This is a genomic window from Streptomyces sp. NPDC001985, from assembly GCF_040296845.1.
GTDB lineage: Bacteria > Actinomycetota > Actinomycetes > Streptomycetales > Streptomycetaceae > Streptomyces.
On record NZ_JBEOYB010000029.1, the window covers coordinates 1 to 57,671 of the forward strand.

Annotated in this window: 43 protein-coding genes; 19 read left to right on the top strand and 24 right to left on the bottom strand. The window is 74.3% G+C overall.

All coding sequences use genetic code 11. From position 1 onward, the window contains the following. Positions 1-510: PhoX family protein (locus ABT122_RS15225; protein WP_351550958.1), on the top strand; the 510-nt coding region annotated here is incomplete at its 5' end. A gap of 115 nt (positions 511-625) precedes the next feature. On the opposite strand, the gene ABT122_RS15230 is transcribed toward ABT122_RS15225, so the two are convergent. Continuing rightward, entirely contained in the window at positions 626-1,285 is a 660-nt protein-coding gene (locus ABT122_RS15230; protein WP_351550961.1) for a class I SAM-dependent methyltransferase, read from the bottom strand. 342 nt (positions 1,286-1,627) lie between these two features. On the opposite strand from ABT122_RS15230, the gene ABT122_RS15235 reads away from it, so the two are divergent. Both ABT122_RS15235 and ABT122_RS15240 read left to right on the top strand, forming a co-directional pair. Beyond that, positions 1,628-2,845 carry a phospholipase D-like domain-containing protein gene (locus ABT122_RS15235; RefSeq protein WP_351550964.1) on the top strand — a complete coding sequence of 406 codons (1,218 nt, stop codon included), beginning with the start codon at positions 1,628-1,630 and terminating at the stop codon, positions 2,843-2,845. 125 nt (positions 2,846-2,970) lie between these two features. Next, positions 2,971-3,213 (top strand): DUF6411 family protein, encoded by a 243-nt coding sequence (locus tag ABT122_RS15240; protein WP_351550967.1) that lies wholly within the window; start codon positions 2,971-2,973, stop codon positions 3,211-3,213. Positions 3,214-3,283: 70 nt separating this feature from the next. Here the strand turns inward: ABT122_RS15240 and cas6e are convergent, their stop codons facing one another. The 5 genes from cas6e to ABT122_RS15265 are packed head-to-tail and all read right to left on the bottom strand — an operon-like array spanning position 3,284 to position 8,535. Beyond that, positions 3,284-4,003: a type I-E CRISPR-associated protein Cas6/Cse3/CasE gene (cas6e, locus tag ABT122_RS15245; RefSeq protein WP_351550970.1), complete on the bottom strand. Its 720-nt coding sequence runs from the start codon at positions 4,001-4,003 to the stop codon at positions 3,284-3,286. After that, positions 4,000-4,854, bottom strand: a complete 855-nt coding sequence (gene cas5e / locus ABT122_RS15250) for a type I-E CRISPR-associated protein Cas5/CasD (RefSeq protein WP_351550973.1) — start codon at positions 4,852-4,854, stop codon at positions 4,000-4,002. Before cas5e ends, cas6e begins: the two co-directional genes overlap by 4 nt. Continuing rightward, on the bottom strand, positions 4,851-6,176 hold the full coding sequence (locus ABT122_RS15255) for a type I-E CRISPR-associated protein Cas7/Cse4/CasC (protein WP_351550976.1): 1,326 nt from the start codon (positions 6,174-6,176) through the stop codon (positions 4,851-4,853). The genes cas5e and ABT122_RS15255 overlap by 4 nt, the downstream gene beginning before the upstream one ends. Further along, positions 6,173-6,832, bottom strand: a complete 660-nt coding sequence (gene casB / locus ABT122_RS15260) for a type I-E CRISPR-associated protein Cse2/CasB (protein ID WP_351550979.1) — start codon at positions 6,830-6,832, stop codon at positions 6,173-6,175. The genes ABT122_RS15255 and casB overlap by 4 nt, the downstream gene beginning before the upstream one ends. Next, entirely contained in the window at positions 6,829-8,535 is a 1,707-nt protein-coding gene (locus ABT122_RS15265) for a type I-E CRISPR-associated protein Cse1/CasA (RefSeq protein ID WP_351550982.1), read from the bottom strand. Before ABT122_RS15265 ends, casB begins: the two co-directional genes overlap by 4 nt. Before the next feature lie 126 nt (positions 8,536-8,661). Between ABT122_RS15265 and ABT122_RS15270 the strand changes: the two genes are divergently transcribed. Further along, entirely contained in the window at positions 8,662-9,480 is an 819-nt protein-coding gene (locus tag ABT122_RS15270) for an HD domain-containing protein (RefSeq protein ID WP_351550985.1), read from the top strand. A 91-nt stretch (positions 9,481-9,571) separates the two neighbouring features. On the opposite strand, the gene ABT122_RS15275 is transcribed toward ABT122_RS15270, so the two are convergent. Next, on the bottom strand, positions 9,572-14,110 hold the full coding sequence (locus tag ABT122_RS15275; RefSeq protein ID WP_351550988.1) for an AAA family ATPase: 4,539 nt from the start codon (positions 14,108-14,110) through the stop codon (positions 9,572-9,574). A gap of 309 nt (positions 14,111-14,419) precedes the next feature. Here ABT122_RS15275 and ABT122_RS15280 point away from each other — a divergent pair, with 309 nt between their 5' ends. Beyond that, positions 14,420-15,349: a hypothetical protein gene (locus tag ABT122_RS15280; RefSeq protein ID WP_351550991.1), complete on the top strand. Its 930-nt coding sequence runs from the start codon at positions 14,420-14,422 to the stop codon at positions 15,347-15,349. A gap of 44 nt (positions 15,350-15,393) precedes the next feature. Here the strand turns inward: ABT122_RS15280 and ABT122_RS15285 are convergent, their stop codons facing one another. From ABT122_RS15285 to ABT122_RS15295, 3 genes are read right to left on the bottom strand one after another with little or no spacing between them, the layout of a single operon-like run. Further along, entirely contained in the window at positions 15,394-15,819 is a 426-nt protein-coding gene (locus ABT122_RS15285; RefSeq protein ID WP_351550994.1) for an ester cyclase, read from the bottom strand. Then, positions 15,816-16,508 carry a hypothetical protein gene (locus ABT122_RS15290; protein WP_351550997.1) on the bottom strand — a complete coding sequence of 231 codons (693 nt, stop codon included), beginning with the start codon at positions 16,506-16,508 and terminating at the stop codon, positions 15,816-15,818. Before ABT122_RS15290 ends, ABT122_RS15285 begins: the two co-directional genes overlap by 4 nt. Next, a complete protein-coding gene (locus ABT122_RS15295) occupies positions 16,505-17,239 on the bottom strand; it encodes a MerR family transcriptional regulator (RefSeq protein WP_351550999.1) in 735 nt (244 codons plus the stop codon). The genes ABT122_RS15290 and ABT122_RS15295 overlap by 4 nt, the downstream gene beginning before the upstream one ends. A gap of 191 nt (positions 17,240-17,430) precedes the next feature. On the opposite strand from ABT122_RS15295, the gene ABT122_RS15300 reads away from it, so the two are divergent. Beyond that, the gene (locus ABT122_RS15300) at positions 17,431-19,311 is read left to right on the top strand and encodes a hypothetical protein (RefSeq protein WP_351551002.1); all 1,881 of its coding nucleotides are present in this window, start codon (positions 17,431-17,433) and stop codon (positions 19,309-19,311) included. A 161-nt stretch (positions 19,312-19,472) separates the two neighbouring features. On the opposite strand, the gene ABT122_RS15305 is transcribed toward ABT122_RS15300, so the two are convergent. Next, positions 19,473-19,943 (bottom strand): hypothetical protein, encoded by a 471-nt coding sequence (locus ABT122_RS15305; protein ID WP_351551004.1) that lies wholly within the window; start codon positions 19,941-19,943, stop codon positions 19,473-19,475. A gap of 153 nt (positions 19,944-20,096) precedes the next feature. Here ABT122_RS15305 and ABT122_RS15310 point away from each other — a divergent pair, with 153 nt between their 5' ends. From ABT122_RS15310 to ABT122_RS15320, 3 genes are all read left to right on the top strand, one after another. Continuing rightward, positions 20,097-21,395 (top strand): PucR family transcriptional regulator, encoded by a 1,299-nt coding sequence (locus ABT122_RS15310; protein WP_351551007.1) that lies wholly within the window; start codon positions 20,097-20,099, stop codon positions 21,393-21,395. Positions 21,396-21,582: 187 nt separating this feature from the next. After that, entirely contained in the window at positions 21,583-22,677 is a 1,095-nt protein-coding gene (locus ABT122_RS15315; protein ID WP_351551010.1) for an esterase/lipase family protein, read from the top strand. Between the two features lie 301 nt (positions 22,678-22,978). Continuing rightward, a complete protein-coding gene (locus tag ABT122_RS15320; protein WP_351551013.1) occupies positions 22,979-24,217 on the top strand; it encodes a cytochrome P450 family protein in 1,239 nt (412 codons plus the stop codon). A gap of 63 nt (positions 24,218-24,280) precedes the next feature. Here the strand turns inward: ABT122_RS15320 and ABT122_RS15325 are convergent, their stop codons facing one another. Further along, entirely contained in the window at positions 24,281-25,693 is a 1,413-nt protein-coding gene (locus ABT122_RS15325; RefSeq protein ID WP_351551015.1) for an aminopeptidase P family protein, read from the bottom strand. A 136-nt stretch (positions 25,694-25,829) separates the two neighbouring features. On the opposite strand from ABT122_RS15325, the gene ABT122_RS15330 reads away from it, so the two are divergent. Together ABT122_RS15330 and ABT122_RS15335 are read left to right on the top strand one after the other, a co-directional pair. Beyond that, positions 25,830-26,813: a LuxR C-terminal-related transcriptional regulator gene (locus ABT122_RS15330; protein ID WP_351551018.1), complete on the top strand. Its 984-nt coding sequence runs from the start codon at positions 25,830-25,832 to the stop codon at positions 26,811-26,813. Positions 26,814-26,943: 130 nt separating this feature from the next. Beyond that, positions 26,944-27,597, top strand: coding sequence for a hydrolase (locus tag ABT122_RS15335; RefSeq protein WP_351551021.1), 654 nt, complete (start codon positions 26,944-26,946; stop codon positions 27,595-27,597). 98 nt (positions 27,598-27,695) lie between these two features. Here the strand turns inward: ABT122_RS15335 and ABT122_RS15340 are convergent, their stop codons facing one another. The 5 genes from ABT122_RS15340 to ABT122_RS15360 form a co-directional block, all read right to left on the bottom strand. Next, positions 27,696-28,160 (bottom strand): MarR family winged helix-turn-helix transcriptional regulator, encoded by a 465-nt coding sequence (locus tag ABT122_RS15340; protein WP_351551024.1) that lies wholly within the window; start codon positions 28,158-28,160, stop codon positions 27,696-27,698. Between the two features lie 73 nt (positions 28,161-28,233). After that, positions 28,234-31,134 carry a helix-turn-helix transcriptional regulator gene (locus tag ABT122_RS15345; protein ID WP_351551027.1) on the bottom strand — a complete coding sequence of 967 codons (2,901 nt, stop codon included), beginning with the start codon at positions 31,132-31,134 and terminating at the stop codon, positions 28,234-28,236. A gap of 153 nt (positions 31,135-31,287) precedes the next feature. Then, positions 31,288-34,185 carry a helix-turn-helix transcriptional regulator gene (locus tag ABT122_RS15350; RefSeq protein WP_351551030.1) on the bottom strand — a complete coding sequence of 966 codons (2,898 nt, stop codon included), beginning with the start codon at positions 34,183-34,185 and terminating at the stop codon, positions 31,288-31,290. A 172-nt stretch (positions 34,186-34,357) separates the two neighbouring features. After that, on the bottom strand, positions 34,358-35,044 hold the full coding sequence (locus tag ABT122_RS15355; RefSeq protein WP_351551033.1) for a hypothetical protein: 687 nt from the start codon (positions 35,042-35,044) through the stop codon (positions 34,358-34,360). A gap of 93 nt (positions 35,045-35,137) precedes the next feature. After that, a complete protein-coding gene (locus ABT122_RS15360; protein ID WP_351551035.1) occupies positions 35,138-35,695 on the bottom strand; it encodes a DinB family protein in 558 nt (185 codons plus the stop codon). A gap of 196 nt (positions 35,696-35,891) precedes the next feature. On the opposite strand from ABT122_RS15360, the gene ABT122_RS15365 reads away from it, so the two are divergent. Further along, positions 35,892-36,167, top strand: coding sequence for a hypothetical protein (locus tag ABT122_RS15365; RefSeq protein ID WP_351551038.1), 276 nt, complete (start codon positions 35,892-35,894; stop codon positions 36,165-36,167). Between the two features lie 233 nt (positions 36,168-36,400). Here ABT122_RS15365 and ABT122_RS15370 read toward each other — a convergent pair whose 3' ends face one another. Then, complete coding sequence (locus ABT122_RS15370) at positions 36,401-37,702, bottom strand: cytochrome P450 (RefSeq protein WP_351551040.1); 1,302 nt, start codon at positions 37,700-37,702, stop codon at positions 36,401-36,403. A 212-nt stretch (positions 37,703-37,914) separates the two neighbouring features. On the opposite strand from ABT122_RS15370, the gene ABT122_RS15375 reads away from it, so the two are divergent. Continuing rightward, complete coding sequence (locus ABT122_RS15375; protein ID WP_351551043.1) at positions 37,915-38,472, top strand: DUF1697 domain-containing protein; 558 nt, start codon at positions 37,915-37,917, stop codon at positions 38,470-38,472. A gap of 91 nt (positions 38,473-38,563) precedes the next feature. Beyond that, positions 38,564-39,142, top strand: coding sequence for an O-methyltransferase (locus ABT122_RS15380; protein ID WP_351551046.1), 579 nt, complete (start codon positions 38,564-38,566; stop codon positions 39,140-39,142). 107 nt (positions 39,143-39,249) lie between these two features. Here ABT122_RS15380 and ABT122_RS15385 read toward each other — a convergent pair whose 3' ends face one another. Together ABT122_RS15385 and ABT122_RS15390 are read right to left on the bottom strand one after the other, a co-directional pair. Continuing rightward, entirely contained in the window at positions 39,250-40,029 is a 780-nt protein-coding gene (locus tag ABT122_RS15385) for a hypothetical protein (protein ID WP_351551048.1), read from the bottom strand. A gap of 10 nt (positions 40,030-40,039) precedes the next feature. After that, complete coding sequence (locus tag ABT122_RS15390) at positions 40,040-40,636, bottom strand: DinB family protein (protein WP_351551052.1); 597 nt, start codon at positions 40,634-40,636, stop codon at positions 40,040-40,042. A 220-nt stretch (positions 40,637-40,856) separates the two neighbouring features. Here ABT122_RS15390 and ABT122_RS15395 point away from each other — a divergent pair, with 220 nt between their 5' ends. Continuing rightward, positions 40,857-41,738, top strand: a complete 882-nt coding sequence (locus ABT122_RS15395) for an LLM class F420-dependent oxidoreductase (protein WP_351551055.1) — start codon at positions 40,857-40,859, stop codon at positions 41,736-41,738. A gap of 85 nt (positions 41,739-41,823) precedes the next feature. Here the strand turns inward: ABT122_RS15395 and ABT122_RS15400 are convergent, their stop codons facing one another. Next, complete coding sequence (locus tag ABT122_RS15400; RefSeq protein ID WP_351551058.1) at positions 41,824-43,215, bottom strand: MsnO8 family LLM class oxidoreductase; 1,392 nt, start codon at positions 43,213-43,215, stop codon at positions 41,824-41,826. A gap of 324 nt (positions 43,216-43,539) precedes the next feature. Further along, positions 43,540-44,304, bottom strand: a complete 765-nt coding sequence (locus ABT122_RS15405) for a hypothetical protein (protein ID WP_351551061.1) — start codon at positions 44,302-44,304, stop codon at positions 43,540-43,542. A gap of 164 nt (positions 44,305-44,468) precedes the next feature. Between ABT122_RS15405 and ABT122_RS15410 the strand changes: the two genes are divergently transcribed. Beyond that, positions 44,469-45,071 carry a TetR/AcrR family transcriptional regulator gene (locus ABT122_RS15410; protein ID WP_351551064.1) on the top strand — a complete coding sequence of 201 codons (603 nt, stop codon included), beginning with the start codon at positions 44,469-44,471 and terminating at the stop codon, positions 45,069-45,071. Positions 45,072-45,254: 183 nt separating this feature from the next. On the opposite strand, the gene ABT122_RS15415 is transcribed toward ABT122_RS15410, so the two are convergent. Together ABT122_RS15415 and ABT122_RS15420 are read right to left on the bottom strand one after the other, a co-directional pair. After that, a complete protein-coding gene (locus ABT122_RS15415) occupies positions 45,255-46,526 on the bottom strand; it encodes a phosphatase PAP2 family protein (RefSeq protein WP_351551157.1) in 1,272 nt (423 codons plus the stop codon). Positions 46,527-46,854: 328 nt separating this feature from the next. Beyond that, positions 46,855-48,705, bottom strand: a complete 1,851-nt coding sequence (locus ABT122_RS15420) for a cytochrome P450 (protein WP_351551067.1) — start codon at positions 48,703-48,705, stop codon at positions 46,855-46,857. A 351-nt stretch (positions 48,706-49,056) separates the two neighbouring features. Between ABT122_RS15420 and ABT122_RS15425 the strand changes: the two genes are divergently transcribed. From ABT122_RS15425 to ABT122_RS15435, 3 genes are read left to right on the top strand one after another with little or no spacing between them, the layout of a single operon-like run. Further along, the gene (locus ABT122_RS15425; RefSeq protein WP_351551070.1) at positions 49,057-54,678 is read left to right on the top strand and encodes a glutamate synthase-related protein; all 5,622 of its coding nucleotides are present in this window, start codon (positions 49,057-49,059) and stop codon (positions 54,676-54,678) included. 5 nt (positions 54,679-54,683) lie between these two features. Continuing rightward, positions 54,684-56,453 (top strand): sulfite reductase subunit alpha, encoded by a 1,770-nt coding sequence (locus ABT122_RS15430; protein WP_351551160.1) that lies wholly within the window; start codon positions 54,684-54,686, stop codon positions 56,451-56,453. Between the two features lie 2 nt (positions 56,454-56,455). Then, on the top strand, positions 56,456-57,385 hold the full coding sequence (locus ABT122_RS15435; RefSeq protein ID WP_351551073.1) for a hypothetical protein: 930 nt from the start codon (positions 56,456-56,458) through the stop codon (positions 57,383-57,385). Positions 57,386-57,671 lie beyond the last annotated feature (286 nt).

Here is a 57,671-nt window from a genome sequence, read left to right on the forward strand (position 1 = left end):
GACGAGGCCAATCCGCGGAATCTCAACAAGCACGGCCAGATCCTGGAGCTGGCGGAGAACTGGGACGACCCGGCGGGCGACGGCTTCGCCTGGCGGCTCTTCCTGGTCGCCGGCGACCCCCAGGACCCGTCCACCTACTTCGCGGGCTTCCCCAAGGAGAGGGTCAGCCCGATCTCCTGCCCGGACAATGTCGCCTTCGACCCCCACGGCAACCTCTGGATCTCCACCGACGGCAATAAACTGGGCTCGAACGACGGCCTCTTCGGGGTGGCGACCCACGGCGAGCGGCGCGGTGAGCTGAAGCAGTTCCTCACCGTCCCGGTGGGCGCGGAGACCTGTGGTCCGGTGATCCAGGAGCGCCGGGTGGTGATCGCCGTGCAGCACCCGGGCGAGATCGACGGCGCGTCGGTCGAGAACCCCGCGAGCACCTGGCCCGACGGCCCCGGCAGACTCGTCCGGCCCTCGGTCGTCGCCGTCTGGCGCGAGGACGGCCGCGGCATCGGCGTCTGACCCGCTCACCGCGCGCCGCGGCGGGTGCCCGGCGCGGCGCGCGGGACGAGGACACCTCCGGCACCCTCCGGGCCGGCTCCGGGAGCGGCTCAGGAGGGGTGAGCGGGCGGCGGGGCTACCCCCGGGGAGCGAGCGGGGCGGCCGGGAGCTGTCCCGCCTTCTCGAAGACCAGCCGGCTCCAGTGCACCTCGTCCCGGCCGAGGCGGTCCTCACCGCCGCCGCGGTGCACCAGGCGCAGACCGCACGACGCGGCGAGGGCGATGGTCTCGTCGGCCGGCACATCGAACATCCGCCGGTCGCGCGGCGGCTCTCCGTGCCGCAGGGTGACCACCATCCGGCCACCACCGGTGAGCAGCCCGCCGAGCCGGGCCATGGCGACCGGCCGCTCGTCCCGGTCCAGATGCATCCACACGGCGGAGAGCAGCAGCAGCTCGAAGGGGCCCGTCACCCCGGGCAGCTCCGGGAGCGCGTCCGCCAGCCGGACCATCTCCTCGGGGTGCAGCCGCGCCGATATCTCCCGCATCTCGCGCACCGGCTCCACGGCCGTCACCCGGTATCCCAGCCGGGCCAGCGCCGCGGCGTCCCGCCCGGACCCGGCGCCGATGTCGGCGGCCCTGGCGGGCGGGGCCGGCAGCCAGGCCAGCACCTCTTCGTACAGCGCGTCGAAGCCGAGGCTCTCGTACCGCCCGGCCAGGGCCTCGGCGTACTGCGCGTAGTACCACTGCACGCCGGACTGCGGCTGTGCGCCCACACCGTTCAGCTGATCGATGTCCATACCGCAGACCCTACGACCCGCCGCCGACAGGGCCGCGGCCGACCGCCCCGCCGGGGTCTCGGCGCCCCCGCCGGACCGCGGGGCCTCCGCGTTCCGCCCCTCCGGAAAGGGGGCCTGCCTCCCGCTTCCTTTCGGTCGCGGACCATTGCCGGGATATTCGGTCCCGCCACCCCGGAAAACGGACGCACGGGGATTCGGGTACCATCCCGCCGCTCCCGGGAGAAGGTCACGATTGCCGCCGCCGGGACCGCGCTACCCCTGACCGCCGAGCGTGTGTACAGTCGGCACGCCTCGGCGGTGCCGGACGCCCGGGGTCTCTCTCTTCACCGGCCGAGGAGAGCCATGGCGAACCCCCGCGACACATCGGAGCATCCCGCCGGAACCACCTCGCCGGATCTGGTTCTGGCGGAGCGCGGAAAGAGAATGCGGCGCCGTCTGGAGCGGCTGATCGGCATCGCCGCCACCGAGGGGAACGCACTGCTGCCGCTGCGGAACGGGGACGAGATCTTCGCGGCGATGCTGCGGGGCATCCGGGGCGCCGAGCACACCGTGGACATGATGACGTTCGTGTACTGGCGCGGTGAGATCGCCCGCCAGTTCGCCGAGGCGCTCGCCGACCGGGCCCGCGCCGGTGTGCGGGTACGGCTGCTGCTCGACGGATTCGGCAGCAGGCTCATCGAGAAGGATCTGCTCGATCTGATGGAACGGGCCGGCGCCGAGATCGCGTGGTTCCGCAAGCCGCTCTATCTCTCCCCGCTCAAGCAGAACCACCGCTGTCACCGGAAGGTGCTGGTGGTGGACGAGGAGACGGCGTTCACCGGCGGTGTGGGGATCGCCGAGGAGTGGTGCGGGGACGCCCGCGACGAGACGGAGTGGCGCGACACCCATGTCCAGGTGCGCGGCCCCGCCGTGGACGGCATCGCCGCCGCGTTCGCCCAGAACTGGGCGGAGTGCCACGACACCCTCTTCGACACCCGCGACCGCTTCACCGATCACCGCACTCAGGGCGACGCGGTGGTGCAGGTCGTCCGGGGTTCGGCCAGTTTCGGCTGGCAGGACATGCAGACCCTGCTGCGGGTGGTGATCGAGTCCGCCCAGGAACGCCTCCGGCTGGCCACCGCGTACTTCGCTCCGGACGCCTATTTCATCGGTCTGCTCTGCGCGGCGGCCCGGCGCGGCGTCGAAGTGGAGATTCTGCTGCCCGGTCCCCATACCGACAAAAGGGTCTGCCAGTTGAGCGGACAGAATTTCTACCAGGAACTTCTCGACTGCGGAGTGAAGGTCTTCCAGTATCAGCCGACCATGATGCACGCGAAGATCATTACCGTTGACCGGGTGGCCGCCCTGGTCGGCTCCACCAATGTCAACCGGCGCTCCCTGGACCATGACGAGGAAATCATGCTCACCGTCCTGGACGAGGAATTCACCGCCACGCTCGATCGGCACTTCGACGAGGATCTGCGCGTGAGCGAAATGATCGACCGGGACCGCTGGGGGCGGCGTTCCGCGGCGCAGCGGCTGCGGGAGGCCGCGGTGGTCCCCATCCGCCGTTTTCTGTGAATCCCTCCCCCGCCTGGTGAGAAGCCCCGCGGGCAATCCCCTCCCGGCGCTCCGGGTGTCACGGAACGCATGCGGGCGGCGTGACGGGGAACCCGTGGGGCATCACATCAATTGAGGGAGAGCCCATGATAATCGTCGCCGTGATTGCCGTCTGTGTGGTCCTGGCCGTGCTGGCCTTCTTCATCCCGCGTTTCTCCCGCCACCCCGAACGCGGCACCCAGCGTTCCCTGGGCCTCGGGGCGCGTGCCGGGGGCAAGGCGCCGGGCGTTCTGGGCAGGCTGCTGAGCAAGCCCTTCCACAGCAGTTCCCGTGCCGTCGGCCGCAGCGGCTCGGCGGGTCGCCGGGCCCGGCGCCGTATGCCCTTCTGATCCTCCTCCGGTGCGGCTCCCGCGTTCCCGCTTTCCCGCTCGTCCGATGCCGTTCCGGCCGCCCGGCGGGTCAGCGGGTCAGCAGCAGACCGCACCCGTAGGCGCGCGCGTGGCCGATGCCGTGGGTCAGCGCCTCGACCAGGGCGGCCGGGTCGGTGACGGTCAGGGTGCCGCGGATCTCGGCACGGGCGATGAGCAGCCCCTGGTGGGGTGCGGGGCTCGTGACCGTGGGAAGCATGCGGACACCGAGGTCCTCGGGGTCCGCCGTGGCACCGATACGGACGAGGCCGTCGGGCGCGCTCCGGGGTTCGCCGTCGGCCTGGAGCCGGCGCGCGAACCAGTTCCTGACGTGGTCGGGCCGGGTGTGGGCGACCCGCTTGCCCCGGGCTCGGGCACCGTTCGCGCCGCTCACCGGCCGGCTGTGGGTGGGATTGACGACGGTACGGAAGGTCAGGCTGTCGCCGGCCCGGAAGGTGCGGTCCACCGTGATGACCCGCGGCCGTCCGGTGAGCGCGGCACGGGGAACGGCCGACCAGTCGCCCGGCACCCGTGACTGCACCACGAGGACGAGGACGGCGGCCCGCAGATCCACGGACCAGGTCGACAGGACGCCCATCTGGGCGCGGGCGTCCCGGCTGCCGTTGTCGACCCATCCCCGGAAGCCGTTCATCACGGTCCGGTGCATGTCCTGGGCGTCGATGAGCGACTTGGCCGCGTAGGGGTGGCGGGCGTCCAGGGTCAGCACGCTGTGCGTGGCGACGAAGCGGGCGGCTGCGGCGGTCCTGGTCACGGAATGATGTCCCATTCGGCGGCGGTGTCGGTGATCGTGACCCGGGTGCGGGTCTCCCAGCGGACGGAGTGGGAGCGCCGCTCCGGGTCGAAGGAGACGGGCTGGTCCCGCACGGGTGTCCCGGCCGTGGCGCCCGGCCCGGGTTCGATCCAGGCCCAGGGGCGGCCGGCGGGCCCGGTTCCGTTCCCGTCGTGGGAGGGGAGCAGCGCGGTCCCCTCGAAGGCCTCCTCGATGGTGCGGCCGGTCAGCGGCCCGGCGAGGCCGCCCGATGGCGGACAGGACTTGCGGCCGAGCCACAGCAGACGCCGGGGGTGTTCCAGGGCATGGGCGACAGCGGCGAGGAGATCGCGGTCCGGGTGCTCCAGGGCGGCGACGAACGCCGCATCGGCCAGATACCAGCGCTCGGTGAGGAGCGCTCCGCGGACCGGCCGCGCGGAGACCAGGGTCCCGGATGAGGGGTCGGCGCCGATGTACTTGGGCGCGCCGTACCACTGGGCGAGTCCATGGTGCCCAAAGGCGTCGCCCGTGCCGCTCGCGGCCGGCGCGGTGGAGAGCGCGGCGGCGCGGCGGTGGTCGGTGATGAGGTCGCGCGGTCTGATCGGGTACCCGCCGCCGCCGACGGTGTGGTAGTCGCGGACCGGGGTGCCGGGCCGGTCCGCGCGGACGCCGAACCGGGCCGACGCGAGATCGTCGAGGGAGTCGGTGCGGGCGCGGCCGAGCGCGGCGGCGCACAGGCCGATGACCCCGGATTTCGTCGGCCGGCTGTGGGTGTCGCGCCGGGAGAAGCGGGACACGGTCCCCCAGGACTGGAGCGGCGCGGCGAGCCGGATCAGCAGGACGTGCGCCGTCACGGGGTGAGCCCCTCCACGGAGGAGACGCTGTCGACGCCCAGCTCCCGCAGGACGGCGTCGACGGAGGGGTCGTAGGTGAGGAGCCGGCCGGCGGAGATGTCGTCCCGGCGCCCCCGGACGAACTCGTGGTGCCGGAGCAGCCGGCGGACGGCGGCCTCCCCGGCCGGGACGCTCTCCGCCGCCTCGTCGATGGGCTTCTGGAACGCCGCCGCGTAGTTGAAGGGGCGATCGCCCTCGAAGGCCAGCACCAGCGCGGGCAGGGTCCCGGTGGAGGCGGTCGAGTTCTTCTTGGCCCGGGGGAAGGCGTTCACGAAGGCGCGGACGAACTCCGACTCGGCGGCGACGGCCGCCGTCTCCGCCTCCGCCTCGGACATGCCCGCGGCGCGGAGGTTGACCCGCAGTTCACGGCGGTCGAGGACCGCGTGCCGGTAGAAGGTGCCGGAGATGAGCGACTGGTATCCGGTCATGCCGGCGCCCGCGTCGTCGGCGGCGTCCAGATAGTCCAGGGCGTTGCTTCTGCGGTCGAGCTTGGCGTCGTCGGCCGCGGCGTAGAAGTCGTCCGTGTGCTCGGCCTCGTGGACGGTGAAGGCGTGGCTGCTCTGGATCGCTCCGTCGACGTTCGGCGAGTCGGCGATCTCGGCCAGGAAGCGGCCGTAGAGCGCGATGTCGACCGCGTCGCGGGGGGCGAGTGCCGTCAGTGCGGCGGCGCGGATCTCCCTGGGCAGCGGCGGGAAGGTACCGTCCGTGCCGCTGTCCGTGCCGTCCCCGGCGGGGGTTTCCCCGGTCCTCGCCGTCCGCCGGCCGCCCCTGGCCGGTCCGGCCGCCGCCCCGGCCGCGGTGTACGCCCGGGTCCACTCGGTCACGGTGTCGCGCGCGCCGTGGAGCAGGGCGGCGATCCTGGTGCCCGCGTCCGCCGGGGCGAAGACGAGTACGCGGGTCAGGTTCGCCACGGTCTTCTTCTCCGGGTCGCCGAACTTGAGCCCGATCGCCTCCAGTACGGCACGGGCCGTGGTGACGGCCTCGTCCCTCCGCCAGCCGTGCCCGGCCTCCAGGGCACGGGCGGTGATGAGCGCCCACTCCCTGGTGCGGATTCCCATGGTCTGTCCGGCGAGCGGGCCCCTGCCGGAGTTGGCCCGGTCGCGCAGATACATCCGTTCGGCGCGCCGCCGCGCCTGGCTGGTGATCATATGGCGCTCCACACCGCCGTAGACGATGGCCTTGGGGGCGCCGTTCTCGTCCCGGACGGGCAGCACCGCCACGACCGTCTCCAGGAGGTGCAGCGACAGGAACTGCGCTCCGGCCGGCTCGACGTGGGTGGTCATGTCGTGTCGTACCTCTCCGTGGGCGCGGATGCCGCGCTGGTCGTCGGGGTGGCCTGCCGCTGCCCGGCCCCGCGCGAGGGCGGCGCGTGGAAGTCGACGGCCCAGTGGTAGCGGATACGGGCGTCGCGCTCGCCCCAGCGGGCGAGATCGTCGGCGAGCCCGGCCCATGAGGGCGGCGGTCTGTCGCAGGAGCGCAGCCGGGCGATGGTGTGCTGGAGGTGGCGCAGGGGCGGCCGGCGGCTCGCGACGACACGGTCCATCAGCCGCTGCGCCCCGGGATCGGCCGGGCCGCGCCGCGCGCCGGTGCCGATCGCGCGGGCCGCGGTGCCGAGGCTCCCCCATCCGTAGGAGGGGCTGGACGCCCCCCGGTGGTAGACGGCGAAGAGGAAGGCGACCTGCTCGAACACCTCGCGGCGGGATTCGTCGAGCCAGCCAGCGCGGATGTGGGCGTTCTCGCTCAGGGTGGGGCGGCGCAGCTCGGCGAGCGTTCCGTACTCGCGTGCCCGGACCAGACCGGCGAGCCAGGCCGTGAGCCGGCGGCCGGACGCGGAGCCGGTGCCGGAGACGGGCAGGGGGCCGGTGCCGGGGCCGGACACAGGGCTGGGGCCGGAGTCCGGGCCGGGCCGCTCCCCGGGCGGTTCCGAGGGGATGGTCATGCGGGTTCCTCCTTCAGCTCGTCCGGCGCTCCGGGCGCAGTGAGCCCGGCCCGCAGGGCCCCGAGGGCCGCGCTGCGGGCCCGGAAGCCGCGCGAGTTGGCGGGAAGGGACTCCAGGCGGTGGTGGAGAAAGCGGTCGGCCGCGAGCGCGAGCGTGGCGGCGTACACCCGGAGCGCCGTGTGCACCCGGGCCTCGCCACCGGCGGTGGCCGTGTCGTCGAGAAGCGCGTGGAACGGCTCCGCCGTGTGCGCCCAGTGCTCGGGCCGGGCGTCGAAGCGGGCGATCTGGTCCTTCTCGTCGGCGGGTTTGGAACGGGGGTACGTCACCTTCCACGCGGCGCGGGCGGCCCTGTACAGACAGGCCGCGAGGTGGTCGGCGATCAGGGAGCCCCGTTCGGCGGCCTGGCGGAGATGGGCCTCGCGCCCGGGGATGAAGGGGAAGGTGTCGGCGACCCAGCTGATGGCGGTGGTCTGCTTGGCGAGCAGCCCCACCGCCCAGAGCTGGACCGGCCGGTGCGGCATCTCGGCGAGACGGTCCCAGAGCCCGGTGCGGGGGCCCACCGGGTCCCGGTCGGCGACGGCCGCGTAGAGGGCGTGGGCCTCGCGCCAGAGCGCCTTGGACGGCGAGGGCCACAGGGGTTTCCGCGTGCCCGTCGACGTGGTGGTGAAGACGGCGTCCTGCGTCCAGTGGCCGGGCAGCGGCGCCAGCAGCTCTCCCGCCGCCAGCAGGACCCGGTCGACCGCCGGCTGCCCGTTCCCGGCGAGGACCGGCTCGCCGCCGGCGGTGACGGCCGGGCGCATCAGGATGGAGCGTCCCAGCAGTGTGTGGAGATCGGCGGGGCCGTCGACCGGACGCCCCGGAGGTTTGGCCCGGAACTCCCGGCGGGGCTGCGGGGAGACCGTCCAGGTGCGGTTGAAGTGGTCGGACGCCGCTCCGCCGGCCGGTCTGCTGTCGGTCGGTGCCAGATTGAGCCGCAGGGTGTCCCCGAGGGAGGTGCCGAGCGCGAGGACCCGGACGCGGCCCGCGAGCCGTCCGGCGGCCAGGTTGGTGAGGGCGGGCCCGAGGGTGTCCTTCCCGGATATCCGGGCGCGGCCGCCGGGACCGTAGGCGTGCTGGGTCAGCATCGCGCGGAACGCGGCGTCGGCGGCGAGCGGGACGGGGTGTTCGAGATGGTGGTGGTCGAAGAACTGGTTGTAGTCACCGGCGTGTTCGATGACCAGCTGGGCCGGGCCCGCGCCGCGCTCGTCGAGATAGGGGGCGAGGAGGGCGTTCTGCCCGAGTGGTTCGGTGGGGTGGAAGAGGTCCCAGTGCTCGTCGCGCTCCTGGGCGAGCCAGTCGGCCGCCCGGGTCAGGGGGTGGGCGTCGCGCACCCAGACGCGCCACTCGGCGTCGGACCCGGGGCAGCAGCCGGACCGGTAGCAGATGGCGAGGAGGTATTCGAGGAGTGCCACGGTCTCCCCCGGGGTCGCCCCCGAGACGGCCAGCGCGTACTCTCCGGAGCCGGCGGGCGGGGCGGGACCCGGACCGGCATCGGGATCAGGGCCCGGGCCCGGCACGGGGTCGGCCAGCCGCAGGGCGTCCGTGAGGCTGAGGGTCCGCGTCCCTCCGGCCGAGGTCCGCACCGGTACGCACGGGCTGCCGCGCGGGTCCCACCGGGGCCGGGAGCCCCCTTCCGGGGACGGGCGCTTTTCCGCCAATGCCATCTGAACCTCTGCCAACCCTTGCGATTGCCTGCTGGGATGAGCCAGGACGCTAGCACGCCGGGCGGAGGCCCCATGCCCCCTTCACAGAATCCAACTCCTCTTGCACACAAGTGGTGTTGGGGCACCGTGGACCTGCCGGACGAGGGGGCGCTGCCCGCCGCCCCGGCCTGGAATCCGCTCGCCGCCGAGCTGCTCGGGAGCGGTTCCGTTCTCCTCGAACTGTGGGACCGGGTGCTGCCGGAGGAGCAGCGCGCGATGCTCACCGAGAGCCTCGGCGCGGGGGACGAGCGGGCGGCGCGGCGCGTCGCCGCGTTCCTCGCCGGGGTGAGCCGGCTCGGTGAGGCCAACCCCGCCCGCATGGACTCCTTCGGTCTCGGCGACCACCCCTCCCCCGCGCTCGCGGACGCCCGCGAGCGGTGGCGCACGGAGGCCGGGAGAGCGGGCCTGCCGCTGCCCTCGGCCGGCGACAGACCCTACCGGGCCCGGCCGGAGCATCTGACGGCCGCGGTGCTGCCCCGGCTGACCGGCTGCGACTGCCCGGAGTTCACCGACGGCGAGCGGTGCTTCGACCGGGCCCATCAGGGTCTCTTCGATGTCGCGCTGGCCCTCAACACCGTCCGGGGGGAGCGGCTGCACCGGGACGAGGTGGCCAAGGCCCACCGGGCCGCGCTCGGCGCCGGCTGGGGAGCCGTCCGGGCCTCGCTGGTGGGCGCCGTCGCGGAGCACGTGGGGCTGCGGACGGAGCGGCTGGCCGGGCTGACCGGGGCGGCGGAGCCGGACGGGCTCGCCGGTTTCCACCGGCTGGTCGCCCGGTGCAACCGGCTCGCGGCCGGCGGGCCGGCCCCGGACTTCGCCCGGCCCTCCGACCCGGGCGAGCGGCTGCGGGAGCGGGCCCGGCGGCGGGCCGGGGAGGCGGTCGGCCGTCTGATCCAGGGGGCTCGCTGAGGGGTGCGTCCCCGCGGGCGCGGGGAGGTGCGTTCGGTCCAACCCTTGCGCGGTTCATCCCCACGCGCGTTCGGGAGTGGGGGCGGCCAGCCTAGTGGAGCCGTACGGCGGGGGCATCCGCCGTGCGCCGGTCCCCGCCGGCCAGGGTCACCGCCGCGGCGCCCGCGGGTCCGCTGAACACGATCACGGGATCGGCCGGGGCATCGCCGGCGCTCCGCCCGTCCTCCGCCGCGAAGACACTCAGACCGTGGACGCCCACCCCGGTGACCAGGCGCGCCACCTCGGTGTGCGCGGCCGTGTCCCAGACGCGGACGGTGGTGTCACGGGACCCCGCGCTGACGATCAGCGGAGGACGGCCGGTGCCGGGCCGGGGCGGGAGGACCGCGAGGGCCGACACCGGGCCGTCGTGCCCCGCGAGGACGAGCGGCGCCCTCTCCGTCCCGGGGCCGTCGAGCGGCCGGAGCCGTATCCGGCCGTCGGCGCCCCCGGTGACCAGTCGGGTCGCGCCGCCGGGTCCGTCCCCGGGCAGGACGGCGAGTGACCGGACCGCACCCGGCCCGTCCGGGAGCGGGGCGCACAGCGCCCGGCGCGGGTGGCACAGCCGTACCCCGTCGTCGGAGGCGACGGCCAGCAGATGCCCGGTGGCCGGGGGCAGGGAGACCAGGGCGTGGACCGGACCGCCGCCCCGGGGACCGGGGCGGCCCCACCCGGCTCCGTCGCGCGGATCGCAGTACGCGACCGAGCCGCCGCTCGTGCCGACGGCGAGCACCGGGTGTCCGGACCCGTCGTCGAGGACGGCGAACGCGGTGGCGTGGAAGGGCGCGCACCAGATGTCCGTCTCCCGCCATCCGTCCCCGGGCCGCCAGAGGCGGACCGTGCCGTCCGGATGTCCCACCGCGGCGGTCCACTCGCCGCCGGGCCCGGTGTGCGCGGCGAACGCGGTCACCTCCGCCCGGGCCTCCACGCGGGCGCCCCCTCCCGGCCCCGGGGGCCAGGTGGCCAGCTCGTTCCCGGGGCCGAGCGCGAGCAGGGCGTGCGGCCCCCAGGTCCGGGAGAGCGGGACGAGCCGGGTGCGGACGACGGCCGGCTCCGGATCGCCCGCCGCCGCCCGGGGGTTCCAGATCCGGACGGACCGGTCGAGCGCGCCGGAGACGAGCGCGGGGCCGGGCCCGTCCCCGGGCACCACGGCCAGGGCCGTCACCCGCCCCGTGTGGCCGACGGGGAAGCGCCGGACCTCCTCACCGGTTTCGGGGTTCCACAGCTGTACGGCTCCGTCCGCGCAGCCGAGGGCGAGCAGGTCGCCCCGGCCGGGGCGGTCGTACCGCACCAGGACGACGGCCGGTCGCGGAATGGCGGCGAACGGCCGTTCCTCGCCGCTCGACGCGTCCCACACCCGGACGCCGCCCGCCGCCGCCGCTGTTGCCGCTGTCGCTGTCGCGAGCAGGGGTTGCCCGTCCCGGCCGAGGCAGAGGGCGAGTGCGCCGATCTTCCGGCCCGCCGGCTCGCGGACCGTGGCGACGGGGTCGAGCGACCCGGCGTCGAGGATCTCCGCCCGGTCCGCCCGTGCCACGGCCAGCAGACGGCGGCCGCCCGGGACCTCCAGGAAGGAGAGCGCCCGGACGGGTTCCCCCCGGCCCCGGTCCCCGGCGCCCTCGGGCGGACCTCCGGCGCGCGGGCGGCCGGGCGGGCCCGGGAAACTCAGGCCGTCCCCCGTGCCGACGGCCGGTCCCCACGCCGTACCGCCCGGGCCCGTGACGACGGCCAGCGCCCGGATGTCCCGCACACCCGGGGGCAGTTCTCGCACCTCCCCGGTGCGCGGGTCGCACCTCCACGCCCCGTCCTCGCATCCGACGAGCAGCAGGGGGAAGCCATTCCCCCGGTCCTCCACCGCCAGGGCGCGCACGGCCGAGCCGCGCGGTCCCGCGACCGGTACTCCGTACGGGCGGCCCGCGCTCAGATCGCGTACCCGCACCACGCCGTCCGCGCCGCCGATGGCGACCAGGGGAGGGCCGCCCGGGGGGCGGAAGCACACCAGCGCGTGGATCTCCGAGTCCACCGCGGTCAGGACATTGCCCCGGACGGCGAACTCCTTCCGGCGGGGCACGAGACGGTGGGCGCCGCCGGAGCCGGCCGGGACGGCTCCGGAGGGCTCCCGGGCCGCGAGGGCGAGGCTGTCGGCGCGCGAGACGGGCGGGGCGTCGGCCAGCCAGGGCTCGACCCGCGCCCAGGCGGAGAGACCCGCTGTGCCGTCGGTGTCCTCCGCCAGGAGGCCGAGGGCGCCGCGCACATCGCCCTGGGTCTCCCAGGGCAGGAACCACGGCGGGACCAGCCGGTCGTTCAGGACCCCGCCCGCCGCCGCGTGCCCGACCAGATGGCGGCGCAGATAGGGGTGGGGCGGGAGTCTCCCGCTGTCCAGCAGGGAGCTGAACGCGGTGGCGAGCCGGGCGTGGGCCCCGGTGGCGGAGGCGGGTCCGGGGGCTCCTCCGGCGGGGGGCGCCGTGCCGCTCTCCAGCAGGTGGGGGGTGTCGCGCAGCAGCTCCGCGACGCGTTCGTGCGTCAGCCGGTAGACCCTTCTGCCGTCCTCCTCGGCCATCGTGAGATAGCCCATGAGCCGGCTCTCCCTCAGCCGGTGAATCCAGGCGCCGGCCGTGTCGCGCCCGACCGGGGTGTCCGACAGGGCGGCGACGGCCGCCGGCCAGATGTCCGCCCAGGGCAGGCCCGCGCCCCGGGAGAGGGCGACGGAGCGGAGCACGGTCACCAGATGCCGTACCGGCACCCCGGTGCCGTCGGCGGTGTCCGCCAGATCCCGGCGCAGCAGCTCCTCCGTGCCCTGGGAGAGGCTCGCGCGCCACCCCGGGTCCTCCGGGTCCGGCAGCTCGGTCAGGAAGCAGTGCGCACCGAGCTGCTCGACCGCGATACGGGCGTCGAGGAAGGAGGGCGCCACGGTCTCGGCCAGGGCCCTGGCCAGCTCCTCCAGCCGCAGACCGTGGGAGCGGCGGCCCGGGCCGGGGAAGCCGTCGGCGCCGTCGTCCGCCGTTCCGTACTGGGCTTTCAGCAGCGCTTCGGCGTACAGCGCGATGTCGGCGGCGGTGCCGGCGCCGTCCGTGCGGAGCGGGGTCCCCGCTCCCGTGACCCGGATCAGCAGATCGAGCAGGTCCGCTGAGGGCTCGTCGGACGGGGCGGAGGTGCGCGGGCCCGAGCCGTCCGGGGCGGGCAGGCCGCTGCGGATGCCGAGCAGCAGCCGTACGGCGGGGCGGCCGTCGGCGGCGCGGCGCAGGGCCGCGAGCGGCTGGAGGAGATCGGTGATGATCCGGTCGGGCTCCTTCGCCTCGTCGATCCCGTCGACGACCACGGTGACGGGGCCGGTGCCGGGACCGGAGAGGCTGTGCACGGCCGACGCCACCCGGTCGAGCGGGTCGGTGCCCGGTCGCGGCGGCGGCGGGGAGCCGGTGAGGGCCGTGTACAGCGACGCCGTCAGCTCGGTGGCGGACGCGCCGCGGGCGAGTACGGCGGCGGTGACCGACCCGATGGGCAACCGGAGTTCCTCCGGCACGGCGTCCGCCACCGGGCGGTACCGGGGATCGGCGCGGAACCGGGGATCGCTGAGGGTGACCAGCCGGGCCAGCAGGGCGGACTTCCCGGAGCCGGCGGTCCCGGTGACGATCAGCGTCCCCTCCCCGGCGGTCAGAAACCGCCGCACACGGCCGACGAGCGCGGACCGGCCGGTGAAGTACCAGAGCCCGTTCCCGGTCGCCGGCGCTCCGGCGGCGCGCGACACCCAGTACTGGTCGAGTTCGGCCCGGGTCCAGCCGAGAGCGCGGCGCGCCTCGTCGACGAGGGAGACGGACGGCACATGGGCGGGGTTGGGCAGACAGGCGCTCGGCCGGTGGCGGCGGGCGTGGGGCATGATCCACTCGGCGGAGACCAGGTCCTCCTCCTCTCCGTCGTCGTCCAGTCCGACCTGGTGCAGCAGCTGCTCCCACTCCCCGAAGGACAGATGGGACGCGGTGTAGCCGGCCGGTTCCTCCCGCATCCGCTCCAGGGCCAGCGTGATCCGCCGGGTGAAGGACCCCACGAGGGGGCGCTCGTGGTGGTGGCCCGCGGTCACCACGGCGGCGCCGCCGTGGCCGTAGCGCTCATCGGACAGGTCCAGCAGGAGCTGGGCCAGCTCGGCGCGGAGGATGCCCGAGTGGCACGAGTCGACCAGGACCAGCACATGCTCGGACGCGCTGTCCAGCACCGGGGTGATCAGCTCGCTCGTCGGGAACGCGGTGGAGAGCAGCCGGTGCGGGCACGTCTCGGGAAGGGGCAGATAGTGCCGGGGGGACTGGCCCCTGACTCCGTGTCCGGTGATGTAGACGACCACGGCGTCCCGGTATCCGGCCGCCGCCAGGTCCACCTCCATGAGGAAGCTCCGCAGTTCCATGACGGTGGTCGGAGCGGGATCGGCCCGCACCACCTCGAACCGGCGGTCCGGGCCGAGAGCGGGGTCGGCCAGCCAGCCGGTGATCCGCTCCACCTGGCCGTCGATCGCCTCGCGGAAGCCGTCGTCCTTGCCTTCGTCGAGCGCGACGACGACCAGCCGGCGCCGGGCGATGCCGTCCAGAGCTTCGGTGTCCGCACCGTTCAACCGCCGGCCCCCCGGTGAGTGCGCCGCACGGTCGGGCGGCGGACACAGCCTAACCACCTTCGTACGGGGCGTGGTTGGGCACGGAAGCGGCAGGCGGGCGGGCGGCTGGGGAGTTTCCTTCGGATCGGGCCGGACCGGTGAGCGGGGTCCGGTGCCGTGGATACGAGGCGGGGGAGGGAGCCCACGCGGAGCGCCGGTGACCGACGACAACGCGGCGGGGCGCGGTGCCGGGGCTCGCGAGCCCGGCACGATCCGGAAGAGACGACCTAGGATCGGGGGCCGGACGCCGGCCGGACGGAGAGGGAGCGCATGCGCGGTCTGCACATCGTGGGGGTGCACGGGATCAGGCAGGGCGCCGGTGCGACCACCGAGGTGCTCAGCGACGCCTGGCGGACCACGCTCGCGTCGGCGCCGGAGCCGCCGGGCGGACCGCTCTGGTCCGGCCCGGCGGGGGTGGCGGTGACCGTCCCCTCCTACCAGGGTGTCTTCCCGAGGACGCGTACCCGGTTCATCCGGCTGGGGCCGGATGAACCGGAGGAGACGGAGACGGGTCCGGTGGGCGAGGAGGAGGAGACCTTCATCCTGGAGGCGCTGGCCGCCTACTCCCCCTCGGCCCTCGTGGCCGAGGCCGGGGCCCTGGCCGACGGTGGGGAGGACCGGCTCGCGTCGGCCGGGACCCTCGGCGAGGAGGACCGGCTCACCCCGCGCATCCGGCGGCGGGCCAGGGCCGTGAACCGCGTGGAGGGCAAGGGGGTGACCGGCCGTCTGCTGTGGATCGTCCGCGAGGCCCACACCTATCTGCGGGAGCCGGGCGTCGGAGCGGCCGTCCGCGCGACGGTGCGGGAGGCGCTGCTGCGCGACGACACGGCGATGGTCATCGCGCACTCCCTCGGCAGCGTGATCTTCTACGACATGCTCAGCCGGGGCGAGGTGCCCGTGGACCGCCGGGGAGCGCCCACCGTGACCACCCTGGTGACCTGCGGCTCCCCGCTGCGGTGGCTCGCGGTCCGCGAGGGCGTCCACGCCGCGGGCGGCCCGCTCTCGGTGCCGGACGGGGTCCGGTGGACCAATCTCTACGCGCCCCGGGACGTGGTGAGCCGGGGCACGGGCCTCGCGGATCTCGCGGACGGTGTCACCGACGCCAGGGTGCACAACGGCACCCTGCGCGCCCACGATGTGCACCGCTACCTCGACAAGCCCGTAATCTCCGAGTGTGCCGTCCGGGCCCGGGCCCGCTGAAGCAGCGGCGGCACGCACCGGCGGCACGCGCGAGGTACGCCCCGTCAGGGCCCGGGCGGCGGCGCGATCTGCCGCATGAGGTCCATCAGGTCCGGGGCCACCCACTCCTCCGCGATCCTGCCGTCCTCGAAACGGTAGAGCTCGATACTGCGGAACCCGACCGGCCGGTGGGTCGCGGCCACGCCCTGGAAGGTGCCCCGGTGGGTGCCGCGGAAGCGGAGGCGCACCGCCACCCTGTCGTGGGCGCCGAACATGTCCTCGACGGTGATCCGGAGGTCGGGGAAGCCCTCCAGCATGGCGCGCGCCCCCAGCCGCCAGACCTCCCGTCCGCGCAGCGGGTCCGGCACTCCGGGGAGGCTGGCGGTGAAGTCCTCCGTCAGCAGCTCGGCACAGGCGTCGAGGTCGCCGCTCTGGAGCCGCTCGAAGGCGGTGCGCAGCACGGCCCGGTTGGTCTCGGTTCCGGTGTTCATCGGATGTCCTTCCCTCGGGGGTCTCGGGGGTCTCGGGGGTCTCGGGCGGGCCGGGACCGGCGCAGGGCGCCGGCCAGCGCCTCCGGGTCGTCGGCGTGGAAGCGGATGACGCGTGCCTCTCCCCGGCCGCCGAGCGGGCGGGTGAAGGCCAGGGGGCGGGTGAGTTCCAGGGTCACCGTGGTCTGGCCGGCCACGATGAGGTCGAGCACGCCCTCGCCGGACAGCGACACGAGCCTGCCCCGCGGGTAACGGCGGTCGACCCGGACCGAGGCGACCGCGTCCGCCGGGACGTCGAGGTCGAAGAGGGCGCCGTAGCGGATGCGCACGGAGCCGTCGGGGCGCGCCACGTGCGGCCGGGTGACACAGGCCGCGTGCATGCCGAGCAACAGCAGGACGCCGTAGACGTCGAGCACGAGCAGCACCCGGTGGACGACGGGCCAGGGGATCAGATACGCCAGCGCCACCGTCTCGACCACCGAGACGAAGACCAGTCCGTACATGAGTGCCGTCTGCGGCCCGGTGTATCCGGCGGCGTGGTCCCCGGCGCGTACACCGTGTGTCCGGCGCGCCGCCCACCGGACGAGGGAGCCGGCGGCCCGCGCCTCGTGCGCCAGCAGCCGGCGTATCCGCACGGGGACGACGGCGCGGACGGCGGCCCGCGCCCCCCGCGCGTACCCGGTGCCGCTCATCGCCGGCCCCGGCGCAGGAACTCCGCCATGAGCCTGCGGACGACCTCCGCCTGCGCGGGGGCGTACTCCGCGAGCAGCGCCTCCCGGAATCCGTCCACGACCCGCCCGTCGGCGGGGATCGCGGCGAACACCTCGTCCGGGACGGCCGCCACGAGTTCGGCCGCCAGCGCCGGAATCCTCGGATCGTCGACCGGGGCGTCGGCGAGCGCGTCGAGCCGTTCGTACAGCGCGAGCAGCGCGGGATCGGCGGCGAACGGGCCGAGCACCGCGTACAGTTCCCGGCCGTCGATGCCCAGGGTGTCGAGGAGTGTCAGATGCTCCCGGTCCTTCGCGGCGGCGGGCGAGGCCGTGGGCGGTGCCTTCGCGAGGAGCGCGGCGAGCGCGGGGGAGAGCGTTTCGGCCTCGTCCGGGCCGGCGGCCAGCAGCGCCGCGAGCCGCCGCCTGCGCTCCCCGATCGCGGCCTCCTGCCGGGCGAGGTCGGTGTCCAGCTCCTCCAGTACGTCGGCCAGGTCGCGCCCCGCGTCGTCCGCGAGGACGTCCCTGACCTCGTCGAGGCTGAGCCCCAGCTCGGTGAGCTGGCGCACCCGCGCCAGCAGGACGGCGTCGCGGACGCTGTAGGCCCGGTATCCGTTGGGGCGCCGCTCCGGCTCCGGGAGCAGCCCGACATGGTGGTAGTGCCGGATCGCCCGGGTCGTGACCCCGACGAGCGCGGCGATCTCTCCGATCCGCATGGCCTCAGTAGAAACCCTGCCGCCGCGTCAAGGTCAAGCGCCGTCCGGGGCGTGGCGGGCCGGGCCGTGACGATCACCACAGGCCCGTGGACCGCCGGGGTGCCGGTGGGCGTTGACGCACCCCCGGGGTGCGCCGTGATGCTCGGTACGTACCGGCAGTGAGCGGATGACGACACAGAGGTGCCCCTGACATGAGACTGTCCAGAACCGGCCGACCGCCCCGCAACCGCCGTCTCGCGGTGCTGGCCACGAGTACGGCCGCCCTTCTCGCGGCGCTGGTCGCGCCGCAGACCGGCGCCTCGGCCGCGCCGGCCGCGCCGCAGGAGCGCGACCGCGCGTCGGCCGCGTCCCACCGCGGTCCGGTCCTCGACGCACAGCGGACGGCCCGGGCCCAGGTGGACGAGTGCTTCAGGTCCATCGGCGGTCCGCGGCCGCTGCCGCGGGGCGGGGTCTGCCCGTCCGGCTTCCAGCCGAAGATCAACGGCGCGTATGTGTGGAGTGCGGCGCGCTCCGGTGACCACGCGTACTTCGGCACCCTCTCCAACATCACCTGCAACGCCTCCTCCACCTACTCCGGCGACACGACTCCGTACCTGGTGCGGAACGCGGACGTGTGCGAGTTCGGCAAGGGCACCAACGCCGGTGCGCTGGGCGAGATCTACGGTGACGCCCGCACGCCCCAGGTACTGCGCGTCAACGCCGACACCCAGAAGGTCGAGGACGTCACTCCGGCGTCGGACCCGCTGATCAAGCGGACGCTGGGGCTGCGGGGCGCCGCCGCCCACGACGACGTCGTCCTGCTCTTCGGGCAGACGGTGAACGAGGGCCAGGCCGTGGGCCAGAGCCTGTCGATGTTCGCCTTCGAGGGCAGCACGGGCGAGTTCCTGGGCTCCAAGGCGTACACCGATCTGGTCAGCGCGCGCGGCGGCGTGGTCGCCTCGGACGGCAACCTGTATCTGGCGGGCCGCGCGCCGGGCGTCAACGGCGGCCGGGTGCTGCGCTGGACCGGTGACAAGGAGAACCCGTTCTCCTTCGATGTCGTCGCCCAGCTGGAGAACGACCCCGGCTATCTCACCACCTTCAAGGACCGTCTCGTCGCCTCCGGCTGGGGCACCCAGGTGCCCGGTGAGCGGGGCGCGGTGAGCGGCGGCGCGTCGAAGGTCTGGATGAGCCCGCCGATCCCGGCGTCGGGGCTCACCTTCGACGGCGCGGCGGCCTGGCAGCCGATCTTCTCCTGGGACGAGTACGACCCGGACCCGGCGATCAGCAAGGGCGTCGCCTGGGGCGCGCTCACCGAGTGGCGCGGCGAGCTGTACGTCGGCAGCTACAACCAGGCCGCGGTCGGCGCGGTGCAGACGATGTGGAAGGCGTACGGGCAGCCCAAGGGCGACGCGCTGCGCAAGCGCGACATGCTCTCCGCCGCGCGGCCGGCCACGGTCTTCCGGATCAGCGACCCGGGCTCGGAGAAGCAGCGCACGACCCTGCTGTACGGGGAGGAGAAGCTGCCGGTCTACAACCCGAACACCAGGCGGTGGAGCTCCAAGCCCAATCTGCTCGGGCAGAAGCCGAGGTTCGGCCCGTCGGGCTTCAACGGCAATGTCGGCAACTCCTACGCCTGGACCTTCACGGTCTTCCAGGACCGGCTGTACATGGCCACGTTCGACGGCACCGGGCTGATCACGCCCGGCTCGCACTTCACCGCGGTCAACAACGGCCTGTCGCAGACGGCGAAGCGGAGTCTGGAGTCGGTGGTGGGTCCGTCGCTGAAGGCCACCCTCGGCGGCGGGGACGTCTGGCGGATGGACGACCCGGCGAAGCCGGCCGTGGCCGAGACGCTCAACGGCTTCGGCAACCGCTCGCAGCACGGTGTGCGGGTCTTCCTGCCCTTCGAGGACAAGGGGTTCCTGTACGCGGGGATGGCCTCCTCCTGGAATCTGCGGGCGACCGCCAGGGACCGCGGCGGCTGGGAGCTCAACCGGCTGACTCCGGGCGCGAAGCGGGCACCGCTGGACACCCGGCTGCCCGATGACGCGCGGGAGGCGGCGGCGGGCGCCGGGGTCACCGGCTTCTGATCACCGGCCCGGACCGTGCCACCGGCCCGCACCGCGCTACCGGCCCGCACCGCGCCACCGGCCCGCACCGCGCCACCGATCCGCACCGCGCTACCGGCCCCGCCCGCCGAACCCGGCGGGCGGGGCCTTCGCCGGACGGCGGCGGGGCGGCGGGGCGGCGGTCAGCGGCCGGGGACGGAGCGCCCCGGCCCGGCGCGGTGGGAGTCGCGGCCCTTGTTGACCAGCCGGGTGACCTGCTGGCGGGAGCGGCCGGCGACCCGGGCCAGCTCGGTGAGGGTGAGGCCGCCGTCGTCGACGGCGGCGCGGTAGCCCTCCACCCGCCCGTGGGTCACGGCGCCGTTGAGCGCCTGGAAGGCCGCGGAGAACTCCGCCCACGCCGTGTGCATGGCAGAGCCGCCGAGCACCACGGACGGTGGTCCGGGGCGGCGGCCGGCCCGCAGCTCCACGAGCGAGTCCTCCACCCGTGTCAGGGCCGTGCGGAAGTCCTGGCAGGTGGCCAGGATGGTGTCGATCAGCCGGTAGAACTCGGCGAGTTCGCCGTAGGGCGCGTCCGCGCCACCGCCCGGCACCGCCGCCTCTTCGGCGGCCCCGCTGTCACTCGTGTCCGTTGCGTCCGGTCTCTGCGCCGGCATCGCGGCTCCCCTCCCCGAAGGTGCGTCAACTCGGCACAAGTGAATCCGAAACACCTCTCAGAGGGAAGTCCTGATCAGTCTTTCAGCACATCAGTGGACCATGACGTGATTCACCTCTAACGTGAACAGGCGTCCCGGACAGCGGAGGTGACCGTGCGCGGACCGTGCGCCCCCGAGCCGTATCCGCACCGGAGTCCCGGCGGCGGGGCACCCGGCGGACCGTCCGGGGCGGCCGTCGATCCGGTGCTGCGGCACGCGGCCGAGCTGCTGCGCCCGGATCTCCCCGTGTTCACGGAGGGTGTGGTGGGCCGGGTGCGCGCGGCCGTCGCGTACTACGGCGATCCGCTGCTCTCCCCGCCCGATCTGGCGCGGTCCGCGCTGACCGCGCTGGACTCCTTCGTCGCCGGGCTCATCGCGCCGGAGAGGGCGGCGGAGTCGGGCGAGTACGCCCGGGCGGTCGGCGAACGGCGCGGCCGGGACGGCGCTCCGGTCCAGGCGCTGCTGCACGCCTACCGCATCGCCGGGGCCGTTCTGTGGGACGCGCTGGTCGCGCGGGTGGCGCGCGAGTGCCCGGAGCGGGTCGCGGCCATGGCGTACGCCGCCAACGATGTCTGGCGGCGGGTGGACGGGGATGCCGCGCTGGTGGCCGAGGCCCACCGCAGAGCGGTTGCCGGGCCGCCGCCCGATGACGGCCCGCGGCACCGGCCGGTGCTGGAGGCGCTGTTGCGCGGGCAGGCCGACCCCGCGCGCCTCCCGGTGTTCGCCGCCTCCCTGGGCCTGCCCCGGTACGGCCGGTACGCGGTCGCCGTGCTGCGCGGCCCCGGGGCGCGGCTCTGGGACACCGGCCCGGCGCGCGAACTCCGCGAGGGCGTCGAGCTGTACTGGTGCCCGCGCGAGGACGGGGTGGCCGTCGTGGCGCTGCTCGGCGACCGGCCGCTGGCCGGCCTGGGCGCGCTCATCCCGGTGGGAGCGCACACCCGAGGGGGTGTCAGCACGGTGGTGGGCGGCCTGGCGGAGCTGGGCCGGGCCCACGGCCTGGCGGAGCTGGCGCTCGGCGCGTGCCCGGCGGACGGGGAGCTGACCCCGGTGGGCGACCGGCCCCTGCGGGCGTTCGCGCTGGCCAGGCCGGATCTGGCCGAGGACTTCGCGGACCGGGTGCTCGGTCCCGTACGGGCGCTGCGGCCCGCCGAGCGGGACGAGTTGCTGGCCACCCTCGCGGCCTGGCTGGAGTACGGCGGCTCCACCCGGCGGGCGGGCGAGCGGCTGTACTGCCACCGCAACACCGTCCTCAACCGGCTGCGCCGGCTCGAAGCGCTCACCGGCCGCCGGCTGGCGCACCCCCGGGACGCGGCGGACCTGGCGATGGCCCTGGAGGCGCAGTGGGTGAGCGCACCGCCCGGCGGCCACGGCTCCCTCAGCGGGGACGGCACCGGTGACGGCACCGGTCGCTGACCCGGCGGGCGGCCCGGCTGTGCCCGGCGCGCGGCGGTCCGCCCCGGTGGTGTGCCGGCGCACAGGATGGTCACGCGCGGTGGAGCACCGCCTTCCCGGCACCTTCCGGCCGTGCCGGGCCCGTGTGACATTCGGCTGCACAGCCCCTCCCCCAGCCGCCGGAGCCCCGGACGGAAGGAGCGCCCCCATGCACGCTCACGGGACCCACCGCACCCACCGCACCCACCGCACCCACCGCACCCACCGCACCCACCGAATACGCCCCCGGCCCGCCCGCGTACGCGCTGTCCTCGTCGGCGCGCTGCTCGCCGCGCTGGTCGCGGCCACCGTGCTCGTGCCCGCCGGACCCTCGGCCGCGTGGACCGCCCGGGCGGCCGGGAACGTCGCGGGGGTCACCGTCGGCGGTCCACCGCTGAGCACCCCGCCGGACCGGCTGGCCGCGGCCCTGGACTGCCCGGCCGGTTTCCCCCGCTCGGAGCGCGAGCCGGTCCTGCTCGTCCACGGCACGGGCGTGGACTCCGCTCTCAACTGGGGCTGGAACCAGGCCCCGGCGCTGCGGGACCGGGGGTACGACGTGTGCACCGTCGACCTGCCGGGACGGTCGACCGGGGACATCCAGGAGTCCGCCGAGTACGTCGTCCACGCCGTCGCCGCGCTGCACGCGGCCACCGGCCGCAAGGCCGATGTCGTCGCGCACAGCCAGGGCGGCCTCCAGATCCGCTGGGGGCTGACCTGGTGGCCGGGGCTGCGGGACATGGTCGACGACGTGGTCAGCCTGGGCACACCGGAGCACGGCACCGCGGCCGGTGACCTGCTGTGCGTGCTGCCCTGCGCGGCGGCGGCACATCAGATGACACAGGGCTCGGCCTTCCTCGCCGCGCTGAACTCGGGTGACCAGACACCCGGCGCCGTCTCCTACACCTCGATCCGCACGCGCGACGACCTGGCCGCCGTCCCGCACTGGACGGCGGTCCTGGACGGGGCCCGCAACATCGGGCTCCAGGAGGTGTGCGGCATCCGGCTGGTGACCCATGTGGGGCTGGTCTACGACTCGGTGGCGTTCCGGCTGGTGCTCGACGCCCTGAGCAGCCCCGGCCCCGCCGATCCGCGACGGCTGCCGGCCGGTGCCTGTCTCGCCGCTCCGTACGTCCCCGGGGTCGGCGCCCTCGATGTCGTCCGCGCGACGGCCGCGGTGGTCCCCGCGGCGGCCACGGCACTGGCCGCGGCCCCCCGGACGCACCACGAGCCGCCGCTGCGGCCGTACGCCTCACCGGGGCGGTGATCAGGGGGCCGTCCGGGGAGCGGGCGGGGACTGGGACGGGGTGAGGAGAGCCGGTGCGGGGCCGTGCCCACGACCGGGTGCGGCCATCCGGCGCCGGGTCCGCAGGCCCGGGGCGGCCCACGGAGGCGCGGCGGGCGGGGCGGAACGCGCCGTCGGCCCGCTCCCCGGATGCCCTCCGGGCGCCCCCTCGGGGCAGGCGCCACCCGGAGCGGGAGCGGCTACGCTGACCGCCGACGCGGACGACGGCTGCCGCGTCCGCCCGCGTCCGTCCCGCGGGCACGACAGCCGAGAGGAGCACCGTATGACTGCTCTGTCCGATTCCCGGTGTCCCGTGCTCGACCCCACCGCCCGTACCGCGCACGCGGACGCGGCCGTTCTGCGCGCCCTGGGCCCGGCCGCCCCGGTGGAGCTTCCCGGGGGCGTCCGCGCCTGGTCGGTCACGCGTCACAGCGTCATCCAGCGGCTCACCGGCGACCCCCGGGTCTCCCGTGATCCGTACCGGCACTGGCCCGGCCTCGCCGATGTGCCCGAGGGCTGGTCGCTCGCCGTCTCCGCTCTCATGCGGAACTTCCTCAACTCCTACGGCGACGAGCACCGCAGGCTGCGCCGCCGGATGGCGCCGTCGTTCTCGCCCCGGCGGGTGGAGGCGCTGCGCCCGCAGATCCAGGCGACGGCGGACCGTCTCGCCGACGGCCTCGCCGCGCTGGCGCCCGGTCAGAGCACCGATGTCCGGCGGGCCCTGTCCCTGCCGCTGACCATGACGGTCATCTGTGATCTCTTCGGTGTCCCCGCCTCCCTGCGGGAGGACTTGGGCGCCGCCATCGACGCGCTGATGGACACCACCGCGAGCCCCGAGCAGGGCCGGGCCCGGCTGGCCGAACTCACCGCACGGCTGGCGGGGCTGCTGGAGCACAAGAAGGCGCATCCGAGCGCCGACTTCACCAGCGATCTGCTCGCCCCGCCGGCGGACGGGGAGGCGGAGCTGACCGACGGGGAACTGCTCGACCATCTCTTCCTCATGCTCGCCGCGGGGTACGAGACGGCCGTCAACCTCATCACCAGCGCCGTCCACGCCCTGCTCGCCGAGCCCGGACACCTCGGCCGGCTCCGGCGGGGCGCCATCGGCTGGGACGATGTCATCGAGGAGACGCTGCGGCACAACGGCCCGATCATGCACCACCCGATGCGGTACGCCATCGAGGACATCGACCTCGGCGAGGGCGTCCTGATCCGCCGGGGCGAGCCGATCATCATCGCCTTCGCCGCCGCCGGGCGCGACCCCGGGCTCCACCCCGACCGCCCCGACGCCTTCGACCCGGCGCGGCCCGGGAAGGAGCATCTCGCCTTCGGCCACGGCCCGCACTTCTGCCTCGGCGCCCATCTCGCCCGGCTGGAGACCCATATCGCCCTGACCACGCTGTTCGCGCGCTTCCCCGATCTGGCCCTCGCCCACCCCGACCGGACCCCGGACCCCGTCCCCTCGCTCTCCCTCAACGGGCCCGCGCGGCTGTACGTCGTTCCCCGCCCCCGGACCCCCTGACGGCTCTCACGGGTGCGCGCCGGGCCATGGACCGGGTCCGGCGCGCACCGGGCGTCCGCGCGGTCAGCCCGCGAACCGGGCCATCCACTCCTCGACCTCGTCCGCCGACCTCGGCAGGCCCGCCGACAGGTTCTCGTGGCCGTCGGCGGTGACGAGCAGGTCGTCCTCGATCCGGACACCGATGCCGCGCCACTCCTCGGGCACGGTGAGATCGTCCGGCTGGAAGTAGAGACCGGGCTCCACGGTGAGCACCATGCCCGGCTCCAGCACGCCGTCGACGTACTCCTCGTTCCTGGCCCGCGCGCAGTCATGGACATCGAGGCCGAGCATGTGGCCCGTGCCCGCCATGGTGAAGCGGCGCTGGAGGCCGAGTTCGTACGCGCGGTCCGCCGGTCCCTCGATGAAGCCCCACTCGACCAGCCGGGCCGCCAGATGGCGCTGGGACGCCTCGTGGAAGTCGCGGTACGGGGCGCCCGGCACCACGGCGGCCATGCCCGCCTCCTGGGACTCGTGGACCGCGTCGTAGACCTTGCGCTGGAGGGGGGTGAAGGTGCCGCTGATCGGCAGGGTGCGGGTGACATCGGCGGTGTAGAGGGTGTGGGTCTCCACCCCGGCGTCGAGCAGCAGCAGGTCCCCCGGGCGCACCGGACCGTCGTTGTCCGTCCAGTGCATGATCGTGGCGTGCTCCCCGGCCGCGCAGATCGAGCCGTAGCCGACGGAGTTGCCCTCAAGGCGGGCGCGGCGGAAGAAGGTGCCCTCGATCCACCGCTCGGAGGAGGCGACCGCCCGGGAGAGCTCCCCGATCACATCGGTGAATCCGCGCACGGTGGAGTCCACGGCCTTGCGGAGTTCCGCGATCTCCCAGTCGTCCTTGACCAGACGGAGATCGCTGAGCGCCTCCTCCAGTGCCTCGTCGCGCTCCGCGTCGGTGGTGACGGCGGCCTCCAGCGAGGGGTCGACACCCCGGACGATCCGGGTCGGCGCGCCGGGCGCGGCGGCCAGGTCGGCGGCGGCCGTGCGGATGTCGCGGCAGGGCAGACCGAGGACGCGTTCAGCCTCTCCGAGGGAGCGGCGCCGGCCCATCCACAGCTCCGCCGTGGGGCCGGTCCAGAACTCGTCGTCGTCCCTGCTGTCCCGGGGCAGCTGGTAGCAGTGGGCGTCATGGCCGCCGTCCGGCCGGGGTTCGAGGACGAGCGCGCCGTTCCGGGCCCGGTCCCCGGTCATGTGGACATAGGCCGAGTGCGGCCGGAAGGGGTAGCTGTCGTCGTTCGAGCGGACCTTGAGGTTCCCGGAGGGGATCACCAGACGCTCGCCCGGAAAGCGCGCGGAGAGCGCGGCGCGGCGGCGGGCGGCGTACGGGGCCTGCTCACCGGGGCGCAGATCGCGGCGCTCGGTGTCGGCCCAGCCCGTGCGCATCAGGGCGGAGAGTTCCTCGGAGATCCCCGCGTAGAGACCGTTCTTCCGGGTTTTCGCCATGTCCTCGTACACCTTTCTCTGGGCCGGTTCGCCGGCGGTTCCCGGACGGTATCCCGCGCGGTGCCCGCCCGGTGCCCAGGAGTGCCACTGGCACGGATCGGCCACCGGTGGGTCCCGGCCGCCGATAATGAGGCGCATGAGAAACGCGAAACTCGGTGAGGCGCTCCGCCTTCTGGGGCTCGACCGTGCGGCGGCCCAGCTCTATCTGGCCCTCCTCGATGTGGCCCCGGCCCCGCTGGGGGAGATCGGGGCCGCGGCCGGTCTGGGCGGCGCTGAGCTGGCCTCGGCCCATGGCGCGCTGGTCGACGCCGGGCTGGCGAGCGCCGCCGGGGAGGGCGGGGCCCCGGTGGCGCCGGTGCCGCCCACCGCCGGTCTGGAGATCCTCGCCCGGCACCGGGCGGCCGAGGTGGAGGAGTCGCGGCTCGCTGTCGGGGGCGCGTTCGACGCGTTCCGGCGGCAGCGGCTCGCCGCGTACAACGACCATCTCGTGGAAGTGGTCACCGGCGACGCCGTCGGCCCCAGAATCCGCCAGGCCTGGGCGAGCGCCCGCGATCAGATCCGGCAGTTCGAGTCGCCTCCGTACGCACCCCTGGCGGGCGCCACGGAGGACGCGCTGGCCACACTCGCCCGGGGGGTGACGCAGCGGGTGGTGTACTCCCGGGACGCGCTGGAGCATCCGGGGCATCTGAGGGACGCCGTCGAGCCGTGCGTCCGGGCCGGCGAGCAGGCCAGGGTGCTGCCGTCGGTACCGGTCAAACTCGTGATCATCGATGAGGTGTACGCGCTGGTCTCGCTGTCGATCCACGAGGCCGATGTGCACAACACCATGCTGGTCGTGCAGCCGTGCGGCCTGCTCTCCGCGCTGATCGCGCTGTTCGAGCAGTCCTGGCGGAACGCCCTGCCCTTCCCCGGCCGCGCGGCGGGTCCGGGCGGCCCGCCACCCGCGGACCGGCGTCTGCTGTGGCTTCTCGCCTCCGGCGCGAGCGACGATGCCATCGCCCGGGAACTGGGCATCAGCCGCCGCACGCTGTTCCGGCGGCTGCAGATCCTGATGGCCCGGCTCGGGGCCGCGAACCGCTTCCAGCTGGCGTTGCAGGCGCAGCGCGGCGGATGGCTGTGAACCGGCCGGCCCGCCGGCGCGGCGCGGTTCTAGGTGGTTGTCGCCGACGCGAGCGCGTACGGCGCGGTGGAAAGGTCACAGGCGCGGTGACCGAACGGCCGCGGACCGACAACGACCAGCGGGAGAACTCATGGCAGCCCAGGGCATCACCTACACCGGTCTCGACGCGCTCCTCACCCCGGAGAACTCCGTCGTTCTGTTGATCGACCATCAGGGTGCCCAGTTCGCGGGCATGCGCAGCATGGACGCCGGTCTGGTGGTCAACCATGTGACCGCGCTGGCCAAGGGGGCCAAGGTGTTCGATGTGCCGACCATCCTCACCACCGTGGTGGAGGAGCGCGGTGGCCGGCTCATCCGGCAGATCCAGGACGTGTTCCCCGACCAGACCCCGATCGACCGTACGACGATCAACACATGGGAGGACCAGCGGGTGGTGGACGCCGTGGCCGCCACGGGCCGCAGGGACATCGTCATGGCGGGGCTCTGGACGGACATCTGCCTGGCCTGGCCCGCGATCCACGCCATAGCCGACGGCTACCGGGTGTTCGCGGTGACGGACGCCTCGGGCGCCACCAGTGTCGAGGCCCATGAGCGCGGCATCCAGCGCATGATCCAGGCCGGTGTGATCCCGACCTGCTCCGGAACCGTCATCGGGGAGTGGCAGCGGGACTGGGCCCGCGAGGAGACCGTACCGGGCGTGACCGAGATCCTGCTGGAGCACGGTGGTGTCTTCGGCACCAGCCTGGCCTGGGAGCTGCAACTGCTCGGCCTCGACAAGAGCTGAACCCGCGCCGGACGGCCCCGCGGTGCCCCCGCCGGGGCGGTCGCGGGGCCCGTCCGGCGAATCCTCCCCGGGGGCGCGGAACACCCCGGACGGGTTCCCTATCCCGGTTCCCGGCCGACGGCGTCCAGCATTCTGCCGATCAGCTCGCCCAGGGTGTCGACCTCCTGGGACGTCAGGGGGTCGAAGAAACACCGGCGGACCGTCTCCACATGGAGAGGGGCCGCGCTCTCGATCGCGCTCCGCCCCGAGGCGGTCAGCCGCACCATGGCTCCCCGGGCGTCGTCGGCGCACGGTTCCCGGGTGACGAGGCCGCGCTTCTCCATACGGATGATCTGGTGGGAGAGCCGGCTGCGCTCCCATCCCACCTCCAGGCCCAGTTCTCTCGACCGCAGCAGTCCGCCGGGCGCGTCGGAGAGGGGGACGAGCAGCGCGTAGTCGGCACCCGAGAGACCGGAGTCCCGCAGGAGCTGGCGTTCCTGCGCGCTCTGCAGATCCCGGCGCAGGTCCCGGTACATCTTCCAGACCCGCGCCTCCCGCTCGTCGAGCCATCGCGGTTCTTTCATGGGAGGGAAGGTAGCAGAGGGCCGGCATGGCCCCGGAGGGGGAAATGAGCGCGCTCCCCGGGCCGGGACTCCGTCAGATCCCGGGCAGCGCGGTGGGCAGTTGCCGGCGGGAGGAGAGGCCCATCTTCTTGAACACACCTCTCAGATGGGCGTCCACCGTCCGGGGGCTCAGGTTCAGTTCGGCCGCCGCCTCCCTGGTGGTGGCTCCCGTCGCCACCAGATGGGCAACCCTCCGTTCCTGGGAGGTCAGCAAGGAGGTGTCGGCCCGTCCGGTCCAGGGCGCGGAGCGCGCCCGGAGGGTGCGGGCGCGCTCCCCGGCAGCGCGCGACTCCCGGGCGGCCCGCGCGGCGAAGGCGGCGGCGCCGCAGGCGGAGAACACCGTGTACGCCTGTCCCAGCTGTCGGCGTGCCTCGACCCGGTATCCGCCGGCCCGCAGCCATTCCCCGTACAGAAGACGGCCGCGAGCGGCCTGCGGGGCCGCCCCGCTGAGATCGAGGCGCCGGATGGCCTCCCGGTACAGCTCCCCGGCCTCCGCACCGCCGCAGAGGAGGGCCTGGGAGCGCAGCCGTACTCCGAGCGCCCAGTCCGTGGAACTGGCGCGGGTGCGCCGGATCACTCCCTCCAGCGCCGCGTCGGCGAGGCCGCGCTCTCCCGACCGGGCTGCCGCCTCCACGAGTTCGGCCAGACCCCAGGTGTGCAGGCCGGTCTCGTCGAGCCGATGGTCGGAGCGCCACACCCGGACGGTGTCGGCGGGGCGGCCGAGTCCGTTGAGGAGGACGGCCCGGGCGTGGCCGACGGCCGTGAGCAGCCGGCCGTCCCCGCGCGCGACCGCGTCCCGCCGGGCCTCGGCGGCGAGCGACGCGGTCCGGGCCCGGTCCCCGCGCCAGGCGGCGAGGGTGATCCGCGCACAGGACAGCTCCGGGTCGCCGGACCCATCCGGGCAGTCGGGGCGGTCCGGGCCGCTCGGCGGGGAGCCGGCCTCCCGGACCAGGGCCGCGGCGGCCCCGAACTCGCCGGTGTGGACATGGAGCAACGCCCGCCGGCCCAGGGCGGCGCGGAGCACGGTCCAAGGGCCCGAGCGCCGGGCCTCGCGCAGTTGGCGGTCGGCGAGCCGGTGCCACGCGGACTCGTCCCACAGATCGATCGCCGCACCGCACAGCGCCCCCGCCTCATCCGCTCCGGGAGGCGGGGTCCCCTGGCCGTCGAGGTGGGAGCGGAGCGCGCGTTCCAGCGCGGGCGCGGCGGAGGCGACACCCGCGCGCTCGCGGGTGGTGAGGGCGCTGAGCAGCAGATCGAGAGGGCGTGGGAGGCCGGGAGGCGGGGTGGGGTGCCCGCTGCCGGATGGCTCCGATGGTTCCGAGGGTTCCGGGGGTTCCGGGGGTTCCGGGGGGTGGGCTCCGGTGGCGAGGCGGCCCGCGCGCTCGGTGGCGATCAGCCGCTCCAGAGAGACCTCCCGCAGCAGCGGCGCGTCCATGGGGACGGAGGCCAGGAGCGCGGCCGCCCGCCGCAGCAGACCGGCCGCGCTCGCGTACCGGCCGCGATCGAGGGCCAGGCGGGCGTGGAGGGTCTCGGCACGGGAGGTCAGCCGTTCGTCGAGCGGCCCGGAGCGGACGCGTGCCAGCAACCGTTCGGCCGACCGGTGGGCTCCGGCGGCACGGTGGGCCCCGGCGGCGCTCAGAGTGCGCGCGGCGCGGTCCCGGGCGCCGGGGGTGAGCCGGGCCGCCGCTTCGAGGAGGACGGCGGCCCCGCCCGGTGTCCCGGACCGCGCGGCCGATCGCTCGACGGCCGCCGCGATGGCCTCGTCCGGACCGGCGAGGGAGTGCGCGCGGTGCCGTGTCCCCGGGTCCGGTCGGCCGGCGACGGCGTCCGCCGCGACCGCGAGGGCGCGGTGGGCGGACCGGCGTTCGGCCGGTGTGGCCCCGCACCAGACGAGGGTCCGCACGAGGGGGTGGCTGAACCGGACCCACAGGCCGACCTCCAGGAGCGCGGCCCGCTCGGCGGGCGCCGCCGCCTCGGCGCCGATGCCCAGGTGCCGGGCGGCCCGCCACAGATACAGGGGGTGTCCGGTGGGCTCGGCCGCCGCCACCAGCAGGAGCCGGCGGGTGGCCGGGGGGAGCGCGGAGAGGCGGTCGCGGAGGTCGGCCTCCGCACACGCCCGGGGCGGGGCGTCACCGGATGGCGTGTCCGGGGTGCCCAGGCCCCCCGGGATGTCCGGGTCATTGGATTCTTCCGGTTCATCCGGGTCGTCCGGTGCGGGGAGGCGGGCGGCCCGGGAGATTCCGATGAGGGCGGAAGGGTTGCCCCGGGCCTCGGCGACGACACGGTCCCGCACCGGGCGGTCGAGCGGGTCGAGGTCGCGCCGCGACAGAAGGATTCGGGCGTCCCGCTCGGGCAGTCCGGCGAGGAACAGCGTGGGAAGACCGGCCAGTTCGGTCCGGCCGTGGTGCCGCCGGGCCGCGAGCAGGAAGACGACCGGAATGTCATGGACTCTCCGGGCGGCGAAGGCGAGTGCCCGGCTGGAGGCCCGGTCCAGCCGGTGCGCGTCGTCGACGGCACAGAGCACGGGCCGTTCGGCCGAGGCCGCGGCCAGCAGGCCCAGCGCCGCCGTGGCCACGAGAAACGGATTCCGGTCGGTGGCGGCGGCGCCCCGCAGCGGCGCTGCCTCCAGACAGCGCCGCTGCGGCGGGGGGAGCGTGGCGACGACGGCCGCCAGCGGGGCGCAGAGCCGGCTCAGCCCGTCGTAATCCCGGCGGTTGTCCGTCTCCTCGCCATGGCCGCGCAGGACGGTGGTCCCCGGCGGGGTCCGCACCGACGCCAGCAGGGCGGTCTTCCCGATGCCCGCCTCGCCCACGATCACCAGCGCTCCCCCGCGCCCGGCGGCGAGACCGGCGATCAGCCGGTGGAGCCGCCGGCTCTCCTGACGGCGGCCGATGAGCGGAGCCCCGCTCCCGGGCGACATCCGGTGGGTGGACACCGCTCCCCCGTCGTCCGACGCGACCGCCGCACGCCGGGGCCCGGCGCGCCGCCCGCCCGGGCATCACGGGCGCGCGCCTCACCCTCCCACATTTGAGGACACGTCAACAATATGGCCCGGCGCGGCCGGAGGGCTCCGGCGCCCGAGCGCGGCTCAGCCGTCGCGACCGGCCCGTCCGCTCCGCTCCCCCGGTGTGTCATCACGGTGGAACGGCATCTGTCCGAGCTGTCTGCGCGAGGTGATGCCGAGCTTCCCGAAGATGTTCCTCAGATGGGCGTCGATGGTCCGGGGACTCAGGAAGAGCCGCGTGCCGACCTCCTTCGACGTCGCGCCGGCGGCGACCATGCGGGCGATCCGGAACTCCTGTGCGGTCAGTCCGACGGGGGCCGGGAGCTTACGGCTCCGGGGGTGCTCTCCCGTACTGTCCAGCTCGCGGGCCGCACGGGCCGCGAAGGCGCCCGCGCCCATGGCGGAGAGCCGCTCGTGAGCGGTGCGCAGCAGGGTACGGGCCTCCCGCCTGCGCCCCTCGCGCCGCAGCCACTCGCCGTAGACGAGACGGGCACGGGCGGCGTGCACGGCCCCCCGGGTGCGGTCGAGCCGGGTGATCGCCTCCCGGTAGCACTCCTCGGCCTCCGGTCCCTCCGCCAGCAGGGCCCGGGCGCGCAGGGCCACTCCCCTCGCCCAGTCGGTTCCCGCGCTCCCCGCCCGGTCGAGCAGGCGCGCCAGCACCGGGGCGGCGATCTCCCGTTCGCCGGTGCGGGCCGCCGCTTCCAGGAACTCGGTCAGAATCCAGGCGTGGAACCCCATCTCGTCGAGCCGGCAGGCGGGGTGCAGGATCTCCAGGGCGGTGTCGTAGCGGCCGAGTCCGTTGAGGAGGACGGCCTGGGCGTACTCGACGGCGGTGACGAGTCTGCCCTCGCCCCGCTCCTCGGCACCCGCCCTCGCCAGGTCCGCCAGCTCCAGGGTCCGGCTCTCCTCGCCGCGCCAGGCGGCCACGGTCACCTCGACGTACTCCAGGCCCGGGGCGCCGACCTCCTCGGCGACGGAATAAGCCTCCGCGACGAGGGTGGCGGCGTCGGCGAACTGCCCGGTGTGGATGTGCGCGAGCGCCCGGTAGCTGAGTGCCACCGGCAGCACCGCCAGCGCGCCCGCCGCCCTGGACTCCGCCAGCTGGCGCTCCGCGAGGGAGATCCACGCGCCGTCGTCCCACAGGTCCATCGCGGCGCAGCAGGCGAGCCACAGCTCGCCTGTCGCGGGACGGCCGCCGTCGCCCCGCTCGCCGTGGGTTCCGGTACGGGGACCGGTGTCGGCGCGCGCCCGGACCCGGCCTCGTCCCTCCGCGTCGTACGTCTCCACCACCCGGCGCAACAGCGGCACCGCCGCCGTGAAGCCCTCCGTCGCCCGGGTCGTCAGCGCGTCGAGGAGAAGATCCGCCGGGCGCGCGGGAGGAGCGGCCGGGCCGCCCGGCACGGCCCGCGCGGCGGCGGCCACATCGGACATCCGGACCGAGTGGGCGAAGCGGCCGACGAAGACGGCGGCGGCGAGGGCGTCGAGGAAGGTCTCCCGGGCGGCCGGGAGATCGACCGGGGCCATGGCGCGGGCGGCCTCCAGGAGTCGGGCCAGCGCCGCGTCGTCCCGGTTCTGGTCGAAGGCGATCGTGGCGCGCAGGGCCCGGGCCCGCGCCCGCTCACGCGGTCCGAGCGGTCCGGTACGCGCCACGGAGAGCAGCGCGAGTGCCTCGTCGAGCGCTCCGGCCTCGCGTTTCGCCACGGCGGCCGACAGCGCCCGCTCGGCGCGCGGACCCGGCAGCGGGGTCAGCCGGGCCGCTTCGGCGAGGAACACCGCCGCGGCGGCGGACCCTCCCCGGGCCCGGGCGCGGGCGGCCGACCGGTGGAGCGCGTCGGCGGTGTCGCCATCCGGGCCGACGGCGGCCTGGGCCAGATGCCAGGACCTGCGGTCGCCGTCGCTCCCGTGGTCCAGGGCACGGGCCAGCGCGCGGTGGACGGCACGGCGCTGCTCCGGCCAGGCGGAGCGGTAGACCGCCGAGCGCACGAGGGGGTGGCGGAACCGTACCCAGTTCCCGGGGCCCCCGAGGCCCTCGGAGCCCTCGAAACCTCCGAAGGAGACCAGCCCGGCCTCCTCGGCGGGCCCGGCGTCGCCGGCTCCGATGTCCATCTCCGCCGCGGCCCGTATCAGCAGCGAGGGGTCGCCGGTGGGTTCCGCGGCGGCCATCAGCAGCAGGGTGCGCGTACGGGCCGGGAGACCGGCCAGCCTGTCCCGGAAGCTCGACTCGACCACGGCCGGAACGGCGGACGCGTCGGGGCGGGCGAACCCCCCGGCCAGCGAGCCCGCGCGAGGCAGTTCGAGCAGGGCGAGCGGATTGCCGCGGGCCTCGGCGAGGATGCGCTCCCGCACGCCCGGGTCCAGGGGAGCCCTGACCCGGTCCATGAGCAGCCTCCGGGCGTCCGTCTCGGCCAGCCCGCCCAGCGCGAGACACGGCAGCCCCCGTAATTCGGGGCGGGTGGCCGGGTCCCGTACCGCGAAGACCACGGCGATCGGCTCGTCGCGCACCCGGCGGGCGGCGAAGGCCAGCGCCTGCGCCGACATCGGGTCGAGCCACTGGGCGTCGTCGACGGCGCAGAGCAGCGGAGTGCCGCCCGCCGCGCCCGACAGCAGATGGAGGAAGGCGAGGCCGACACGGAAGCGGTCCGGAGGGTCGCCGTCCCGCAGGCCGAAGGCGGTCTCCAACTCCGCGCGCCGGGGCGCCGGCAGAGCGGCGATCCCGCCGAGAACGGGTCCGCAGAGCTGGTGCAGCCCGGCGAAGGCGAAATCGGTCTCGAACTCGGCCCCCTCGGCACGCAGCACGCGCACCCCGGGAGCGGACCGCGCGTACGCCAGCAGAGCGGACTTGCCGATGCCGGCCTCCCCGCAGATCACCAGGGTGCCGCCGCGCCCGGCGGTCACCTCGCCGAGCAGCGTGTCCAGACGGGCGCGCTCGCGCCGCCGTCCGATGAGAAGGGGTCGCTCAGGACCGGGGTGAGAGAGGGCCACGCCCCCATTCTGTGGTGGACCGGTCACGGGCACCCCGGCCGCACCGCGGCCTCGGGACCTCCGTGCCCGGAGGCCGTCCCTGTTCGCGGGCCACCATCCCGGCCGGCGCCGCGCGCGGGGCCGACACGCCCTCACGCGCGGGCCCGGGCCGGCACCGAGGGGTGCCGTCCCCCTACCGGGAGGACAGCTCGGCGTACACCGGCGCGTGCTCGAAGGGGTACTGGACCCAGGCGTCTCCGGCGAAGCACTGGGCGGCGTGCCGGCGCATCCGGGGCCCGTAGAGCGCGTGGTCGATCAGCTCGGTGTAGCCGCGTGGTTCGCCCCGGCCCAGAAGGCCCGCGGTATCGGCCAGATGGACATCGAGGCCCGGGTACATGAGTCCCAGATACGGCAGGTCGTCGAGGTCGAGGGCGAACACCGGGTACTCGCCCTCCTCGTCCGGGTCGGTGACGGCCAGGATGCGTCTGGAGTCCGACCCTCCGGGCAGGAGGAAGCACTCGGAGAAGCGCCCGGCCAGCCAGGAGAACTCCTCGGCCCACGGGGCGCCCATCTCCTCGGCGACCAGTCGGTCCAGCGGCCGGGGCGCGAAGCCGCCGTCCGGGGTGAACCAGTGGTGGCGCTCCAGGAGGCTGGTGTCGAACGCCAGCCAGGCGCGCAGGCTCGGCGACAGCGGCCGTCCGGACGGGAACGCCGCCCGCGCGAGCCGGCTCCCGGCCATCGGCCGGGCGACGGCGCCGTCCACCCAGGGCATGTGCCGGTACGGCAGCGCGCTCGCCCCGGGATCGCGCCGCACCTCCTCGATGACCCGCTCCGTCAGGGCCGCCGCGTGCGCGGGACTTCCCGTCCCCTCGATCACCATGGGCCGGGACGCTAACAGCCGCCACTGACAGCCGGGCCGGTGGCCTCGCGCCCGGAGCGGGGCGCGACAGGCCGGCCGCCGTCGCCGCGCGGGTCAGGCCATGCTCGTGGCACCGTCCAGGGACTCCCGGATGATGTCGGCGTGGCCGGCGTGCTGAGCGGTCTCGCCCACGAGGTGCAGCACCACCCGGCGGGCCGACCACCGCACCCCGGGCTCGAACCAAGGGGCCTCCGGCAGCGGGTGGGAGGCGTCCAGATCGGGCAGGGCGGCGATCAGTTCGTCGGTCTCACGGGCCGCCTCGCTGTAGTCGGCCAGTACCTCCGCCAGCGTCTCACCGGGCAGCAGCCGGAACTCGTCCGCCCGGTCGGCCCAGTCCTTCTCGGACATCTCCGCGGCGTTTCCCATCGACGAGGGCCCGTCGGCGATGAACGCGGCCCATGCCCGCTCGACCCTGGCCACATGCTTGATGAGGCCGCCCAGACACAGCGAGCTGGCGGTGGTCCGGCGTCCGGCCTGCTCATCGGTGAGATCGCGCGTGGTCAGGCGCAGGAAGCTCCGGTGATGGGCCAGCGACTGCAGCAGTTCGGCGCGCTCACCGGTGAGGGAGGGGGCGTTGGGGAGGTCGCGGCTGATCTGCTCGTTCGCGGTCATGTTGGGTGACTCCCGTTCGGTGCGGTCCGTGGTTCTGGGATCACCATAGGAGTTATTGCGGTCAGGTTCCGTCCTCTATGACGACGGTCGATCCGGGAAGCGGTGTGCGGCACGGCACGGCACGGCACGGCACGGTTGAGGGGACGTTCCCCCCGGGACGACGGGCCGGGCCGCCGCCGGGAATTCCGTCCCGCCGATGAACCACGGGGGCTCGTGGACCATCCTTCTGCTCAGGACGGTCGTCATGAGCGGTACGGAACCGCGGGAACGGATGGGGGAACACGTGGTCCTGATGGTGCTGATCGGCGTTCTGGTACTCGTGGTGCTGGGATGCGCGTGCGTCGTGTGGTCCCGGCTCGGCGGGCCGCCCTGGACCAGGAAGGTGGCGGCCGTGACCCTGGCCACCGGGTCAGTCACCCGGGCGTTCGGGAAGAGCCGGGGCGGAAGCCGTGGTGGAGGCGACGGGGATTAGGTCGTCTCTTTCGGATCGTGCCGGGCTCGCGAGCCCCGGCACCGCGCCTCGCCGCGTTGTCGTCGGTCGCCGACGCTCCGCGCGGGCGGGAGGACGAGTGACCCCGTTGCCATGGACAGGCTCCCCAGGACCACACCCGCGCGGGCCGGGAAGGCGGAACCGTGCGGCCGGCCCCGGGGGCCCGGGCCCGCCCGAGCGCCGCACCCGGCCCGGGAACCTCGGGAGAAGCACGCTCAGCCCCCGCCCCCGGCGTCCACCTCCAGCACGCAGTCTCGCAGTTCGTAGCTGTCGATGGCCTTGATGAAGCCGACCTTCGGCGGGCTCACCATCCGCACCCCGGGCAGCGCGAACAGCCGGCCGAGGAAGACATCCGTCTCCAGGAGCGCGATGTGCAGCCCGGGGCATCTGTGCGGGCCGTCGCCGAAGGCCAGCCCCGGGGGCCCGGCGTCCTTCATGGTGCGGCCCGGGCGCAGACAGCGCGGTCGTGGGCCGACGGTCCGTTCGTCGACGTTGACGTGATCGACCAGGAGGTCGATCCGGTCACCGGCCGGGACGGTGACCCGCCCGCCGTCGGCGCCGGGCAGGTCGAGTGGTGCGGTGGCACGGCGGCTGAGGCGGCCCACGACCGGTTCGAGCCGCAGGATCTCCCCGAGCACCGCGAGTCTCCCCGGCTCGTCCGCCGCCCGGTAGTGCGCCAGCAGACCGGCGTCGGAGAAGAGATGCCAGGCCGCCGCGCTGATGAACTCACGGGTCGTGACCATGCCCGCCGCCGCGAAGGTGAGGCACTCCCCGAGGATCTCCGGGTTGGAGCAGCCGTCGTCGATGAGGTGGGAGATGAGATCGTCCCGCCGGGAGCGGCGGCGGGACCGCACGGCGGGGCGCACATCGCCGACGTACACCCGCAGCCAGTTGGTGTTCTGCCGCACGGTCCAGTAGATGCCGTGCGGACTCGTCAGCCCCGGTGTGCCGAACCGCTCCGGGAAGAACCGCTCCAGCCGGTCCTTGATGCCGGGTCTGCTCTCCGTCAGACCGATGACCGCGCAGGCCACCTCGATCGCGAGATCGAAGCTGAGATCGGACAGGCGCGCCCGGCCGTCGGCCCGGAGCCGGTCGATCTGGGCCTGCGCGACACGGACCATGACCTCGCGGTAGCGCTCGTCGACGCGGCGCGGGGTGAAGAACCGGGCGGTCTGGCGGCGGTGCTCACGGTGCTCGGGACCGTCCCGGTAGAGCACCGGCCGCCGGATGCGCGGGGGCAGCTTCGACACCATCTCGATCCCGAGCCCCGCCTGCACGGTGGACGCGCTGCGCAGCACGGCGCGCGCCTCCTCGTACCCGCGCACCTCCCACACCCCGTCGGCGCCGCGGGCGACGGGACACCGCTCCGCCGTCCCGCCGCGCTCGATCCTGCGGAATCCGAATCCCTGCTCCGCCGAACCGGGTTCGGCCGGGTCACCGACGTCACCGACGTCACGGAACCCGCCGGACCCACCGGACCCACCGGACTCACCGGACCCACCGGACTCACCGCCCATGAGCGGCACCTCCCTCTTCCCGAAGCCATGCCGAGCACCGGTGCGCCCGGCCTCCCGCACGGGGCCGTGCCGGGTGGTTCCTTCCCGCTCCGAGGGCGCGGGAAGCGGGCATCAGGGGGCGTTTGGCGAACCGGCCCGACGGCCGCCCGGCGGGTCGCCCCCGCGCCGGTGTCGCCTCCTCACCCGGGGGTCAGCGTCTACGCTGGTCCCCCATGACGACGAAGCGGTACGCCGCCCTGCTGCGCGGCATCAACGTGGGCGGCCACCGGAAGGTCCCCATGGCCGGACTCCGTTCCCTGCTCTCCGACATGGGGTACGCGGACGTCGCCACCCATCTCCAGAGCGGCAACGCGTTCTTCAGCACCCCGGCCGCCGACGAGGATGAGCTGGCGGCGGCTCTCGGGCGGGCGATCGAGGAGCACTTCGGCTTCGGCGTGGACTGTCTGGTCCGGGACGGTGACTACCTCGCGGCCGTCGCCGCCGGCTGCCCCTTCCCGGCCGCCGGGCTGGAGGGCCGGCAGCTCCACGTCACCTTCCTCTCCGAAGACCCCGCGCCGGACCGTCTGGCCTCCCTGGACGCCGCCTCCTTCGCCCCGGAGGCGTTCCGCCCCGGCGACCGGGCCCTGTATCTGCACACCCCCGGCGGGCTGGGCCGCTCCCGTCTCGCCGAGGCGCTCGCCCGGCCGGACCTGCTCCGGGGCATCATCGCCACCACCCGCAACTGGAACACCGTCACCCGGCTGGTGGAGCTGACCCGTACCCCCGTGTGACCTGCCCCGTACGCCCGTGTGGCCCGCGCGGACCCCGGGGCGCACGGAAATGACCTTGCCCGGGAGGGCACGGTCCTCGCATCATCACCGGATGGACGACACACCGAGCCGTATCCCGGCCGCCCTGCCCGCGCTGCGCGCCCAGGCGGAGGCGGCGGGTTTCATCATGTCCAGCGAGGACCGCACGGGAGCCCTGCTGGCGGCCCTCGCCGCCGCCCGGCCCTCGGGCCGCATCCTCGAACTCGGCACCGGGGCGGGAGAGGGCACCACGTGGCTCCTCAGCGGCATGGACCACGGCTCCCGCCTGACCAGCGTCGAACTCGACCCCGCCGTCCAGACCTTCGCCCGGGAGCAGCTGGGCGCCGACCCCCGGGTGACCTTCGTGTCCGGGGACGGCGGCACATGGCTGCGGGACTTCGACGGGCCTCCCTTCGATCTCGTCTTCGCGGACACCTGGCCGGGGAAGTTCACCGACCTCGACCGGGCCCTGGCACTCGTGGCTCCCGGCGGGACCTATCTGATCGACGACCTCTTCCCCCAGCCCGGCTGGCCCGAGGGCCACGGCGCCTCCGTCGGGCGTCTGCTGGCCGAGCTGGACGAGCGCGAGGACTTCCGCTGCGTCCGTCTGGCATGGGCGAGCGGGCTGCTGATGGCGGTACGCACGTCCTGACGGCGGTCGCGGCCGGCCCGGCGAGTCCGGCCGCGACGGCAGCGGCGGCCCGCCTCTCCCGGGGCCGCTCCCGGAGCCGCTCCCGGTCGTCGGCCGGGCAGCGCTGTTCAGGCGGCGGGCCAGGTGCCGAGTGCCCGGGCCAGCCGGTCGCTCTGCTCGCGGCCGATGCCCCGGGCGGGATGGGTACCGCACCGGGGGCTCGTCAGCCCGTCGCAGTGCAGGATTCCGGGAAAGGGCTCCCGGCCGCCCGAGAGCGGGGAGGCGGACGGGAAGGCCCATGCGGCCGGCTCCCACAGAGGGTGGTCCGTGAGGAGCACGCGCGCGAGGGACGGAACCAGCTCTTTCGGAAGGCCCGCGTGCAGCAGTGCCCCGCCGACCACGCCCACGGCTTCCCCGGGGAGGTCCTGGTCGCCGAGAGCCGGCAGCAGAAGCAGCAGACGGGCGAACTCGGCGTGGACGCCCGGAGCGGTGAGGTCCGGTGTGCGGGCGATGTGGTGCAGCTCCCGCCAGGAGAGGCCCGGGCCGGACGAGTGACCGCCGACCGTGGCCAGGCCGGCGTGGCGGCGGCCCCACCCCGGGTGGGTGATCACATACTCCGTTCCCGGGTCGTCGGGGAGATTCCAGCAGAGGACCATCGCGGTGTGGCCGCCCGCGAACGGAATCCGGAACACAGGCCACCGGTCCTCGTCGCTCAGCGCGGAACAGGCGGCGTCGGCGTCGGCCCCGTCGACGCCGAACCAGCTCAGGGCGGGGTCGTGCTCCTCCGTCCCGCTCAGCCAGAGCAGATGGGCGGCCCAGAACCCCGGCAGCGCCAGCAGCTCCTCCCCCGCGACGACGGGCGCCTCCTCCCAGCCGTCGATCACCTCCACCGGCGCGGGAGCGGTCATCGGCGCCGGGTCAGCCATCGGCCTGCCGCGCCACCCGCTCCAGCCGGTCCCGGTGGGCCTGCCACCACGCCTGATCGCCCGGTGGCATGTCGTCCTTGTCCCGCGTGTACCCGACGGCTCCGTCGATGAGTTCACGGAGGATGTCGGCGTGGCCGGCGTGGCGCTGGGTGTCGGAGATCACCCGCGTCAGGATGTGGTGCAGGGTCACCTCCCGGCGCTCCTCGGGCCACCAGGGAACATGACCGACCGCGTCGAGCCCGAGCATCCTCACCGTGTCGTCGGAGTGCTCCCACGCCCGGCGGTAGAGCCCCACGATCTCCTCGCGCGACTCGTCCTCGGCGGCCCACATGTCCGCGTTGTGGTCGGCGTCCTCCGTGTACCACCACGATGGCGGCGGGCCGTCGAAGAACGGCCGCCCGAACGTGTCCCCCAGGTAGGCCAGTTCCACGCCGGCGACGTGCTTGACCAGCCCCAGCAGGTTGGTGCCCGTGGGGGTCAGGGGCCGGCGGACATCGTATGCGGAGAGTCCTTCGAGCTTCCACAGCAGGGCGTCGCGCCCGTCCTGCAGATAGCGGAGGAGGTCCGCTTTCGGGTTCGGTTCGATCACACCCGCAGTCTTCCACCCGGCACTGACAACCGGGTCGCGGACCGGCACGGGAGGCGGCCCCGGCGGTCGGCCGGGCGGCCCGCGCCGCACCGGCGAACCGACCGGGTGCGGACGCGGTACGCCTCCCTCCGCGCGGCGCCCGCACCGCCGGGCGGGTGAACCGGCCGAGGAATCCTCTCGATCGGGGAATGAGCGGCGGCACGGCGGGAGTTGACGGTGCATGACATCTCCCGCATCCGCCCGACTGGGCCGTATCGGCATCTGGACCTCCGCGCTGAGCTCGACGGCTCCCGGGGACCGGACGCAGATCACCGAGGCCGCCGCCGAACTGGAGGCGCTGGGGTACGGCACCATATGGATCGGCGCCAGCCCCACGCTCGACGCGGTCACCACGGTCCTCGAAGCCACCGAGCGCGTCACGGTCACGACCGGGATCATCAGCGTCTGGTCCCATGAGGCACGGGATCTGGCGGCCTGGACCGCCGAGACCGAGAAGAGAGCGCCCGGTCGGTTCGTGCTGGGCCTCGGGGTCAGCCATGACCGGTTCACCCCCCAGTACGCCAAGCCCTACACGAAGATGACCGGCTATCTCGACGAGCTGGACACGGCGCCGGAGCCCGTACCGGCGCGGAACCGCATCCTGGCGGCCCTCGGGCCCAGGATGCTCCGCCTCTCCGCCGAGCGCGCGCTGGGCGCCCACCCGTATCTGGTCACCGCCGAGCACACCGCCCGGGCCCGCTCCCTGCTCGGTCCGGAGGCGCTGCTCGCCCCGGAGCTGAAGGTGGTCCTGGACACCGATCTGGAACGGGCCCGCGCCACCGCCCGCGAGGGGCTCTCCTTCTATCTGGATCTGCCCAACTACACCGGGAATCTGATCCGTCTGGGCTTCCAGGAGAGCGACTTCGACCACGGTGGCAGCGATCGTCTGCTGGACTCCCTGTTCGCCCTGGGTTCCGTGGAGCGCGCCACGGCCAGGATCGAGGAGTTCCTGGCGGCCGGCGCGGACCATGTCAGCCTGCAGGCGCTCTCGCCCGGGGGCCAGGGCATCGCGGCGCTCACCCCGGCCTGGCGCGAACTGGCCGGCGCTCTCCGGCTCGGCTGAGGCGGGGGCCGCTCCCGGGAGGCGGCGGCCCCCGCCGGCATCCGCCCCGCCCCGGCGGGGGCCGTCACCGCCGGGGCCGGGCGCCTCAGGGACCCGGCACCGGACGGTCGCCGAGGGCGGGGTAGTCGGTGTAGCCCTCCGCGCCGCCGCCGTGGAAGCCGGTCGGGCGGGCCTCGTTGAGGGGCGCGCCGGCGCGGCAGCGGGTGACCAGGTCGGGGTTGGCGAGGAAGTCCCGCCCGAAGGAGACCAGATCCGCGCCGCGTTCGAGCGAGCGGGCGGCGGCCCCGGGCTTGTCGCGGCCGGCCGGGAGAGGGGTCACCATCAGCGCGGTGGGCCACAGCTCCCGTACCGCCGTGTCCAGTTCCGTGCCCGTCTCGCCGTGGTGGAGGTAGGCGATCCGGAACGGCGCGAGCGCCCGTACCAGGGCGGTGCAGGTGCCGTACGGGTCGGTCTCGGCCAGGTCGCCGGAGGGGTGGCACCGCGAGACGCGCACCCCGACCCGGTGGGGGCCGATGGTGTCGGCGACGGCCCGGGTGATCGCGACGGTGAGGCGGACGCGGCCCTCGGTGTTCCCGCCCCAGCGGTCGGTGCGGTGGTTGGCGTTCTCCGCGAGGAACTGGTGGAGCAGATAGCCGTGGGCGGCGTGGATCTCCACCCCGTCGAGGCCTGCGGCGACCGCGCGGCGGGCGGAGCGGACGAAGCCGTCGATCAGCTCCCGTGTCCCGGTGTCGGTGAGGGCCCTCGGGGTGACGGCGGGCACCCGGCCCGCCGGGGTGTGGACGAGGGTGCCGGCGGCGAGCGCCGAGGGCGCGACGATCGCGTACGGCTTCGCCAGGGTCGCCGAGGGGCGGAACGCGGTCCGGTACAGCGCCGGCGCGGTGCGGAGCTGGTCGGGCGCGAAGTGGGAGGCGAAGACGAACGGCAGCCCCTCGCGGGCGGCGAGGGCGGCGCCGAAGGTGGACGAGCCCAGGATGTGGACGGGCAGGTCGACGCCTTCGCCGGGGATCGCGCGGACCTTGCGCTCCGTGCCGCCGGGGGCGAGGTAGCCGCGGAGTTCGGCGGTCTGCTCGGGGAAGTCGGCGCCGCTCCGGTGCTCGCGCCGCAGGGCGCGGGTGGTCCAGGGGTCGGTTCCGGGGGCCCGGCCGAGGCCGAGGTCGATCCGGCCGGGGTGGTGGGTGGCGAGGGTGCCGAACTGTTCGGCGACCACGTACGGAGCGTGGTTGGGCAGCATCACGCCGCCCGCGCCGACCCTGATCCGCTCGGTCGACGCGGCGACCTGGCCGATGATGATCGAGGTCGCGGAGCTGGCCATCGCGGGGGTGTTGTGGTGCTCGGAGATCCAGAAGCGGTGGTAGCCGTACGCCTCGGTGGCGCGGGCCAGCGCGACGGTGTTCCCCAGGGCCTCGGCGGCGGGCCGGCCCGCGCGGATCGGGGAGAGGTCGAGGACGGAGAGCGGGATGTCGGAGTAGCCGGTCACAGCGGCTCTTTCGGGGGTGGGCGGGGAGCCGGGGCGGCCCCCGCGGGGGGGGTGGGTCGGAGGGCCCGGTTCCGGTGACGGATCGGAACCGGAACCGGAACCGGGCCCGTGGGCGGCCCGGCGGGCCGTGGCTGGTTCGTCAGGACAGGTCCGGGACGGCCTTTCCGGCGAGCCGGCTCCCGCGCACGGCGCCGAGCACCCCGGACGCGCCGCCCCGGACGGAGAACCGCACGGCGGGCCGGACGGAGAGAGGGGCGGCGGGCCGGCCGGCCGTGCCCGGGGCTCCGTTGACCACGGCCCGCCGGCCGGGTCCGGGGGCCGTGATCAGATCCGCGGCTCCGGGTGCGGCGGGGAGACGTCGAAGGACGAGTGCGCCCCGCCCAGCGCCCGGGACTCGGGCAGCCAGGAAGAGATGATCAGGCTGGTCCGGTCCATCAGCGGCGCGGCGCCGACCCGCTCGGGCAGGAAGCGGCCGAAGGGCTCGACCCGCTCCAGGCGCTCCAGGCCCCGGGAGACGGCGGTGGACTGGTCGGCGTCGTCGGTCTTCGCGGCGACGGTGAGGATGCCGATCTGCTTCTCCTCCGGCTGGAACATCAGCCAGACGCTGGACAGATCCCGCTTCTCCGCCTCGTCGCGGACGGCCGGCCAGACCTCCGCCAGCAGCGGCTCGGCGTTCTCGGCCGTGAAGGAGTAGCGCTCGAACCGGTTGACGTGGTGCGCGGTGGCCATCGGCTTGAAGTCGTGCGCGCCGGTGACCTTCCAGTAGTGCTTGTCCACGCCCGGGAAGCGGGACCAGAACTTCACACCGGGCTCCGGGAACAGCTCCTCGTTGGTGAAGTGGTGGTAGTCGAGGACGTTCTCCCAGGTGTCGAAGAGGTAGCGGCCGCCGATGTACGTGACGCCGGTGGCCGGGTCGAAGCGCAGCGGGGTGTACTTGTGGCGCATCCCCGGGCGGATGTCCATGTTGGGGCGCTCGCGCTCCAGCATGTCGACGAGGTCCTGGATGGAGTAGCGGTCATCCAGGGGGAAGTCGGAGGTGAAGGCCGCCTCCGCCTTGATCGGTCCGGTCTCGTAACCGCGGATGTCCATGACTGATTCCTTTCGTTCCTGATGGTGCACGGTGATGAACGCGGCGCCCCGGTCTCACAACCGGACCGCTCGGTCATGTTCTGAACCGTAGCACAACATGACCGCGCGGTCCGGTTGCCCTCCCTCAATGTGACCGATCGGTCCGGTTATGTACGATGGGGGACATGACGAGAGCCGACGCCGTGCGCAACCGCCGCCTGCTGATGGACGCCGCCGCGGCGGAGTTCGCCGAGAACGGCATGGATGTATCGATCACCCGCATCGCCACCCGGGCCGGAATCGGCAAGGGGACGGTCTTCCGCCACTTCGACACCAAGGAACAGCTGCTCGCCGAGATCTTCAGCGACCGCCTGGAGGAACTGGTGGCCGCCGGGCTCCGGCTCGCCGAGTCGGAGGACCCGGCGGGGGCGCTGTTCGAGTTCATGACCATCGGTACGGAGATCCAGGCCCGGGACCGCTCCTTCTGCCAGGCCGCCGCCGCGCTCTCCCGCAGCGAATCCGCCGTCCGGGCCTCCCGCGAACGCCTCGCGGACGTGGCCGGGACCCTCACCGCCAGGGCGCAGCGGGCCGGGGCGATCCGTGAGGACATCACGGGTCTCGACATCGTGCTGCTGCTGAGCGCCGCCTCGCAGGCCGTCCTCAGCGTCAGCGAGGAGGCCCCCGGCCTCTGGCAGCGCTATCTGGCCCTGGTCTTCGACGGCCTGCGCCCCGGGAACTCCGGCACCCTCCCCGCCCCCGCCCCCACCCGGGACCAGTTCATGGGCTAGGGAGTTCCTTTCGGGTCGGGGCGGGCCGGGGCGGGCCGGGCCGGGCCGGATCGGATCGGTGAGCGGGGTCCGGAGAGACGGCCCAGGACCTCACCGCCACCGCCTCACCGCCTCACCGCCTCCGGAAACGACAGATGGGCCCGTGACCGTCACGCCGGCCACGGGCCCATCCAGGAGAATCGCTCAAACCAGTTCGAATTGCTTTTTCGGCTGGCGAGCCGGTGCGGGCTTCGACTCCCACCGGCGGGTGGTCCGTATGTAGAGATGGATCACCGAGGCCATCGCCAGAAGGAGAAGGGGTCCGGACACCCAGGGATATGCGGCCATCTCCATCGGCAGATAGCGATAGGAGGCCAGCATCGCGACGAAGACCGCCAGGCCGAAGACGACCATCCGCACCCCCGCCGCGTCCCAGCCACGGTCGAGCGAGCGCAGTCCCGCCTCGATCGTGAGGGTGAAGACGACACCGGCCACGAGGTCCACACCGTAGTGGTAGCCGAATCCCAGCGTCGCGGCGAGCGTGGCGATCAGCCAGAACGTACCCGCGTACCGCAGCAGGCGGGGTCCCGTCCGGGAGTGGATGAAGATCGCTACAGCCCACGCCGTGTGCAGACTGGGCATGCAGTTGCGCGGGGTGATCTCGTCGAAGGGCATGAGCTGCGGGGTGGTGATCTGCGGCTTGGTGTTCGGCCAGAGATCGGCCACCGCCCACGGTCCGCCGTCGACTCCGTAGGCGAAGATCGGGCCGACCACGGGGAAGACCATGTAGATGCCCGGGCCGAGCAGACCGATGACGAGGAAGGTGCGCACCAGATGGTGGCCCGGGAACCGGCCCTCGGCCGCCACATGGCGCAGCTGGTACACCGCGAAGACGACCGCGGCGACCGCGAGCTTGACGTAGACCCAGTCGAGAACTCCGGCACCGACCGAGCCGGTGGCCTCGACCATCCGGCCCACCAGCCACGACGGGTTGCCCAGCGCGTGATCGGCGGTCGCCACGTACTGGTCGAGCACCTCGGGGCGGGTCTTCGATGTGATCAGCAGCCAGGTGTCGCCGGTCTTGCGGCCCGCGACCAGCAACAGGCCCAGTCCGACGCCCTTCAGCAGCAGCGCCCGTTCCTGGCCGGTGCGCCGGGTCACGGCGATGACGGCACAGCCCAGCATCACCCACAGGGTGCCGTTGCCGTACCCCTGCTCGGCGTCCAGCGCCCAGCGCACCAGCGCGAAGACGGCATCGATGCCGACCGCGGCGCCGACCGCGATGAATCTCTGGCGCCAGGTGAGCACCACCATCATCAACGCCATGCTGGCGTAGAGCAGGTGGCCGGACGCGGGGACGAATATCACCTCACGCGCCTGATGGGCGATGGGTCCCGGCAGGTCGTAGCGGCGCGCGGCCAGTTCGAGGGCGACAAGGAACAGCAGGGTCACCACGCCCGCCGCGGCCCACAGCATCACCCGGGGCCGACACCATGAGGCCCGTGCGGCCCCGCCGCCTATTCGTGAGAAGAAGCGCGATATTACACGTATCAATGTTCAGCCGATTTGTTTTTGATCTTGACGGGAAGGTCATTCTTCGTGCCGGGCGGCACGATCCAGATGAGACATGGACGGTCAGGACTATCACAATAATTCGATCATGTTATCGAAGTAAGTCCGATGCGTCCCGCTCCCCACCCGATCCGGCCGATCCTCCCGTCGTGCGTCCGCCCCTCCCTCGCCCGTCGTCGAGGGAGGGGGGCGCGCCCGGCCCGCGGGCGCGCACGGGCCGGGGCCGCGCCGGCTACAGGCGCACGGGGAGGGCCCGCAGGTGCCAGTTGACCGGATTGGTGCCGCGCGTCAGCCGCCCCGGGTCGGTGGCCAGCCGCAGATCCGGCGCGCGGTCGAGCAGCGCGGCCAGGGCCACGGCGGTCTCCTCCTGGGCCAGGTGCGCGCCCAGACAGCGGTGCGCGCCGTGGCCGAACCCGAGGTGGGGTTCCCTGCCCCGGCGGGTGCGGCCGAGGTCGAGGCGGTCGGGGTCGGTGAAGGCGGCCGGGTCGCGGTTGGCCGCGGAGACGATGGGAAGGACCGCCTCACCGGTGCGGACCGGGGTGGCGCCGACGGTGGTGTCGCAGGTGGCGTAGCGCGGCAGCGCGCGCACGACGGGGCCGCAGTAGCGCATGAGTTCGTCGACGGCGTACGGCATGAGGGTGGGGTCCTCGCGCAGCAGGGCGAGCTGGTCGGGGTGGGCGAGGAGCGCCTCGGTGCTGTTGGCGATGAGGTTGACGGTGGTGATGTGCCCGGCGACCACCAGGTTGGTGATGAGTGCGACCAGCTCGTCCGTGGTCAGCCGGTCGCGGTGGTGGGGTGCGAGGAGTTCGGAGATCAGGTCGCCGCCGGGGTGGGTGGTGTGGTGGTCGATGAGCGCGTGGGCGTCGTCGAGCATGCCGGCGAGCGCCTCACCCAGCTCGTCGCCGCAGACCCCGGCGCTCAGGATGGCGCTCCGGGCCCGCCAGCGGTCGCGGTCGGCTTCGGGGACGGCGATGAGTTCGCAGATGACGGTGATGGGGAGCGGCCGGGCGAAGTGCTCGACCAGGTCGACGACGCCGTCCTCGGCGTGGTCCGGCAGACGGTCGAGGAGCCGGGCGGCGATGGCCTCGATCCGGGGGCGGAGGGCGGCCACGCGGCGCGGGGAGAACGCGGCGGTGACCAGTCCGCGCAGCCGGCGGTGGTCGGCGCCGTCCGCGTCGAAGATTCCGGCGCGCAGATACTTCTCGTGCCCCGGGTACAGGCCGCGGGCCTGCCAGGTCTGTTCGGTGCGGTGCGCCACGGGGGCACCGGGGACGGTCTCGGCGTCGATGGTGAAGCGGGGGTCGCTCATGATCGTGCGGATGTCGTCGTGGCGGGTGGCGACCCACATGAGGTCGACGCCCCGTACCCGTCCCCGGACCATCCGCTCGCGTTCGCGGATGTGCGCGTAGGCGGTGAACGGATCGCGGACCAGCTCATGGTCGGCCAGGTCCAGCGGCTCTCCGTCGGTTCCGGTGTGATCCTGACGGGTGGTGCGGGGTCCGGGGGTGTCCGGTTCGGGGGCGCCGTGTCCAGGGGCCTCGGGCCCGGCCGCGCCCGGTCCGGGGGCATCCGGTCCGGCCGTGCCCGGTCCGGGGGCATCCGGTCCGGCGGAGCCCTCTCCGACGGCGTCCATTACGGCGACGCCCGGTTCGCCGAAGCCCTGTCCGGGGACCTCAGATCCGGCCGCGCCCGCTCTGGCGGCATCTGATCCGGCGGAGCCCTGTCCAATGGCATCGGGTCCGACCGCGCCCGGTCCGGTGATGCCGGGTACAGCGGCGTCCCGTACGGCGACGTCCGGTCCGGTGATGCCCTCTCCGGGGGCATCAGGCCCGGCCGCGCCCGGTCTGGCGAAGCCCTGTTCGACGGCATCCGGCCCCGCGAAGCCCTCCCCGGCGGAGCCCTCTCCGACGGCGTCCTGTCCGGGGGCATCAGGCCCGGCCGCGCCCTGTTCAACGGCGCCCGGTCCGGTGGCATCCGGCCCCGCGAAGCCCTCCCCGGCGGCGCCCGGTTCGGCCGCTTCCTGTGCGGCGGCGTCCGGTGCAGCCGCGTCCTCTCCGGTGATCTCCTGGTCCTGGCCGGTCATGGCGGGCTCCCCACACGCGGTGTTCCGTCGGACGGCTGTTCCGTGAGGGCATCATCACGCGGGGGCGCCACCCGGCGGTCCCGCGAGAACGCCAATCCCCCCGAATGAATGGATTCGCCGCACCACCGCCGCCACGGGCGCCACTTCGGCCGCACCCGCGCCCACCGGGCCGCCCGGCCGCCGGCCCGCGCCCCCGGCGCCCACCCCACACTTGCGGTGGAGGTTAGGTAAGCCTTACCGTACTCACTCACACCCCTCAGGGCTCGGCCGTCACACCGGTCCGCCCGCGGCGAGCGCTTCACCGACGCAGCCTGGCCGTCCGCTGCCGGAATTCTCGCTGACAGGACGCATGTGAACCACTCCCCCTTCGGGCTGTACAGCCCTGCCCGCGACCACAGCGACTGCGGCGTCGGGTTCCTCACCCGCCTGGACGGAGCACCCAGCCACGACGTCATCCGCAAGGGCGACGAAGCGCTCCGCGCCATCCCGCACCGGGGTGGCAAGTCCGCCGAGGGCGTCGGCGACGGCGCCGGGGTGAGTGTCGACCTGTCGGTGGAGTTCTTCGGCGCGATCACCGGCGAGAAGCTGCGCGCCGGACACTTCGGCGTGGCGAACTGCTTCGTGCCGGCCGGTGCCGAGGGCCGCGACGGCGCGGTGGACCTGGTCGGCCGGAGCATCGCCGAGCAGGGGTTCGAGGTCCTGCTGGTCCGCGATGTCCCGGTGGATCACACCGTCGCCCGCCCGGCGGCCGAGAAGTACCAGCTCCCCATCGTGCAGTGGGTGTTCCGCGCGCCCGAGGACTGGGAGCGCGGCGAGGTCGACGCCGCCGCCCACCGCGCGCTGCTCGCCGTCGAGGCCGTCGCCTACGCCGACGACAGCCGCGCGGGGCTGTACCCGCTCTCCCTCAGCGCCCGGACCCAGGTGCTCAAGGGGCGGCTCAACTCCGCCGAGGTCATCGGCTACTTCCGCGACCTCGGCGATCCGCGCCACTCCGTCCGCTCGCTCTACTTCCACACCCGGTTCTCCACGAACACCGAGCCGCACCCGACCATGGCCCAGCCGTTCCGGCTGATGGCGCACAACGGCGAGCTCAACACCGACCGCAAGAACCGTCTGTCCGACGAGGCGCTCGCCCGCGCCCGCACCCGGAGCATCGTGCGTCCGCCGGGGCAGTCGGACTCCAGCCGGCTCGACCAGACCCTGCAGAGCCGGGTGTTCGACGACGGTCTGGACATCGTCGAGGCGGTCGTGTCCCTGATGCCCCCGGCCTGGGAGAACGACCGCACACTGCCCGCCTCCGTGCGGGACATGCTGGAGTACTTCTCGCTGTACGAGGAGAAGAACGACGGCCCGGCCGCCGTCATCTTCAGCGACGGCGACACCATCGGCGCCCGGCTCGACCGCCTCGGTCTGCGCCCGCTGCGCACCGTGGAGACCGCCGATTACCTCATGGTGGCGTCGGAGGCCGGCCAGGTCGCCTTCCCCGACGACGAGGTGGTGCGCCGGGGCCGCATCGAGGCCGGCGGGATGCTCGTCGTCGACCACCGCACCGGCCGCCGGATGCGCACGCGCGAGGTGCTCGACGCCCTCGCCGCGCGCCGTCCGTACTCCGAACTGCTCAGCGCGGCACGGGTGAACCTCGACGACCTGCCGGCACCCGGGGGCGAGAGCGGTGCGGCGACGCCCGGATACGACGGTGACCTCACCCTCGCCGGCCGCTATGTGGCGTACTCGCTGAACCAGGAGAGCTTCCGCTTCATGCTCGACCCGATGCTGGCCAACGGCTCGGAGCGGATCTCGGCGATGGGGTACGGCCATGCCATCAACGCCCTGAGCGACACCGAGGGCGGCATGGCGAAGTACTTCTCTCAGCGCTTCGCCCAGGTGACCAACCCGCCGCTGGACAGCATCCGCGAGGCCGACGGCATGAGCATGCGGGTCGCCCTCGGCCCGAAGCCCGACGGCACCGGGAGTACCGGGAGCACCGGGGCGCCCGGGACCCCCAGCCGGCAGATCGTGCTCTCCTCGCCCGTGCTCGGACACCTCGACATGGTCCGGCTGCGCGACCAGCGGATCGTCCCGCTGGAGCGGTTCGCCATGCTCTACGTCCCGGTGCCCGGCGACGAGACCGCCAACGCCGACGCGCTCCGGTCCGCGCTCGACCGGCTCTGCGACGACGTCCAGCGGTTCGCCGCGCGGGGAGGCGGTATCGCGCTCCTCACCGACCGGGACATCTCCTCGGCGCGCGCGCCGATCCCGGTGATCCACGCCGTCGCGGCGGTGAACCAGCGTCTCATCGGGACCGGGCTGCGGCTGCGCGTCTCGATGGTGGCGGAGAGCGGCCAGCTCGCCTCCTCCCACCATGTCGCGACCGCGCTCGGCTTCGGCGCCTCCGCGGTCCACAGCCTCAGCGCACGGCTGCGCGCCGAGGAGAAGCACCCCAGCGCGCCGGCGCCCGCCGGCGAGGTCACCGCGACCGACCGGGCTCTGGCCAGGTTCCGCGCGGCGGTGGAGAAGTCGCTCGCCAAGACCATGGGCCGGGTGGGTCTCTGCACCGTCGAGAGCTATATCGGCGGCGAGTTCTTCGAACCGAACTATCTCGACACCCGAGACGATGTGTTCGCCCGGATCTTCCCGCACATGGACGCGCCGGTCGGCGGCGTCGGGTTCGCCCGCGTCGCGCGGGCCGCGACGGAGTGGCACGAGCGGGCCCGCACGGTGCAGACCGAGCAGCAGATCCCGCTGCTCGGCCTCTTCAAGGAGCGGTCGGACGGCGCCGGGCACTCGTTCGGTGTCACGGCGGTGCGCGGCTTCGGCGGAATGACCGGGGAACGCCCGGAGTTCGGCCGGCCGGGCGACTCGGACGCGCTGCGGCTGCTCACGCTCGGCCGGCTCGGCGACGCGTTCGGCATCACCGACGCCGCGTACCGGAACACCGGGTACGACGCGCTCAGCGATGCCGAGATCGACGCGTTCAGGATCACGCCGGGGTACCGCGCCTTCCTCCGGACGACACAGGAGGAGCGGTCGCGCCGCCCGGCCGCGCTCCGCGATGTGCTCGCGCTGCCCGCGGATGTCACCGGGTCCCGCACCCCCCAGGAGTACGCGCGTGAACTCGGCCGGTTCTCCACCACCGGCAACGCGAGCGTCGCCGTGCGCGGGATGCTCGTCTCCGTCTCCCGGCCGCCCGCGGGCCCGGGGCGCCGGGACGGCGAGGTGACGGCACGGCTGCGTCTCACCGCTCCGGGACCGGACGGCGCGGAGGGGGAGACCGGGCCCGGCACCGCGCCCACCGACGGTGAGCGGCACACCGCGCTGGCCGCCGGGCTCGCCCTCGCCCACCCCGGCGAGGTCGTCACGGTGGAGGCGGGCCCGGACGGTGCCGTCGTCACCGCCGTGGGCGCCGCCGCGCGGCTGCTCACCCTTCTCACGAGCGCGCCAGGGAGCGTGCCGCTGGACGAGGTGCGGCCCGCGCACGAGATCACCCGCTCGCTCGCCTCGGGCGCGATGAGCCATGGCGCGCTCGTGGCGACCGCGCACGAGGCCGTCGCGCACGGCACGAACATGGTCGGTGCCCTGTCCAACAGCGGTGAGGGCGGCGAGCACCACTCCCGGTACGGCACGATCCGCGGCTCCCGGATCAAGCAGTTCGCGTCCGGCCGGTTCGGGATCTGGGCGGGCTATCTCGCCGACCCGATGCTCGAGGAGCTGGAAATCAAGATCGGCCAGGGTGCGAAGCCGGGTGAGGGCGGGCAGTTGCCCGCGCCGAAGGTCACCGTCGACATCGCGGCGGCGCGCGGCGGCACCCCCGGCATCGAGCTGGTCTCCCCACCGCCGCACCACGACACCTACTCGATCGAGGATCTCGCGCAGCTCATCCACGACTGCAAGGCGGCGCGGGTGCGGGTCGTGGTGAAGCTCGTGTCGTCGGAGGGCATCGGCACCATCGCGGTCGGTGTCGCCAAGGCGGGCGCGGACGTGATCAACGTCGCGGGGAACACCGGCGGCACCGGCGCGGCGGCCGTCACCAGCCTGAAGTACGCCGGACGGTCGGCGGAGATCGGTGTCTCCGAGGTGCACCAGGCCCTCGTGGCGAACGGGCTCCGGCAGAAGGTCGTCCTGCGCTGCTCCGGCGCGCACCAGACCGGCGGCGATGTCGTCACCTCGGCGCTGCTGGGGGCCGACAGCTTCGAGTTCGGCACGACCGCGCTGATGATGCTCGGGTGTGTCATGGCGAAGAACTGCAATGTGAAGTGCCCCGCCGGGCTCACCACGAACGCCGAGGTGTTCGAGGGCGATCCGCGCGCGCTGGCGCAGTATCTGCTCAATATCGCGCACGACGTCCGGCAGATCCTCGCCGGGCTGGGGCTGCGTTCCCTGCGCGACGCCCGGGGACGCACCGATCTGCTGCAACTGCTCGACCACCCCGCGAGCGCCGGACACCTCGATGTCCGCCGTCTGCTCGCGCGGGTGCCGGAGCGGACCGTGGCGGACCCGGAGTATCCGGAGAAGGACTTCAGCACCGACGACGCTCTCATCGAGCGGGTCCGCGCCGCGCTCGTCGACCGGCGCGAGCCGGCGGTGCTCATCGAGGGGGTCCGCCTCGGCAACAGCGCGAAGTCGGTGGGCGGGCAGCTCGGCATCGATGTCGAGCGGCTCCTCAACCACGGGCCCGGCGCCGATGGTCTCGCCGGCGCGCCCGCGGTCGCCACCGACGACCGGGGCCGCCGCCGTCTCGTCGACGGCGCCGTCCTCATCCGCACCACCGGGTCCGCCGGTCAGTCGTACGGTGTGTTCTGCAACGACGGCATCACGCTCGAACACACCGGGACCGCGAACGACGGCGTCGGCAAGAGCCAGAGCGGCGGGCGGATCGTCGTCCGCGCGCCGGGCGGCGGCAGCACCGAGCGCGGCGGGAATGTGCTCATCGGGAACTTCGCGCTGTTCGGCGCGACCGGCGGCCGGACGTTTGTGCAGGGGGAGGCCGGTGACCGGTTCGCCGTGCGGAACTCCGGCGCGACCGCGGTCGTGGAGGGCCTCGGCGACTTCGGCTGCGAGTACATGACCGGCGGCTCCGTGCTCAACCTCGGCGGCTTCGGCAAGGGGCTCGGCAACGGCATGAGCGGCGGCTTCCTCTACCAGTACGACCCGTCGGGCGAGCTGGGCGGCGGCCGGGTGAGCGCCGACTCGCTCCGGGTGTTCCCGGTGACCGACACCGCGCACGGCGCCTTCCACGAGGAGGCCGTGCGGCTGCTCCTGGAGTGGCACGCCGAGGCCACCGGCTCCCCGCTGGCGGCCCGGCTGCTGGAGGAGTGGGACACCGAGCGGCGGCACGTGTACTGCGGAATGCCGCGCGCGCTGCTGCTGTACCAGGACTCCTCCGAGATCCTCGCCGCGGCGACCCGGTCCGAGCTGCTGGACGAGCTGGCGGCCTCGATCGCGACGGAGAAGCTCCGTGCGTTCAAGGCCGACTACCGCGACCGCCGCACCGTGCTCGGCGGCCGGGCCCCCGCCCTCGGCGACCAGGGCGGCGATGGCATGTTCTCGCTGCTGTCGTCGTACACGGTCCTCGGTGTCGCCCAGGACCTCGCGCTGAAGCGGGTCCCCGGAGCGAGTGGTCTGGACGACCCCCGGGTGGCCGAGGAGGTCCGGAGCCTCGTGCTCACGGAGGACTTCCTCATCAGGCAGCGGGTGGTGAGGTATCTGCGCGGCGCGCTGGAGCGGTTCGACGACGACGAACTCGCCGCGCTCATCGCGGGCAAACGCCTCGACGACTACAAACACGCGCTGCGGCAGCGGAACAACCTGAGCGTGGACGCTCCCGGCACCTACGGCTGGATCATGCACCAGAACGCGAAGAACGCCGGCCGGGTGCGGGCCGCGCGGTTCGACGAACTCCTCGCGACCGCCGCCCTCGACGACATCGCCGCCCGTCCCGCCCACCGGGCCCCGGCCGGGGCGGTGACCGCGTGACGCTCATGCCTCCGACCGGCTCCCTCATCCTGGCCGATGCCCCGTTCTCGGCCGAGCAGGAGTCCTGGCTCGCCGGGTTCATCGCGGGCATCGCCGCCGCCGGACGCCGGGAGACCGCCGCGGGCGGCGCGCCCGCCGTGACGGGCACCGTCGACGTGCTGTTCGGTACGCAGACCGGAACCGCCGAGTTCCTCGCCGGTGAGCTGGTCGCCGGGGCCCGCGCCCGAGGTCTCGGCGGGACCGCCACCGCGCTCGACGACATCACGCCCGAGCGGCTCGCCGCCATGTCCCATCTGCTCATCGTCACCTCGACCTACGGCGAGGGCGAGATGCCCGACAACGCCGGGCTGTTCTGGGAGGCGCTCGGGGACGAGGGCGCGCCGAGGCTCGAAGGGCTGCGCTACGCGGTCCTCGGGCTCGGCGACCGGGGGTACGACGAGTTCTGCCGGGCCGCGAAGCTCATCGACACCCGTCTGGAGCAGCTCGGCGCGGTCCGGCTGCACGACCGCGCCGACTGCGATGTCGACTTCGAGGAGCCCGCGGCGGCGTGGACCGCCGCGGTCCTGGACCGTCTCGCCGCCGAGACCGGCGCGACAGCGGCGGGGGGCGCGCCCGCCCCCGCGCCGGCACCGGCGCCGGCCCCCGGGACCCGTTCCCCCTGGAACCGGCGCACCCCCTACCGCTCCCGGCTCGTGGTGAACAGGCTGCTCTCCTCGCCGGACAGCGCCAAGGAGATCCGCCACTACGAGCTGGACCTCGGCGACAGCGGCATCACCTACACGGCCGGCGACGCGCTCGCCGTCGTACCGATGAACGACGACGCGGTCGTCGGCGCGCTGCTGGAACACCTCGGTGCGAGCGGTGACGAGGACACCGACGGGGGCCCGCTCGCCGAGGTGCTGCGCACCGGGCGCGAGATCCGCATCCCGTCGAAGGAGCTGGTCGCCGATCTGGCCGGGCGGGCGCCGTCGAGCGAACTCGCGTCGGTCGTCGCCCGCGGCGACCGGTCCGGCCTCGACTCCTGGCTCTGGGGCCGGGACGTGCTCGACCTGCTCCGTGCCGCCGGGCCCGCCGCACCGGGCCCGGACGAGCTGCTGCCGCTCCTGCGACCGCTCAAGGCGCGGCAGTACTCGATCTCGTCGAGTCCGCTGGCCCACCCGGACCGCGTCCACCTCACCGTCGCGTCCGTCCGCTACGACACCGCGGACCGCCGGTACGGGGGTGTCGCGTCGACCTATCTCGCGGACCGGGTCGGCGGGGACACGGCGGAGGCGGCCGTCGGCATCTACCTCCAGCCGAACGCCGCCTTCGGCGTACCGGCGGACGACAGCGCCCCGATCGTCATGATCGGCCCCGGCACCGGGATCGCGCCCTTCCGCGGCTTCCTGCACGAGCGCGCCGCGCGGGGCGCCTCCGGGCGGAACTGGCTGTTCTTCGGCGACCAGCGCCGCCACACCGACTTCGTGTACGAGGACGAACTGACCCGGCTGCGCGAACAGGGCGTGCTCACCCGGCTCGATCTCGCGTTCTCGCGCGACCAGGCCGAGAAGGTCTATGTCCAGACACGGATGCGCGAACGCTCGCGCGAGCTGTACGGCTGGCTGGAGGACGGCGCGTATCTGTATGTCTGCGGCGACGCCTCCCGGATGGCGAAGGACGTGGAGGCGGCTCTGCTGGGCGTCATCGCCGAGCAGCGGGGACGCGGTGACGAGGATGCCACGCGGTACCTGGCGGAGCTGCGCCGGGCGAAGCGCTACGTACGGGATGTGTACTGAGCATGACGGACCACCATCCCGAGCGGCGGGACCCCGACGGCCCGCGCGCGTCCGGGCGGCGCTGTGGCGGGCGGGGCAGCTCCATGCGGCTGATCGACGCCCGGATGCCGGAGCTGACGCGCTGTCTGACGCTCTTCCAGTACGTCCAGGCGGTGACCGGCGGCCGGGTGGCGCTGATCGACCAGGCCGGGAGCTACGCGGTTCCGAGCCTGCGCGGCGAGGCGTTCGCCCTCCAGCCGGGCTCGATCGCGCTGCGCGTCGACGGCGGGGCTGTCGCCTCGGCCGTGGTCGTACGGGACGAGGACGCCGGCGCGGTCGTCCTGCACCTGTTCGACGCGGACGGCCGGACGGTGCACCAGGGGCGGCTGCTCTCCGAGGGGGACCGTCTCCTGATGGGCCTCGCCGGCACGGTCGACGCCCTGGCGCCGGCGCCGGCCGCCGCGCCGTCCGCCCTCCCCGGCTCACCGGCCTGGGAGAGCGGCGACCAGCTCGCCCAGCTCGACGAGATCCTGGTGGACGGCGGCGCCGCGCGGCGCCGGGCGTTCGGCCGGTACCGCGGCGAGCACCGGGCGATCGACGCCGGTGTCGTGCCCGAGGTGCTGGAGCACGTCTGCTCGGTGGGGCTGCCGATCGGGGTCGCGGTGTTCGCCCCGGGCGCCATGCAGGCGTGCGGCGGCCGGGTGCATGTCACCGACCAGACCATCGGCGGGCAGGTGTTCGCGGCGATCGCGGAGAGTTCGGTGCAGATCCACCTCCCGGGTGTGCGGGCGTGCCATCTCGTCCGCTCCACGGCCGCGCACGGCCCGACCTCGGCGATCGAACTCGACGACGAGGACGGGCGGTGCGTCGCGGTCATCACCCAGTTCGGCATCGTCGGGGAGCAGGTCCACACGGCGTGGGAGCATCTCGCGGCATCGCTGCCCGACGCCTAGGGAGTCCCTTCCGGACCGGGCCGGGCCGGACCGGTGAGCGGGGTCCGGTGCCGGGGATCGCGGGGATCGCGGGCGCGCTCGATCGGACCGGCCGGCCCCGGGGGGGCGCCGCCGGCCTCAGGACGTGCGGCGTCTCCGGGTCCGTGCGGTCACCGGCGCCCTGACCGGCGGGCGCGGTGGCGGGTCCGATCAGCACCTACCGCGCGTGGGCACGCGATCGAGCGCGGCGCGCCCTCGGCGGCGGGCCGCCGCACCGGATGTCCGGGCGGGGGCCCCAGGGCAACTG

What these genes read in the sequence shown, in the direction of transcription:
- ABT122_RS15230 (WP_351550961.1), bottom strand. Translation starts at nt 1,285, where the DNA reads ATGGACATCGATCAGCTGAACGGTGTGGGCGCACAGCCGCAGTCCGGC.
- ABT122_RS15235 (WP_351550964.1), top strand. Translation starts at nt 1,628, where the DNA reads ATGGCGAACCCCCGCGACACATCGGAGCATCCCGCCGGAACCACCTCG.
- ABT122_RS15240 (WP_351550967.1), top strand. Translation starts at nt 2,971, where the DNA reads ATGATAATCGTCGCCGTGATTGCCGTCTGTGTGGTCCTGGCCGTGCTG.
- ABT122_RS15255 (WP_351550976.1), bottom strand. Translation starts at nt 6,176, where the DNA reads ATGACCACCCACGTCGAGCCGGCCGGAGCGCAGTTCCTGTCGCTGCAC.
- casB (WP_351550979.1), bottom strand. Translation starts at nt 6,832, where the DNA reads ATGACCATCCCCTCGGAACCGCCCGGGGAGCGGCCCGGCCCGGACTCC.
- ABT122_RS15265 (WP_351550982.1), bottom strand. Translation starts at nt 8,535, where the DNA reads ATGGCATTGGCGGAAAAGCGCCCGTCCCCGGAAGGGGGCTCCCGGCCC.
- ABT122_RS15280 (WP_351550991.1), top strand. Translation starts at nt 14,420, where the DNA reads ATGCGCGGTCTGCACATCGTGGGGGTGCACGGGATCAGGCAGGGCGCC.
- ABT122_RS15285 (WP_351550994.1), bottom strand. Translation starts at nt 15,819, where the DNA reads ATGAACACCGGAACCGAGACCAACCGGGCCGTGCTGCGCACCGCCTTC.
- ABT122_RS15290 (WP_351550997.1), bottom strand. Translation starts at nt 16,508, where the DNA reads ATGAGCGGCACCGGGTACGCGCGGGGGGCGCGGGCCGCCGTCCGCGCC.
- ABT122_RS15295 (WP_351550999.1), bottom strand. Translation starts at nt 17,239, where the DNA reads ATGCGGATCGGAGAGATCGCCGCGCTCGTCGGGGTCACGACCCGGGCG.
- ABT122_RS15300 (WP_351551002.1), top strand. Translation starts at nt 17,431, where the DNA reads ATGAGACTGTCCAGAACCGGCCGACCGCCCCGCAACCGCCGTCTCGCG.
- ABT122_RS15305 (WP_351551004.1), bottom strand. Translation starts at nt 19,943, where the DNA reads ATGCCGGCGCAGAGACCGGACGCAACGGACACGAGTGACAGCGGGGCC.
- ABT122_RS15315 (WP_351551010.1), top strand. Translation starts at nt 21,583, where the DNA reads ATGCACGCTCACGGGACCCACCGCACCCACCGCACCCACCGCACCCAC.
- ABT122_RS15320 (WP_351551013.1), top strand. Translation starts at nt 22,979, where the DNA reads ATGACTGCTCTGTCCGATTCCCGGTGTCCCGTGCTCGACCCCACCGCC.
- ABT122_RS15325 (WP_351551015.1), bottom strand. Translation starts at nt 25,693, where the DNA reads ATGGCGAAAACCCGGAAGAACGGTCTCTACGCGGGGATCTCCGAGGAA.
- ABT122_RS15330 (WP_351551018.1), top strand. Translation starts at nt 25,830, where the DNA reads ATGAGAAACGCGAAACTCGGTGAGGCGCTCCGCCTTCTGGGGCTCGAC.
- ABT122_RS15335 (WP_351551021.1), top strand. Translation starts at nt 26,944, where the DNA reads ATGGCAGCCCAGGGCATCACCTACACCGGTCTCGACGCGCTCCTCACC.
- ABT122_RS15340 (WP_351551024.1), bottom strand. Translation starts at nt 28,160, where the DNA reads ATGAAAGAACCGCGATGGCTCGACGAGCGGGAGGCGCGGGTCTGGAAG.
- ABT122_RS15355 (WP_351551033.1), bottom strand. Translation starts at nt 35,044, where the DNA reads ATGGTGATCGAGGGGACGGGAAGTCCCGCGCACGCGGCGGCCCTGACG.
- ABT122_RS15360 (WP_351551035.1), bottom strand. Translation starts at nt 35,695, where the DNA reads ATGACCGCGAACGAGCAGATCAGCCGCGACCTCCCCAACGCCCCCTCC.
- ABT122_RS15365 (WP_351551038.1), top strand. Translation starts at nt 35,892, where the DNA reads ATGAACCACGGGGGCTCGTGGACCATCCTTCTGCTCAGGACGGTCGTC.
- ABT122_RS15370 (WP_351551040.1), bottom strand. Translation starts at nt 37,702, where the DNA reads ATGGGCGGTGAGTCCGGTGGGTCCGGTGAGTCCGGTGGGTCCGGTGGG.
- ABT122_RS15375 (WP_351551043.1), top strand. Translation starts at nt 37,915, where the DNA reads ATGACGACGAAGCGGTACGCCGCCCTGCTGCGCGGCATCAACGTGGGC.
- ABT122_RS15380 (WP_351551046.1), top strand. Translation starts at nt 38,564, where the DNA reads ATGGACGACACACCGAGCCGTATCCCGGCCGCCCTGCCCGCGCTGCGC.
- ABT122_RS15385 (WP_351551048.1), bottom strand. Translation starts at nt 40,029, where the DNA reads ATGACCGCTCCCGCGCCGGTGGAGGTGATCGACGGCTGGGAGGAGGCG.
- ABT122_RS15395 (WP_351551055.1), top strand. Translation starts at nt 40,857, where the DNA reads ATGACATCTCCCGCATCCGCCCGACTGGGCCGTATCGGCATCTGGACC.
- ABT122_RS15405 (WP_351551061.1), bottom strand. Translation starts at nt 44,304, where the DNA reads ATGGACATCCGCGGTTACGAGACCGGACCGATCAAGGCGGAGGCGGCC.
- ABT122_RS15410 (WP_351551064.1), top strand. Translation starts at nt 44,469, where the DNA reads ATGACGAGAGCCGACGCCGTGCGCAACCGCCGCCTGCTGATGGACGCC.
- ABT122_RS15415 (WP_351551157.1), bottom strand. Translation starts at nt 46,526, where the DNA reads ATGCTGTGGGCCGCGGCGGGCGTGGTGACCCTGCTGTTCCTTGTCGCC.
- ABT122_RS15420 (WP_351551067.1), bottom strand. Translation starts at nt 48,705, where the DNA reads ATGACCGGCCAGGACCAGGAGATCACCGGAGAGGACGCGGCTGCACCG.
- ABT122_RS15430 (WP_351551160.1), top strand. Translation starts at nt 54,684, where the DNA reads ATGCCTCCGACCGGCTCCCTCATCCTGGCCGATGCCCCGTTCTCGGCC.
- ABT122_RS15435 (WP_351551073.1), top strand. Translation starts at nt 56,456, where the DNA reads ATGACGGACCACCATCCCGAGCGGCGGGACCCCGACGGCCCGCGCGCG.